Below are 56,937 nucleotides of genomic sequence, written 5' to 3'. Positions count from 1 at the left end.
CGCCGGCGTAGACTCCTGGGTCGCTGTCGGCGGCCCCGCCGGCGGCACTGATTCGGCCGAATTTTGAGGGTTTTCCCGTGGCAGCTGGTCCATCTGTTCCCCGTCTATGTGATGCGTTCCCTTCAGCGGAGTCTATGGGGAGCCGCCGGGTCACGTCACGTTTGCTGCGACGGCGGCGAGGCGCACGCGTGCCTGCAACCCACGCTCCACCTAGGCTGAGCGCATGAGTTCGACGTCACAGTTCAGAGCCCTTGTTGTCGACACCGAGACGGATGCCGGTGGCGTCACCCGGCAGACGGCTGAGCTCCGACTGGTCGATGTCGGCTTTCTCGCACCGGGCGACGTGACCATCGACGTTCAGTTCTCGAGCATCAACTACAAAGACGGCCTTGCTCTCTGCGGCAAGCCGGGCGTCGTGCGCACGTGGCCGTTGATCGCCGGTATCGACATTGTCGGCGTCGTCACCGAGAGCGCACACCCAGAGTGGAAAGTCGGCGACACCGTCATCCAGAATGGGGCGGGACTCGGCGAGCGCCTGCACGGTGGTTTGGCCGCGCGCGCCCGCGTCGATGGGACCGCTCTGGTTCGCCTCCCGGAAGGTCTCACCGCGTTGCAGGCGGCGGCGATCGGAACGGCAGGATTCACGGCCATGCTCGCGGTGATGGCCCTTCAACGGCAGGGAGTGACGCCGGAGTCCGGCCCGGTGCTGGTAACGGGTGCGGCCGGAGGGGTCGGCTCTGTCGCGATCTCACTGCTCGCCGGGCGTGGCTTCGAGGTACACGCGTCAACCGGTCGCGGTGCGGAACTCGGCGCCTCTCTGCACGGGCTCGGGGCAACCCAGCTCGTTGACCGGGCCGATCTCGCCGAGGTCGGCAAACCGCTGCAGACGCAGCGCTGGGCGGCGGTTGTCGATTCGGTCGGCAGCGCGACTCTGGCCAACGCCCTGGCGCAGACCAACTACGGCGGGGTCGTTGCCGCCTGCGGGCTGGCGCAGGGTGCCGACCTGCCGACCACCGTGCTGCCGTTCATCCTGCGAGCGGTGATCCTCGCCGGAATCAATTCCGTCGACGCCCCGACGGCGCTTCGCGCAGAAGCGTGGGAGCTGTTGGCGGAGGAAATCGACGTCACCCGGCTCGAGGAGATCACACACGTGATCCCGCTCGACGCGGCCATCGGCGCGGCTCGGCGCATTCTCTCCGGAGACGTGCACGGTCGCACGGTCGTCGACGTGAACGCCTGAGTCGACCGGGGCATCCGCCTGCCCGACGAGGCGGCCAGGTCGTACACTTCTGGCATGATCATCGCCGCCACCGTGTTCGTCGCCCTTGCAGCGGTGCTGCACGTCTACATCTTCATGATGGAAAGCATCTGGTGGACACGTCCGAGCATCTGGAAGCGATTCGGTCTGGCCAGCCAAGCGGATGCCGACACGACACGTCCGATGGCTTACAACCAGGGCTTTTACAACCTGTTCCTCGCGGCCGGCGCAGCGCTCGGCCTGCTCCTCTGGTTCACCAACCAACCGCAGGCCGGTGCCGCACTCGTGTTCTTTTCGACCGGCTCAATGGTGCTGGCGGCGCTCGTTCTGACCACCACTGGTCGCCGCTATCTGCGGGCGGCGCTCATTCAGGGCACATTTCCGCTGATCGGCTTCGTGCTTTTTCTGTTCGTTTGACGACACCCCCCAAATTGGGGGCATAGTTTTTCGAGTTTCGGAATAGGTTGGCATCGGCTCTCGCTTTTACTGACTTCACCCGAGTCAGCGAAACGCCGCGAGCGGCATCCTGTGTCACTTGCGACATCAAACACACTCCTCTCTGGCGAGAGGGAACCCGTCACCGCGACCCGAATCGTGGCACAACATGAATGCGCATTCTGAGAACCGGCGGATACCCAGCCGGAACTCCCCGAACAACCCACGCTCTCCGGTCAGTTCGCGCCTGCCGATCGCCGGGTCCGACCGATGATCCGGGCGGATGCAGTTGCCCGAATCAAGGACCTCGCCGAAACCGCGCCGGAGGATGCCCTGCTGCTCGTCGGCGGGCCGGGAACGGGAAAGAGCACCGTTCTCGCCAACGCTGCGGCACAAATCAACTCCGCGGTGTTCCGGGTTCGAATCAACCCGGCCGAGTCGAGCATTCCACTGTCGGGCCTGTCGACCATCGTCACCTCGTTCTCCCACCCGGCGGCCATGGGGCTGTCGCGCCGCCTCCTGCAGTCCCCGGGCTGGGGAGGTCAGATTCAGACGGTGACCGCGGAGATTCTCGATTTCATTCACATGGCCACCCGCACGCCGACGCTTCTTCTCGTTGACGACGTTGACCTGATGGATTCCCCCAGCCAGATCGTTTTTGCGATGGTTGCCGGGCGTCTGAACGGAAGCGGACTTCGTCTGGTCGGCACCATGTCGTCCGACCCGAGTGCCGGACCGCTCGCCTCGTTGACCCGCCTGACACTTGCGCCACTCAACGCTTCCGAGGCTCTCGCACTCATCACGTCGCTCGTCGGCCCGCATATCGATGCGGCAGTGTCACGAATCGTTGTCTCGTCGTCGGCCGGCAACCCCCGGGCACTCGCACACATCGTGCACTCGCTCACTGAACGCCAACGACTGCACGCGGAAGCGCTGATCCTCCCGCTTCGCGGGCCGCACATCACCACATCGGTGGACGACGATTCCGGTCCGATCGCAACCGACATGCGGGGGCTGCTTCAGCGGCTGTCGTCAGCGTTCCTCAGCAGTGAGAGCGCCGTGCTTCAAGGTTCTCTGCGCGTTCCCATGGCACTTGAGGAACTCGTTGCCTCCGGCATCGTGGCGCGGGAGGGGAGCTACCTTCGCATCGAGAACCCGTTGCTTCGATCGCAGATCTACTGGTCACAAAGCGCAACGGAACGATTGAACCACCACGCCGCAGCGCTGCGTGCTGAAGCGGGTAACGAGGCTGAGCTTGCCACCTGGCACCGCAGCTGGCTGAACCCCGCAACCGTCAAGCCAGAAGAGCTGCTGAGCGCAGCGGCGCTGCTCACCCGCCAGGGGCGCACGGTGCAAGCGCTCGAACTGGCCGAGCGCGCCCTCACTCTGGCCCCGGCCGGGGCCGACCTGTCCCTGGCCCTCGCCGATCTCTCAACCGAGCTTCTGCTTCAGGGGGAGCTTGACTACGCCGAACGATATGCGCGTCGCGGGCAACGTTTGTCCGAACGCAGCGAGGTCGCCCCGAGGCTCGCGGTACTCCGCACCCGCATCGAATTCCTCTCGACCCGGCAGCTTCTCACCGCGGAGACGGATCGTTGGACGAGTGCACGCCCTGGAGACGACGCGGATGCCGCGGCAAGGGTGCAACTCGTCGTCGCTCAGTACCACGCCGAGCGATGGGAAACCGAGGCCGCCGGAGCCCTGATCGAGCGTGCCGGCCGGCTTCTGGCGCATTCCTCATCCGACGCGGTCGAAGAGTACGACCTTGTCGCCATGCTTCATGCCGCCCTGGAGGGTGATTCAGGGCCGGCGACTCGAATGTACGAACGGGTCACCCGCCACGACGGCCCAGGGAGATCGTCCCCGCAGGCCCTGTCACTCCTCGGGCGGAGTCTCACCTACGTCGACCGCTTTGCCGAGGCCCGTCGGATCTTCATTGCACTTCTCGCCTTGGAGCCTGCCCCCGACCCGATCTGGCTGGCCGATGCGCGCTACTTTCTGGCCGAGAACGACATTTTGTCAGGCCATCACAATGAGGCGCTCGAGATCATCAGCCGCCTCAACAGCTCCAACTCCACGGGGCAGCTGCACCGCAACCTGCATGCTCTCCTCATGGCCTGGTACTGGCAGACCTCCGGAAATCGGGAGGAGTCCGAAGCCGCGATCGCGGAATGCACCCGTCGGTTCGCGGCAACCGACAATCCGGCGCTGACCGCGCGGCTCTTGGCCCATCAAGGGAGTTTTGCCCTGATGGACTCCCGTTTCGGCGACGCGATCGCCTTCCTCCGCACCGCGTCGACGATCGGTGCCGGGTTCAAGAACCCTGCGCTGCTGCGTCACGAGGTCGATTTGATTGAGGCGTACTCGATGGTCGGCCAACTGCACGAAGCCGTCGCCCAGTTTCAGGAATTCCATGCCAGATCTCTGCCCTACCGCTCCCGTTGGATCACGCTGTCCACCGCCAGGGCCCGAGCTCTCATCACGCCAGGAGAGCCCTCACTCCTCGCCTTTCAGGGCGCGCTCAGGCTCTGGCGCACCGGCGACTCGCAGTTCGAGCTCGGCCGCACCCTCCTGAGCTATGCCGCACGACTTGACGCCCTCGGGCACTCGCCAGAGAGCAGGGAGCAGTTCACGTCGGCCCGAATGATCCTGACCCAACTCGGCGCGATTTCGTGGGCGCGAAAAGCGGATGCCGCGGGGCGAGGATACGACCGCACGCCCGGTCATCCGCTGCTTCATTCGCTCGCCCCCGACGAGCAGGCAGTCGCTCTTCTCGTCTGCCGCGGCCTGCGCAACAAGGAGATAGCGGCCGAGCTCTTCGTGTCGCTGCGTACCGTCGAAGTGCGACTCACCCACATTTATCAGAAGCTCGGTGCACGTTCGCGCTCGCATCTCACGGCCATGCTCTCGACCGACGATGGCGAGCATCGCCGGGCGGTCCTGCCGCGCTGACACCTCCCGCTGTTGGCGCGTCAGCACCGTTCGTCAGCACCGTTGGGGTGTCGGCACAGTCGGAGATTCAGAGCGGGCGTCTCGCACCGGCAACGGCCGTCGCCGACGGTCTCCGCACCGGGCTCTTCCAGGTTCCGGCAGCCGGCACGTTCGTCGATAGTAGAGCTTGCGCCAGCGAACGCAAACAGAGAGTTGCATCGACCACCCGCATCGCCGGAAAGCCGAGCCCCAGAATGAGATAGCGGGGTCGACGAGTGACACAGACCGTGAAGATGGTGAGCACGTAATCGGGTAACAGCACACCGAGCGCCACAGCCGCCGGCGGAAACGCTTCGGCAACCTGGCCGGCGACCGCCAGTTCGCTCCCTGTCACAGAAGCCCAGAGGGTCCCCACGCAGGACACCAGAAAGAGCGGAAGAAGCATCAGAATCACCGTGCTGCTGAAGACAAGTTCGACGATGTACAGACCGAGCGCCCCCCAGAACTTTCCCCAATGAAATCCGTGGCGGAGCACTGTCTGCCAGAATCCGAGCGTCCAGCGATGAAGTTGCTTTCGGTAGTCAGCGAAGGTGTCGGGATCCTGCGTGTACGCGATGGCGGCCTGTGGCCGGAAGGCGATCCGGCCGAGCCGTTTCGCATGCACCTCGAAGGTCATATTGAAGTCTTCGATCGCCAACCCGGGAGCGGCAATATCGATATCGCCCAGGATGCGCGCGCGATACATGCTCGCGAAGCCGGGAACGATGGACACCACGTTGATCGGGCGCGCGGCCTGCCCGTACTTGAAGAGATATTGAATGACCACGTAGAACCGTTCCCGGTACGCGACGAGGAACCGGCCCCTGTGCGTGCGGGGCGCCGGCTCAATGAGCGTGGTCGCCCGACCGGCGACGGCAACGACGCTCGGGTCGTCGAAGAAGGGCAATCCGGTTTCGAGGTAGTCGGCGGCCAGGAGGGTATCCGCGTCGAGAAGCATCACCACGTCAAACGAATCGGCCAGAGCGAAATGGTCGATTCCCACGGTCAGCGCCCCGGCCTTTCCCCGGTTGCGAGAGAGATCCATCACTCGCGCCCCGGCCTTGGCTGCCACCTTGACAGTGTTGTCGGTCGAACCATCGGACACGACGAAGACGTTGCCGTGCGGGACGAGGGCGCGGGCCGAGCGAATGGTTCTGGCGATGATGAGCTCCTCATTGTGCGCCGCGATCAAGACGGCGACGGAACCCGCCCCGATACGGCTGCCCTGGTTCGGCCACCGGCGGTGGCGGGTGAATCGCGAGCCGACCGCGCGGCACAGCCCCACCGTGGTCCACAGCACCGTGTTCACTCCCAGCACCACAATCATCGCGATGAGGAATGCTGACATTTTCGGGGCTCCAGGCTCGACTTCGGTGACGGTTCGACGAGGTAGCGGCACACGCCGCGACACCATAACACCGAGTTAATCCCGACCGGGAGCCTCACCGCCACGGTTAACCACACAGCACTGCGGGATGTCTGCGCGAAACCACACTTTGAGCCGAAAACCCTGACGGGCACTTCCGATCCGCAGACACTGAGGAGCAACTTACCCTCGCATCACCCAGTCAGAACTGAGGAGTGGAATGTCACTCGAAACGGCACGCGCAACTCAAACACCCCGGCTACGCCGGACTTCGGCCGAGCTTCAGCCGGAAATCGACCCGATCCCCGTCATCCCCCGCACCCAGTTCGAATTCGACGTCGCCGTCGTCGGCCTCGGCTACGTCGGTCTTCCGACCGCACTGTCTCTGCACGCCTCCGGCGCGCGTGTGCTCGGCCTCGACCTCAGCGAGCGACGCCTCGCCTCGATCCGCAACGGCGAGGCCGACCTTTTGGAGTCCGACCGAGAACGCCTGGAAATTGCGCTCCCCGGAGACGATTTTCAGATCTCCAGCGACACCTATCGGTTGAGCGACGCCGCGGCGGTGATCATTTGCGTTCCGACCCCGCTCGACGAGCATCTGACCCCCGACCTGAGCATCCTTCGTGCCGCCTGCTCGATGGTGGTCGACGCCGCCATCGGCGGGCAGCTTCTCCTGCTGACGTCAACGACCTACGCCGGCTGCACCCGCGACCTCCTGCTGCGGCCATTGCAAATGCGGGGACTCAGCGTCGGGCGAGACATCTTCGTCGCATTCAGCCCGGAACGCATCGACCCGGGCAATGCCGGTTTCGCTCACGAGGACGTTCCCCGCGTCATCGGAGGGGCAACGGAGGCCTGCCTGAACCTGGCGGTCGCGCTGCTCGGTCGGTACGCCCACAGCGTGCATCCCGTCGGATCGATGGAAGCCGCCGAGATGACAAAACTGCTCGAGAACACGTTTCGAGCCGTCAACATCGCTCTGGCCAATGAGTTTGCCGAAGCCTGCCGCGTCCTCGATATTCCGGTCATGGAAGTCATCAACGCCGCGGCGACGAAGCCGTATGGGTTCATGCCGTTCGTTCCTGGTCCCGGTGTCGGTGGGCACTGCATCCCGTGCGACCCGCACTACCTGCTCTGGCAATTGCGCAAGTCACACATCACGCTTCCGGTGATCGAGCAAGCGATGGCCGAGATCGCAGGGCGCCCACGTCGGGTGGTCGAGCGGATTCGCCAGATCCTTTCCGACCAAAGCAAATCGATCGGGGGGTCGCGCATTCTCCTCATCGGAGTCGCCTACAAGCCGGATGTCGCCGACCTCCGAGAGTCGCCGGCGCTGGAGATCCTCTCTCTGCTTGACGCATTGGGTGCCGAGATCGCCTATCACGACCCCAACTTCGAGTCGATCATGCTGTCCGACGGCATCGAACTCGACGGAACTGTCATTCCGTCGACCTTCGACGCCGACCTCGTGCTGGTGCACACGAATCACTCCGGATCGGATCTCAGCTGGATTCCCGCCGGAACGACAGTGCTCGACGCCACCTACCGCAGGGTCGATCTCCCCGATCGGGAGCTGCTCTAGTCGCGGTGGACCATTCAGCAACCAGCAGCCCGTCGACCCCCGGTTGACCACGCAGGAGGAAATCATGAAAAGTGTCATCACCGGCGGCGCCGGCTTCATCGGCAGCCACCTGGTGGACCGCCTTCTTCACCGCGGCGACGACGTCGTGGTGCTCGATGACCTGTCAACCGGAACACTGTTCAACCTGGAGACGTCACTCGGCAATCCCCGACTCACATTCATTGAAGGAACGATTCTCGATCGCGCCCTCGTCGACAGCGTGATCGACGGCGCCGACCAGGTGTACCACTTGGCCGCGGCGGTCGGAGTCAAGATCATCGTCGAGGAGCCGCTGACCAGCCTGCGCACCAATATCCACGGCACCGAGAACGTCTTGGAGGCAACCCACTCGGCCGGGGCCACCCTCGTGCTTGCTTCGACCAGCGAGATTTACGGCAAGAATACGGCGGATCGACTCTCAGAAGACGCGGATCGAATCCTCGGATCGGCCCTCAAATCTCGCTGGACCTATGCCGCAGCCAAAGGAATCGACGAGGCATTCGCCCATGCCTACTGGTCAGAGCACGGACTCAACGTGGCAATTGTGCGTCTCTTCAACACCGTCGGTCCGCGCCAAACCGGTCGCTACGGCATGGTGGTTCCGAACCTCGTCGGCCAAGCCCAACGCGGAGAGCCGCTGACCGTCTTCGGTGACGGCTTGCAAACCCGGTGCTTCTCCTACGTCGGTGACATCATCCCGGCACTGGTGCGGTTGGCCGAGACGCCCGCAGCCTATGGAACAGCGGTCAACCTCGGCGGCGCAGAGGAGATATCCATTCTTCAGCTCGCACGTCGCACGATCTCCGTGCTCGACAGCAGGAGCGTCATCAGGTTCGTCCCCTACGAGAACGCCTACGCCGAAGGCTATGAGGACATGCGTCGACGCGTACCCGACAACTCGCGCGCACGGGCCCTCATCGGATTCGACCCGTCGACTCCGCTCGATGAGGTCATCCGGCGGGTAGCCGGTGCGGCATCGCACGGAGGTCATGTCAACGAAGCGATGACCCTGGCCAACCCCGTTTCCCAGGAAGCGGTCGGCTGATGTGCGGAATCATCGCCTGCCGGGGAACTGCCGGAGCCGCCGACTTTCTGATGGCCGGGCTCAAACGACTCGAATACCGCGGCTACGACTCCGCCGGGATCGCGGTGATGGCCGAAGACGGAAGCACCGCGGTATTTCGAACGACGAATCGCGTCGAGGCGCTCCGCGCTCTGACGAACAGCTGGCCGGGAGCCGCGCTCGGTGAGGCCGGTATTGGACACACCCGCTGGGCGACGCACGGCGGAGTCAGCGTCTCCAATGCCCACCCCCATCAGGATTGCACCCAGCGGCTGAGCGTTGTGCACAACGGGATCATCGAAAATGCCGACGTGCTGCGCGCAGAGTTGAGCAGGACCGGTCACGGCTTCGCCTCGGATGTCGACAGCGAGGTCATCGCCCACCTCCTGGAAGAAGCGATGGAGCACTCCGGCGATCTGCGCTATGCCGTGAGTCAGGTCGTGCAGCGCATGGCCGGTTCTTGGGCTTTCGTGGCGCTGGACACCGCGACCGGCCGCGTGGTGGCCTCCGCGCACCGCTCGCCGCTACTTGTGGCCCAATCGCCGTCCGGTTCATTCTTTGCCAGTGACGTCTCTGCGCTGGCCGAGTGGGTCGACGAGTTCCGCATTCTCGGCGATGGAGACACCGTCGAGCTTGCCGACGAGCTGATCTGGCTGCATGCCGGCGAGCCTGGTCTGGCCCCCGACCCGGTTCCCTGCCCCCCGCGACGGTCGGGAAGCCAGCCGACCGATCGCGACGATCACATGGCCAGTGAGATCGACGAACAGCCGGAGGCTGCGGCCCGAATTCTCGACACAATCGGTGACAGCATCGCAAACGGAGCTCTGTGGCGCTCACTCGACTTGGCACCCTTCGAACGGCTGAGGGTGCTCGCCTGCGGCACCTCGCTGAATGCCGGCTTGGTGATCGGCAGCGCCGTGAGTCGATTCGGTGGACTCGCTCACAACATCGTGGTGGCCAGTGAAGCGGCCGGGACGATCGTCGAGCCGGGAACCCTCACCATCGCGATCAGTCAGTCGGGTGAAACCGCCGATGTACTGCGGGCGGTCGAGGAAGGGCCCCCCGACCGCCAGATGCTGGCGCTCGTGAACAACCTGCATTCGACACTGGCCCGCAACGTCGATGCCGTTCTTGGATGCAGCGCCGGAGTCGAGATCGGCGTGGCCGCCACTAAGACCTTCGTCTGTCAGGTGCTGGTCGGAACCGGCCTCATCCTTTCTGCCCTTGTCGAGTTCGGTCGACTCAGTTCCGCCGATGCCGAGAAGCTCGTCACCGAGTTGCGTTCCATGCCCGATCGGCTTGCTGCAGCGGCACTCGCGGCCCATGAGACAATTCCGGTCATTGTCGACGAGGTGCGCCATGCCGGCGGTTTCATCTTTCTCGGACGCGGAGCCGCCGTCCCCTACGCGATGGAAGGGGCCTTGAAGTTGAAGGAACTCACCTACCGCTGGGCCGAGGCGTATCCGGCCGGGGAACTCAAGCACGGACCGCTTGCCCTCGTCGAAGACGGCACTCCGGTCATCGTCGTCGACAACGGCGACCCCCGACTGGCCGGAAACATCGCAGAGGTCCGGGCACGCGGAGGACGCGTCGTCACGATCGGTCGCCACGGAAGCGTTGTCGACATCCCGTTGGGCGTCCTGTCGCCGTGCGGACCGCTCGAAGCGGTTGTGCCATTGCAGCTGCTCGCCTTCACGCTCGCCGCGGAACTGGGGTTCGACGTCGACAAGCCCCGAAACCTCGCCAAGTCGGTCACGGTCGATTAGCCGCACCACCCAGCGATCGAGGAGCGCAGCGCAGTGCAGAATCTGGTGCAATGTCCGTGAGATGTATGGATGGGGTAGAGCAGTGACAGAGCAGCGGCCTCCCACCGCTCCCCGAGGAGGATCCGGCGGCTTCCCCCGCCGCCGGCTCCTCCTCGGCGTCGGGGTGCTGGTCGGGATCGCGGCGATCGCGGCGGGTGCGCTCTTCAACGCGCGATCCCTGGAAGGAAAAGCTGTGGACAACGGACAGTACCCCTTGCACACCGATATCGTCGCGACCACATTCTGGGTCGGCGAGGTGTTCGACCCGAACGCCTCGGACGGAAGCCAGGTCATCTCCACCTACGATTCGCTCTGGCTACAGAGCTACGGAGGGTGCGACGGCGTCATCGTCGCCGGCACCTGTCAGACCGAGGCTCGGACCCCGGGCAACGGCTATTTTCCGACGTCGATGAAACCACAGCAGAATCCGTTCTATCTGGATCTGCCGTTCGACGACGTGAACGATCCGCATGCGGCGGCAATTCGAAGCGATGTCATCCCGTGGGCACACGACGCGGCGTACACGGCCCTCGCCGCCGATCCCAATTCCAGCCTGATGAAGAACCGGTGGGTGCAGATCACCTCACACGGGCAGACCTGTTATGGCCAGATCGAGGATGCCGGCCCCGGGGTGTACGACGATGCCAACTACGTGTTCGGAACCGGGGACGCGCGTCCGGCCAACACCAAATTCAACGGGGCGGGAATGGATGTCTCCCCCGCCCTGAACGGATGCCTCCGATTCACCGACCTGAACGGCGAGAACGACAGAGTCAATTGGCGGTTCGTTGAAGAAAAGGACGTCCCGGCGGGGCCCTGGCTCACGATCGTCACCCGCAGCGGCGTGCGCTGAGGCATCACGGCCTCTGGCGGCTCTTACAGGCCGGGTGCCAGCTTCGGCTTGGGCGTTGCGCGTGGCTTTGCGCCAGGCTTCGTGACGGGCTTCTCATCGGGTTTGTCGTCGGGCCGATCCTCTGACTTCGGCTTGACCTTCGCCGGCCGGCGCTTCACAGCCGGCTTCGCGTCGGGCTCGGTCGCCGGCTGAGCCTCCGGCTGGGCGGCGGATTCCTCGTCGACGGCAGCGGGGACATCCTGCAGCTTGAGCGACGCAATCAGGTCAGGGGCGTGCTGTGAGGTCAGGATCACTCGTGCGAACTCCTCGTCGACGAGATCGATCACGACCGCCTGACGCTTGCTCTTGACCGCGACGAAATCTTTGCCGCCGTGAAACTTCCAGGTTCCGACCGCGATCACGAGCGGCACTTCGAAGCCGGGCGCGCGAATACCGCGAATCCAGATCCAGGGATCGTCGGTGATCGTGACCGAACGGATGTTTTCCCGCTGCACGACGATGTCCTCGCGCCGCAGGGCCATCGTCTTCTCGGCGCGCGACAGGTGGATCTCAAGCCGATCGGGGTGCACGCGCAGAGAGGTCATGCGTCTAGTCTGCCCGGTCGCCGGGCAATTCGCCGTGTCTGAACCTCACAAAGCCGCAACGCCTCGGTGGTGGGCGAATCACAGCGCACGCCGAGTGTGCGCGTTCCGGTCGAGATTGCCCGGCAGACCGGGCAATCTCGACCGAAAGTGTCACACTCGCACGCAGTGCGTCGACACGGGTCGACGCCTAGACCACAGCCTCCGCCGGATCGACGGCGGATGCCGCGGCCCGCGCCGCCGCGGGAAGCGCGTCGAAGATGCGGCTGATCGCGCTGTCGTCGTGGGCGGCTGAAACGAACCAGGACTCGAACACCGACGGCGGGAGCGATACCCCACCCTGCTGCATGGCGTGGAAGAAGGGCGCATAGCGGAATGCTTCCTGGCGCTTCACCGTCTCGTAGTTCTGCGGGGCGTGCGCCGCAGCATCCGGCCCGAACACGAAGCTGAACAGGTTGCCGGCGCGCTGCACGCGGTGCGCGACACCTTCGGCATCGAATGCCGCCGAGACTGCTTCAGAAATGATCACGCTGGTCGCATCGAGGCGCTGGTAGACCGCTTCATCGGCGGCGCGCAGCGTGGCGATGCCAGCCGCCACGGCGACCGGGTTTCCGGAGAGTGTTCCGGCCTGGTAGACCGGTCCGGCCGGAGCGAGGTAGTCCATCACCTCGGCGCGACCGCCGAGCGCTGCGACCGGGAGGCCGCCGCCGATGACTTTGCCGAAGGTGAGCAGGTCGGGCGTGTAGCGCACCTCGGCGACGTTCTCGAGGCCCCAGTAGCCGGCCGCTCCCACCCGGAAACCGGTGAGCACCTCGTCGAGGATGAGCAGGGCGCCCTCGGCGTGAACGAGGTCGGCCAGCGCCGCGTTGAAGCCCGGGTTCGGAGCGACGACGCCCATGTTGGCGGCGGCGGCTTCGGTGATGACCGCGGCGATCTGGCCGGGGTGGGCGGCGAAGGCGGCCCGCACGGCGTCAATGTCGTTGTACGGAAGCACGAGGGTCTGCGCGGCCGTCGCGGCGGTCACCCCGGCCGAGCCGGGCATCGCCAGCGTCGCCAGGCCAGAGCCGGCCTCGGCCAGGAGTCCGTCGGAGTGGCCGTGGTAGTGACCGGCGAACTTGACGAGCAGGTCGCGGCCGGTGAAACCGCGCGCCAGGCGGATCGCCGTCATCGTGGCCTCAGTGCCGGTCGAGACCAGACGCAGCTTCTCCACCGCGCCGACCCGCGAGGTGACGAGTTCAGCCAGCTCGGTCTCCGCCGGAGTCGAGGCCCCGAAAGAGAGACCGCGCGCTGCGGCATCCTGAACGGCCTTCACGACATCCGGATGCGCGTGGCCGAGAATCGCCGGGCCCCATGAGCAGACGAGGTCGACATACTCACGTCCGTCAGAGTCAGTGACGTAGGGCCCCTGGGCCGAGACGAGGAACAGTGGGGTGCCACCGACCGAGCGGAAGGCGCGCACCGGTGAGTTCACGCCGCCCGGAATCGACCGTTGCGCGCGCTCGAACAGCTCGTCGTTGTGGGAGATCACTCCGTGGGAACTCACGGCGGTGGAATTCATGGCGGGAGTGGTTTCAGCGGTCATCAGGCGTCCTTCTCGTTGAGCCAGGTGGCAAGTTCGACAGCCCAGTAGCTGAGCACCGCATCGGCACCGGCCCGACGGATCGACAGAACCGATTCCTCGACCGCGCGACGACGGTCAATCCAGCCGTGCGCCGCAGCCGCTTCGATCATGGCGTACTCACCGGAGACTTGATACGCCCAGACCGGAATCTCGCTCATCGCGGCGACATCGGCCAGCACGTCGAGGTAGCCTCCGGCCGGCTTGACCATGACGACGTCGGCGCCCTCGGCGATATCGAGCTGCGCTTCGCGCACCCCCTCGCGGCGGTTGGCGGGGTCGAGCTGGTAGCTGCGGCGGTCGCCGTCGAGAGTCGACTCCACGGCGTCACGGAACGGGCCGTAGAACGCGGACGCGTACTTGGCGGAGTAGGCGAGCACCGCGGTGTCGGCGAAGCCGTTGGCGTCGAGCGTCTCGCGCACGGCGGCAACCTGGCCGTCCATCATGCCGCTGAGTCCGAGCAGGGCCGAGCCGGCCGAGGCCTGGGCGAGCGCCATTTCGCGGTAGCGCACGAGGGTCGCATCATTGTCGACGCGCCCGTGCGCATCGAGCACGCCGCAGTGGCCGTGGTCGGTGAACTCGTCGAGGCAGAGATCGGTCTGCACCACGAGAGCGTCGCCGATCTCGGCGACGAGAGCGCGCGTCGCGACGTTGAGGATGCCGTCGGGGTCGGTCGCGCCGGTTCCGGTCGCGTCGCGCTGCGAGGGAACGCCGAACAGCATGACTCCACCGATTCCGGCCGCTGCGGCGTCAGCCACGGCGCGACGGGCGCTGTCCAGGCTGTGCTGGACGACGCCGGGCATGGACTGGATCGGCAGCGGATGTTCGGTGCCCTCACGCACAAAGAGCGGAAGAACGAGGTCGGCGGGGTGGAGACGGGTTTCGCTGGCCAAGCGGCGGAGCGCGGGGGTGGCGCGCAGTCGTCGCGGGCGGATGACGGGGCTATTCACCCGTCAAGCCTATGTCTCCTGTCTGAATGCCGCCGACGCATCCGTGACTGCTGCCCGCGTGGTGGTGGCTCAGGACGCCCGCGCCGCCTTCACGACGGCGTCGATCAGGCTGTCGGCCGTGCGCTCGTCGGCGACGACGTCGACGCGCAGGCCGACGGCCGCCGCATCCTTCGCGGTACGCGGACCAATGCAGGCCACCAGCGTGGATTCGGGAATGGGACCGAGCTGTTCCTGAACCTGCTGGGCCACACTGCCGGAGGTGACGAGCACCGCCTGCACCCGCCCGGCGGCGACATCCTCGACCACCTGTTCGCTCACCGGCACGCCGATGGTGCGGTAGGCGACGACGGAGAGCACATCGTGCCCGATGCGACGCAGGCCCTCGGTCAGCAGCGGTTTGGCGATTTCGGAGCGCAGGGTGAGGATGCGCAGCGGGATCACGCCGTCGGTGGCCGCTTCCCATTCGGCGAGCAACCCTCGGGCCGAATTGTCTTCAGAGGGGACGATGTCCACCTGGTAGCCGGCCGCAATCAGCGCGGCGGCGGTGGTCTCCCCCACCGCTGCGACGCGAGTGGTCGGCGGAACCACGACGCGGTGCGACGACAGAACGTCAACGGTCGTGGCGCTCGTCACAGTCACCCAGTCGAATTCTCCGGCGGCCAGGCTCTGCAACGCGGCCTCGAGGGTCGGGGCGTCGTCGGTCGGTGCGAAGTTGATCATCGGGGCGACGACCGGCGATGCCCCCTGGGCACGCAGCTTGGCCGACACCTGATCGCCCCAGGGGCCTCCCCGGGGCACGAGCACGCGCCAGCCGGTGAGCGGCTTGGTTTCGGCCGGCTTCGTCATGACGTGCCGCCCTCGCTCGACGTCATGCCGAGGGGTGCAAGGTTCGCCGCGCCTTTCGCGAGCAGTTCCGCGACGACGCGCTCGGCGACATCCCGTGCTGCCTCGAGAAGGTCGGCCAGCCCGTGCGATTCGGGGGTGGCCGCATGCGAGGCGGTGAGCTGCTCCGTACCGTCGGGGCGGTAGACGGTGGCCGTGAGAAACAGCAGCCCGTCGTCGATCTCGGCCGTCGCCCCGATCGGAGCGGCGCAGCCGGCCTCGAGACCGGCCAGAACGAGACGTTCGGCGGTGGTCACGGCCTGGGTGGTCGAGTGGTTCACGGCGGCGAGCGCCGCGGTGAGCGCGCGGTCGAGCTTGCCGTCACGCACCTCGATCGCGAGCGCGCCCTGGCCGGGAGCGGTCGGCCACGCCGACAGGTCGAGGAAGTCGGTGGCCACGGCATCGAGGCGACCGAGCCGACCGAGACCGGCGGCCGCGAGCACCACAGCGTCGAGCTCACCGTCGGTGACGAAGGCCAGGCGGGTGTCGACGTTGCCACGGATGTCCACCACGGTCAGGTCGGGTCGGAGCCGTCGCAGCTGGGCCACGCGTCGCGGCGATCCGGTGCCGACCTTCGCGCCCTCCGGAAGGGTGGCCAGGGTGAGTCCGTCGCGGGCGCAGAGCACGTCGCGGGCGTCGGCGCGCTTGGGGGTGGCGCCGATGACCAGGCCGGGGTGGGCGCCGGTCGGCAGGTCTTTCAGGGAGTGTACGATCACGTCACAGTCGCCGGCCAGCAGCGACTCGCGCAGCGCGCTGGCGAAGACGCCGGTGCCGCCGAGGCTCGACAGCGACTCCCGCGAGGTGTCGCCGTGGGTCGTGATCGGGACGATCTCCACCGGCACGCCGGCCGCCGCGCCGAGGCGGTTGGCGATAGCCGTGGTCTGAGCCATGGCGAGGGCGCTGCCGCGGGTGCCGACGCGAATCGGGGTCTGAGTGATCGGTGCGTTCATGGTGTCATTCCTGCCAGCGCCGGCTTGAATCCCAGGCGCACATTTTCACAGCATCCGGGACGACAAACGTCGTACCAGGGTCCTAATTCGGTCAGCGCGGGGCGCTCGTCGACCGGCACATCGTTCACGCGTTCCATGACCAGGTCGACCAGGCCGCTGACGTAGGCCGGGTTGGTGCCGGGCGTCGGCACGCGCACGGCGTGCAGGCCGTTCTCCTCAGCAGTCTCCATGGCCTCGGTGTCGAGATCCCAGAGCACCTCCATGTGGTCGCTGACGAAACCGAGCGGCACGATCACCACGGCACGGATGCCCCGCTCGGGAAGCGCCCTGATGACGTCATTGATGTCCGGCTCCAGCCAGGGCATGCTCGGCGGGCCGGAGCGCGACTGGTAGACCAGCTGCCAGGCGGGCTGTTCCTCGGCAGAGGGCGTCGCGGCGGCCATGACGACCTCGGCAACGGCCCGGTGCTGCGCGGCATAGGCGCCGTCGTCACCGTAACGACGCACCGGTTGACCATCGGCATCCAGGTCGCTGAGATCTTGACCGCTTTTGGCGGCATCCGTCGACGGGATCGAGTGCGTCGCGAACAGAACCTCGACCTCGGTCTGCACGTTGATGCCGGGCACGGCGGCCTGCACCTCGGCGAGGCCCTCTTTCACACCGTCGATGAACGGCAGCACGAAGCCGGGGTGGTCGAAGAACTGACGCACCTTGTCGATCTGCACTGTGCCCTCGAGACCGGTGTCGGCCAGGGCTGCGGCGAAGTCTTCGCGGTACTGGCGGCAGCTCGAGTACGAGCTGTAGGCGCTGGTCGCGATGGCGATCAGACGGTTCTGGCCGGCCTCGTGGGCTGCGGTAATAACTTCGGCGAGGTAGGGGTTCCAGTTGCGGTTGCCCCAGATCACCGGCAGGTTGATGCCGCGAAAGGCGAGTTCAGCCTCGATCGCCGCCTTGAGCGCGCGGTTCTGGTTGTTGATCGGGCTCACCCCACCGAAATGACGGTAGTGGTGGGCGACCTCTTCAAGGCGTTCCTCGGGGATGCCGCGGCCGCGCGTGACGTTGCGCAGGAACGGGATGACGTCGTCTTGACCTTCGGGGCCACCGAATCCCGCGAGCAGAATGGCGTCGTACTCGGTCACTACTGCAGCACCTCCACGAGTTCGGCGAGGGTGACGCGGCGGCCGGTGTAGAACGGGATTTCTTCGCGGACGTGACGGCGAGCCTCTGTCGCGCGCAGTCCGCGCATCAGGTCGACCAACTCGGTCAGCTCATCGCTCTCGATCGGCAGCAGCCACTCATAGTCGCCGAGCGCGAAAGCCGACACGGTGTGGGCAACGGCGCCGCGGTAGGACGCACCCAGGCGGCCGTGGTCGGCGAGCATCTTGCTGCGCTCGGCGTCGGGGAGCAGATACCACTCGTAGCTGCGCACGAACGGGTAGACCGTGAGCCAGGATTTGGGCTCGATTCCACGGAGGAATCCGGGAACGTGGCTCTTGTTGAATTCGGCGTCGCGGTGCACGCCCATCGCGTTCCAGGTGGGCAGCAGGCTCTTGAGCAAGCGGGTGCGGCGCAACTCGCGATGTGCCCACTGCAGGGTCTCGGCTTCGGCGGCGTGGGTCCAGATCATGACATCGGCGTCGGCACGCAAACCGGAGACATCGTAGAAGCCGCGCACCGTGACGCCCTCCGCTTCGACGAGCGCGATGACGTCGTCGAGCTCGTTGACGGCATGCGGAACGTCGCGGCCGTCGAGGTCGTCAGGATTCGCGGGGTCTTTGCGCAAAACGGCGAACAGGGTGAACCCCTGCGGCGACGCTTCTGAGGCATCCGTGGACGCATCGGTGGAGGTGAGGGACTGGGTGCTGTTTACTGCCTCTCCGGCAGCCGGGTGAGTCATGCTCCTAGTCTCCCCCGCTTTCGGTCCAGCACCAAAAACAACCGAGACGACTCCCCCGACAACCGGTCAGGCGAAGAGTCAGGCAGACGCCTGTGCGGGAGGCAGCGGCGTGGGTTCCATCGGCTGGTCGTTGGCGGTCAGATCGATGCCGAGATCGCGGGCGTAGACGACGCGTGTCGCAATTGCGACGTCATCGCCGGTCTCGGTGAGCTCGAAGACGCGACCCCCGCGCATCCGGTTGCGGTCGGCGCCGGGCAGCCCATAGGCGCCGAAACCCGTGCCGGGAGCGTAGCCGAGGAGCACCCCGTAGTAATTGCCGTAGTAGTCGTTGATGTGGTCGTGACCCACGAACACGCCCTTGACGTCACCTCGTTCGAGGATCGCGTTGAACATGCCGGAGTTGAACGGTCCGGGGCACTCGTCTTCGTTTCGTTCGCCGACGATGCCGTGGCGCGCCCTTCCGCGCGCGGCGTCAGCCGCGGTGCGAGTGTCGACGCCGCCCCACCACATGAAGCGGTGCTCCCAGAGCGCAATGTGAATGAACATGAGGCTCGGAACCTTGCGACCGGCCCGCTTCTCGAGGCGCTGCGACTCGCTGCGGTACCAGGCCACCTGGTCCATCTTCAACCAGTCCCAGGTGGGATAGCCCGCGAAGTCCTGGCCTTGGATCGTCCCGGGTGCGTACCGACCGGAGTCGAGCAGCCAGAGACTGAAGGCATCTCGTTTGCCGTTTGCAGCGCGGATCGGGACGATGGTGTTGCCGGTGCCCGTCAGACCGGCGATGTTCTCGGCATTCAGGTTGTGGTCGTAGCTGCGATAGAAGTCGAGCATCGTCGCTTCGTCCACCCCCGACTGCGGCAGTGAGTCCTCGTCGTGGTTGCCGTACGTGACCGCCCACGGAATGCCCCGGCTCTCCATCGGCCAGACGACGTTGTTGATCGCCTGTTTCACGGCGAGCCGGGTCTCGCATCCGCCGGTGATCACGTCGCCGTTGATCAGCACGACATCGGGCTTCTCCGTGTCGAGGATCTTCTCGATCAGTTCGACGGTGCGCCGGTCGACGAGCTCGTCGTCCTGGGTGTCGTTGAACTGCACGACCTTGAAGGTGCCGTTCTCGCGGAACCGCAGTTTCGGCGCTTTTCCGCGTGGACTGCCGTCGGGAGACATCCGCGGCAGGTTCGCGACCTGTGCGTTGGCGGGCTGTGCGTGGGCGGGGAGCGCCGCGCCGAGAACGCCAAGCACCCCGAGCCCTCCCGCTGTGAGAACCGTTCGTCGGGCCAGGGGCAATTTGTCAGTCACGGTGCGTGTCTCCTCGTCTGGGCGCGCCGGTCGAGGCGCGTCGCAGGCCACGCTAGAGACTCCGTTGGGCCGGGAAGTGACGTGCGCATGAACGCCGCGTGACCCCTATTCGAGGGTCGCGGTGGTCAGCGCTCGCGAATGCCTTTCACGCCGAGCCAGACGGTTCCGCTGACGATCGCGACGGCGCCGGCGAGGAGCCCGACGAGGGCGAGCGGGTTGTCGTCTTGGAGTTTGCGCACACCCATCTGAAATCGACGCCGCCGAAGCCGGGCCTGATACGGCAGATTGAGCTTCAGCTCGATGGCGTCGAGGGTGCCCGCGAGTTCGGCGCGGGCGCGCTTGGCGTCTGCACGCAGCTCGGCTTGGCTTTTCGGCTTCTCGGGGGCAGGTGCCGCGGGAGCCGCCCCGGACACGACGGTCTTGTCAGTGCGATTTTCAGTGGCCATAGTCGCCAACCCCCTTGAATGCCTCGACATCGTGATGGATGCTGGCGGCGATCCCGTCTGGATCCTGCTTCGTTGCGACCTTGACTCGGTTGATCCCGATCAGAACCAGAATCACGGCGATCAGAATCAGCACGACCCCGACGATCAGGGTTGCCAGCCAGAGCGGCAGCACCAGGGCCAGCGCGATGATGGCCAGCGCGATGAACACGCCGAGGGCGAAGAATGCGATGGCACCGGCAACGACGAACATCCCGATGCCCACACCGAGGGTGATCGCCTTGGCCTTGATCTCGGCCAGGAATGCCGCGATCTCTGCTTTCACGAGGGCGCTGATCTGACCAGGGACGTCACTGATCAGCCCGAACAGGCTCCGTTTACGTTTCGGGTTGAACCCGGTTCCGTAGGGTGCGCCGCCACTCGGGACACCCTCACCCGGGCTCGTGCTCCCGGGGCCGGTCAGGTTCGGTCCGCTGTTGCTTGGTTCACTGGTACTCACTGGCGTGCCTTCCGGTGCGGTGCAACGACTAGAACGAAGAGTTTTCGGACGTCGGGTCGGCGGCGGGCTTCGACGCAGACGTGGCCGCGGGTTTCGCGGCGGTCTTCGACGCCGGTTTCGCGGCTGGCTTCGGCGTGGCCGTCGGCGTGGCCGGCTGGGCCGGACCGGCCGCATCCTTTGCCGACTTCTTGGCCTGCACGTTTTCAACAACCTTCTTTCCGGCGTTGAAGAGCGTGACGGGCAAGTCGCCGACGGCGTCAAGTGTGAAGTCACGCGCCATCGTCACCCGGCGCTGCACAGGCTCCGCATTCCACAGGTTGTTTGCCGCAGCGGCGATCTGGTCGTAGCGCTTGCGCCCGGCGCGTGCGCCCAGCACGTAGCCGATCAGTCCACCCGTGATGAAGAGAAGCTTTCCCCGCATTGTGACTCCATTCCGTCAGGTTCGGTGTCCCCAGCGTATCCCCCTTGTCGCCGCAGGGACATGACGGAAGATATCGGGCGACCTTTCAGGTCGCCCCCGGCCTGGCGGTGGCGTTGCGACAGGCCAGGTCTGAGCTAGGCCGGGCGCGGCGCAGGCCGCACACAGCTGGCCGACACGGCCCAGAGGGCAAGCGCTGTCCCGACAACGCCGACCGGACTGACTGCGATTTCTCCCCACGGAAGCATCGCGGCAAGGAGCGAGAAGACCGCGACAAGCGCGAGCTGCACCCAGTGCATGAACAGGAAGAGATGCCAGGCGAAGAGCACCCCTCGCCGTATCGGCCAGAGCAGCACGATCGAAAGCAGAGCGGATCCGATCGGCGCGACCATACCGACCTGACTCGACACCGAGGCAATCCCGATAATTTCACCGGCGAGCGCCAGAGCCAGCCAGAAGTCCGGGCGGGCGGCACGAAGCGCGACATACGAGCTCAGCCAGCGCGGCCCGGTTGAGATCCCTGAAGTGTCCACCTGGGAATGCTGTCACACCGGAGCGGTCGTCCGCACTCTGCGCGGCCGAGGGCTGAATGCTGTGTTTGCGGGCGCCTTTCAGCGCCCGCAACAAACGCGATCGCTAGCTGTTGAGCGTGATGCGGGTGATCCCCCACGCGCCGACGTCGATGAAACCGCGCTCACCGAGTTCGACCGGGCGGGCGGTGGACCCCTCGGCCAGCGCGGTGCCGACCCGGGTCAGCCCGTCGCGCACGGTGTACGGCAGGGCGAAGGAAGCCGTCGAGTTGAGGATCACGAGCTCGCTGACCCCCTCCAGGTCGAGTTCGAGCTGGCGGGGCTGGTAGGCGGCGACGACGAGCCTCCCACCGAGGCGCGACGAGACGAGAGGGTAGCCCTCGTTGGGCAGCCCGACGCTGAGCTCGCCGCCCAGCAACACCTCGCGCAGCGAGCGCCACTCTGTGAGCAACTCCATGGTCCGCACGCGATGTTCCTCCGGCAGCACGTCGAGCGGCATGGAGATCTGCGGCACCGAGAAGAACACGTTGAGCAGCTGGCGTGACACGGTCTCGACCGGGGCGCTCGGATCCCACATCACGGGGTCGGAGTGCACGATCTGCGAGATCGCGAGCAACCGGAGGTTGAGCGTCGAACGGCGATTCTGGTCGGCATCCGCTGGGCAATCATCGGCGCGGATGACGTCGGCGAATGGAGCGACAACCGGTGAGATGTAAGGCTGGCGGAACTCGATCAGCGAGCCGGGGCGCACGTCTTCGACGGCAGCCGCAATCTCGCGCAGCACCAGCGTCATAGCGTCACCGACATCGGCGACGTCGCCCGTCGACGGGGTTCCCGCGTAGACCATGACGCTATTCAGGAAGTCGATCTTCAGGCCGTCGAGTGCGTAGTCGCTCATCAGCCGAGCGCATACGCCGACCAGGTGCTCGCGCACCTCGGGGTGGCGGGGGTCCAATACCCAGGTGCGCAGGTTCTCAGAGTAGATCGACGCGAAGCGGGCCAGGTTGGCGTAGGCCGCGCTCTGGTCGCCGACGAGGAAGGGAGCGATCCACAGCACGGTGCGCAGGCCGGCATCGCTCAGCTCGGCGACAGTGCCGCGGAAATCGGGGAATTTCGTGGTGTCCGGCACCCAGTCGCCGCATCCGGCGTACCAGCGGCCGTCGCCGAACTTCTGCCAGCCGTCGTCGACGAAGACCGACGTGCAACCGATCCCCCGCGCCACCGACGCGTTCCGCATGAGCACATCGTGCGTGATCTGCTGCGAGTACGCGTACCAGGTGGAGTAGACGGGCTCGAGGGCGATCTCTGCCGCCGCCCGCCCGGCGATGCCGTCGTGCAGGATTGCCGAGAGTTCGCGAATCGCCCGCTCGTAGCGAACCTCCGGTGCCACGACGGCCAGTCGAACAGTGGAGCGCGCGGCGGCCAGACCGTCGGCGATCGCCAGACGCACGACGAAGGTCTTCGCTTCCTCCGAGGCGCCGAACTCCAGCTCGCCCTCCTGGGTGAGGCAGTCGAAGGCGAACGCGAAACCGCTCTGGCCGACCGCGTCGCAGAGCACGCCGATCGGCGCCGAACGCACGGCGCTGAACCCCTCACGCCCCTTCCAGTCGGCCGGCAAGCTTTCTCCGGGGTCGAAGCCGGGGTGCCAGTACGCTGTGGCGTTGCCGAGCGGGGCCTCGAGCACGATCTGACCGCCCGGGACGATGTTCACGGTGACGATATCAACGAGGCCGTGGCGCTCGACGCTCTCGACGAGGCATCCGCCGCCGACCCCGAAGGCTATGCCGCGCGAGAGCTCAGTCCAGTGAACGGACAGGAGCTGGTGGTCTTCAAGTAGCACGATGGATCCTTATTGCTTGACGGCGCCGGCCAGAATGCCCGCGACGAAGTGACGTTGGAGAAAGAGAAAGAGAACGAGCACCGGCAGCATCGAGAGCATGGTGCCCATCAACAACTGCCCATAGTCGGTGGTTCCGATGCCCTGCAGCGAGGCGAGGGCGACGGGCACCGTGTAGGACTCGGGGGTGCGCAGTACGACGAGGGGGTACACGAAGTCGTTCCACTGGGCGAGGAACAGGAAGATCGCCAGGGCGGCGATCGCGGGGCGGATTGTCGGGACCACGATTCCGGCGAATGCGCGGAACTCGCTGGCTCCGTCGATGCGCGCTGCCTGGATCATCTCGTCGGGAATCGCGTACATGGTCTGCCGCATCAGGAAGATCCCGAAGGGAAGCGCGAGGTTCGGAAGCACGAGCGCCTGGTAGCTGTCGAGCCAACCGAGGGAGACCATGATCTGAAACAGCGGCACGAGCGTCACCTGCGAGGGCAGCGCCAGCGTGACCAGCACCGCGCCGAAGAGAAAGCCCTGTCCGCGAAACCGGAACTTCGCGAATGCGTATCCCGCTGCCGTGCAGACCACGAGCCCGAACACCGTGTAGGTGACGGACACAAGCACCGAGTTGAACATGGCCCGGCCGAAGAGGGTGTCCCGGAACAGCCCGACGAGGTTGTCGAAGAATGCCGGGCCGGGCAGGAAATGCGGCGGCGTCGTGAAGATGTCACTCGCCTGGTAGGTGGTCGCGATCAGCAGCCAGTAGAACGGCAGAATCATCAGCACGGCGCCCGCCGCAATGGCCGTGGTCAGCACCAGCGAGCGACCGCGACTCGTCGGCGCGACGATGTTGGTGTCTGTCATCAGGACTTCTCCTTGAACAAGCGAAGTTGGATCAGCGAGATGACGCCGATGATGATGGTCAGGGCGTAGCCGATGGCCGACGCGTAACCGAAGTCGAAATACTTGAAGCCGTTCTGGTACAGGTACATGCCGACCGTGAGGGTTGCGTTGTCCGGACCGCCGTTGGTGAGTACATAGGGCTCATCGAAGAGCTGGAGGGTGCCGATCGTGGACAGGATGACGGTGAGCACGATGGCCGGACGGAGCCCGGGCACTGTCACGTGCCAGAAGCGCTGGAATGCGCTGGCCCCGTCGACATGCGCCGCCTCGTAAAGCTCGCCGCCGATTGACTGCATCTGGGCGAGGTAGATGATCGCGTTCTGACCGGTGTAGTGCCAGGTCATTGCGATGACGATCGAGACCTTCGCCCACATCGGGTCACCGAGCCAGGGAATCGGATCCAGGCCGATGAAGCCGATGAGGTAGTTGACGAACCCTTCATTCGTGTTGAGCAGCGCCCGGAACAGGATCCCGTAGGCGACCAGCCCCATCACGATGGGCACGAAGTAGGCGGTGCGCCAGAACGAGCGCCACTTCAGGAGCACGGAGTTGAACGCGACGGCCAGCACGATCGCAAGCCCGAGCATGATCGGCACCTGCACGAGCAGGATGATCCCGGTGTTGCCGAGCGCCTTGTAGAACAGCGGGTCCTGCAGGAGTCGTTGGTAGTTGGCCAGTCCGGCGAACTGGATTTCGCCGCCGACGTTCTTGGTCAAACTGATCCAGAACGCCGAAATGTAGGGGTAGAGCTTGAACCCGACGAACAGCAGGATCATGGGCAGCAGGAACAGGTAGGGGGTGATTCTCGGATACCCGGCCGAGGATCGCCGGCGCCGCGGCGCCGGGATCTTCGGGGCCGTTGTCGTAACCGGGGCTTCTAGTGCGGTTGTCATCGTCATGGCCTTTTCACGGGTGCGCCGGCACGAGGCCGGCGCACCCTGATTCGACGGCTACTTGCTGGCCAGGGTCCGGCCGGTCTGCTGCGCGACCTGGTTTGCGGCTTGGTCCAGCTCGGTCTTCGGGTCGGCCCCGTTGAGCAGCACGCGCGTCTGTACATCGACATAGGCCTTCAGCGCCCGGGCGTAGTCGCTCGTGTAGTTCACCACCGGGGTGTCCTGGTTCAGCTCGTCGATGAAGATCTGGTTCACCTTGGTCCCGCCGAAGTACTCGTTGGGGGCGACGAAGCCCGGCGATTCGAGCATCGGCTTGAAGCCGGGGAACATTCCGCCGCCTTCATAGGTGAGCTGCTGGCCTTCCAGGGTTCCGAGCGCGAAGTCGATGAATGCCCACGCCGTTGCCTGGTTCTTGCTCGAACTCGGCACGGAGAGGTAGGTGCCGCCGTTCACGGCACCGGTCAGGCCACCGGCGGTGACAGCCTTGGGCGGGGCGACGCCCCACTTGCCGGCCATGTCCGGTGCTTCACTTTCGATCACGCCGCTCAACCATCCACCGGATGACGAGGTGGCGACGTCGCGCTCACCGCGCAGGGTGACGAGCAGGTTGTCCCAGGTGCCTGGAACATCTTCGACAAGACCGAGATCGTTCGCCTTCTTGATGATCTCGAGAGCGCGCACGCCCTCTTCGCCGTTCATGGTGATCTCACCGTCGGCGTTGAAGTAGAAGGAGCCCTGCAGCCCCATCAGCAGTTCGAAGAGCCCGGCGGAGTCACCGACCGTTCCGGCCTTGTCCATGCTGAACAGCGAGGCGCCGGTCTTCTCCTTGAGGATCACACCGGCGTCGAGGAGTTCGTCCCAGGTCGTGATGGCGGAGTAGTCGAGGCCGGCCTGCTCGAAGAGGTCGGTGCGGAAGAAGAAGCCGGCTGCGTTGACCTCGTAGGGGATGCCGAAGACCTGACCGTCGGGGCCGGAGCCGCTCTTCCACGCTCCGGCGGGGAACTCGGCGGCGAGGTCGTCTGCTCCGAAATCGCGCAGATCGACAAGCTGATCCGGGAACTTCTCCGCATAGTTGCCCATGTAGTCGATCCCGATGTTGAGAACGTCGGCCAGACCGCTGCCTCCGGCAGCCATGCCGGTGGTGATCTTCTCCCAGATTGCCGGGTTGCCGACATCCTGAACATCGATCTCGACACCGGGGTGGAGCTTCTGGAAGGCGGGAACGGCGGCACGGAGACCCTCCCCCGGTGCGTTCCACGTCCATACCGTGATCTTGCCCGAGATATCTCCGTCAGTCTGCGGCTTGTCAGCCTGAGCCGAGCAGCCGACCAAGGCCGCCACTGCGGCTGTGGCAACCGCCGCCGTCGCGACACGGCGCCACGGCTTTGTCATCGAGAACATCATTGTTCAGGTCCTTTCTTGGTGATCGCAGGGGAGCGATTCACCGACAATAACATGGTAAAAGTATATATGCAGCACTTTTCTGCAAAATTGCAAAGGAGCAATGATGGAGCCGTCCGTAGTACATCTGACAGCAGCCGGAGTGAGCGTTGTCGTCGTCGCAGAAAAAGGGGCGCTGCCCATCGTGACCTACTGGGGCGCTGCTCTCGGACCCCTGGATGACGCGACCACGATGCGCATCCTCACCGACACGCGGCCGAATCGCGCGGTGAGCGAGCCTGACGCGCCGCTCCCGATCGGACTGCTGCCGGAAGCCAAGCAGGGCTGGATGGGCTTCCCTGGAATCGCCGGACATCGCGATGGCCAGGGCGCTTTCGCCGATGTGCGTGACGTCGTCTCCCTGCACACGCCCCCGGTGACGCCAGCGGATTCGCATCGTCTCACCGCCCGCGGAGTCGACGTCTCCGGCCTGCTCGCTGTGACGGTCGAGATTGAGCTTCTGCCCAGCGGCCTGTTGCGCGTTCGCGCCACACTGCGCAACGACGGCACCGATGACTACCGCCTCGATGGCCTCGATCTAGCCCTGCCCATCCCCGGCCGGGCCACTGAGCTGCTCGACCTCTCCGGCCGCCACAATGGCGAAAGACGCCCGCAGCGCCGAGAGCTCGTCGATGGCACCCACCTCCGCGAGAACCGCCGCGGGCGCACGGGACCGGATGCGGCAACGCTGCTCGTCGCAGGCACTCCCGGCTTCGACTTCGCGCGCGGCGAAGTGTGGGCCATCCACAACGCCTGGTCGGGCAATCAGCGCGTGTGGGCGGAGCGCACGAACGGCGGACGCAGTTTCCTCGGCGCCGGAGAGTTGCTGCACTCCGGCGAACTCGCACTGCGACCCGGTGAGGAATACACCAGCCCGTGGATCTACGGCAGCCACGGGGACGGCCTCGACGCGGCATCCGCGCGCATCCATTCGATGCTGCGCGTCCGTCCGTCGCACCCCGCCGTCGGCCGACCGGTGACCCTCAACACCTGGGAGGCCGTGTACTTCGACCATTCCCTGCCGCCGCTGATCGAGCTCGCCGATCTCGCCGTACGCGTGGGCGTCGAACGTTTCGTGCTCGACGACGGCTGGTTTCTCGGCCGACGCAACGATCGCGCCGGTCTCGGCGACTGGCTCGTCGACCCCAGCGTCTGGCCGAACGGCCTCACCCCGCTCGTCGACCACGTGCGCTCACTCGGCATGCAGTTCGGGATCTGGTTCGAGCCGGAGATGGTCAACCCGGATTCGGAGCTGGCCCGCGCCCATCCCGAGTGGATCCTCTCGCCGCCGCACCGCGACGCGCCGCTGGCCCGCCAGCAGCTCGTGCTGAACACCGCGCATCCCGACGCCTTCGCACACCTGCGGGATCGGATCGTCGAGCTCGTCACCGCGCACCGCATCGACTACATCAAGTGGGACCACAACCGCGACCTGCTCGAACCGGTCGACCGCACCACCGGAGTCGCCGGCGTGCACCGGCAGACTCTCGCGACCTACCGGCTCATCGACGAGATCCGTGCGGAGTGCCCGTGGCTGGAGATCGAATCGTGCTCGGCCGGCGGCGGGCGCATCGATCTCGGCATCGTCGAACGTGTGGATCGTTTCTGGACCTCAGACTCCAACGATCCCTTGGAACGGCAGCGCATTCAACGGTGGACGAGCATGTTGGTGCCGCCCGAACTGCTCGGGTCGCACGTCGGTGCCGCCCGGGCGCATGTGACGGGCCGCCACAGCTCACTCAGCTTCCGGGCGATCACCGCACTCGTCGGCAGCTTCGGCATCGAGTGGGACCTCCGCGAGGCATCAGAGTCCGAGCTGGACGAGCTGGCGGCCTGGATCCGGCAGGTGAAGCGCCTCTCTCCGCTGATTGAACGTGGAACGCTGCACCGTCTGGAAACCGAGGACGCCCACATCGCCCAGAGCATCGTGTCCGATGATGCACGCCATGCCATCGTCACCCTCGCGGCGATCGACTCCCCTCCGCACATTCCCGGCCCGATGCTCCGCCTGGCCGGCTTGGCTGCAGACCGCCGCTACCGCGTCGCCCGCCTGCGGGTTGCGGGCTCCGACGACCCGACCTCGACCCGGTCGCAGCCGGCCTGGTGGGACGAGGAGTTCACCTGCCTCGGCTCGAGCCTGATGCAGATCGGCTTGCCGATGCCGACCCTGCGCCCGCAGGAGGCGGCTCTCATCGAGGTGACCGAGGCATGAGCGTGACGGTCGGCGGCAGCGGCATCCGCATCGATTCCGACAACCGCGAGCTGACGGAAATGTTCGCCTGGGCAGCGCGCACCGCGGCCGAGTCGGTCGTCTCCGACGCGGAGACCGGCCCGCTCGATGTCTCCGAGGCGCACCCCGGCCCGTATCGGCAGGCCGCGTACCAGGCGAGCTACCGGGCCGGCTACGCCCACCGCAGCGGCTACTACCTGCGTGACTTCGCTCACCAGGCGGTGGGCGCCCAACTGCTCGGCTGGCAACGGCACAATGCGGGGATGCTGCGTGCTCTGCTGGCCACCGCCACCGCCGAGCACGGCGGCTGGCCGGTCTGGGCGCTCAACTTCGACGGGCAGACGCCGCTGGCCATCGACTACCGCGGACCGCAGGAGTTCGTGCGGGAAGTACCCGCCATCTTCGAGATGGTCGAGCTCGTGCATGTGCTGTACCGCTGGACCGGCGACGAGACGCTCCTGGCGCACCGGGCATTCTGGCGCAACACGCTGGGCGCCTTCGTCGAGGCTCACGACACCCACCGCCCCAACGGGGTCGCCGAGGGCAGCGGCCGGGGCATCTTCGAGGGAGCCGCCAGCTACAACGAGCACCCCACCGCGCGTTTTCGCGAGGCCGGGGACGCCTTCGGCGCGCAGTACGCGGCCACCCGTCATGCCGCCGCGCTGGAGCGGGCCTGCCGCGACGTCGAGGCGGCGGATGTCTACGAGCACACCGCACACCGGCTGGCGGAGTACTTCCGCAGCGCCTGGAGCCGGACGGGCGGCGCCGAGGACGCCATCGTCAACGGCTGGACCGTCGACGAGGAGCCCACCACAGCGTGGGGCAGGGAGACGACGTTCTTCATGCCGCTCAAGGGGCTCGTCGCCGGCGACCCGCGCTCAAGCGCGCTGCTCGGCGAGATCGACCGCCTCTGCGCCGACCCCGTCGGCGCGCCGGCGAATATCGAAGCCCTGACCTACGTGCCCGATCTGTATCTGCGTCACGGCGATGCCGACACGGCCTGGCAGTGGATGCGGCAGATCTACGCGCGCCGCAATGACCCCCACGAGGTTCCCCAACAGGGCTTGAACGGCAGTTATCCGGAGGTGTCCTTCACGCTCGTCGCCCAGATTGTCGGCGGGCTGCTCGGCCTGCAGCCGAATGCTGCGGAGTGCTCGGTCACCACCCGCACGGTGCTGCCGGCTGGAGTTTCCCGGCTCGCGGCGTTCGAGGTTCCCTTCGGGGACGGCACCATCGATGTCGGTGCCTCTGCGCCCGGCACATCGGACGGCATACTCTGGCTTCGCAACGGCACGACGAAACCGCTGCACTGGCGACTCATCGGGAACACCGAGCGCGGTTTCCAGGATCCGCACCTTGACCGCTCAGGCTCCCCCGAGGGAGCGGTCACCCTTGAGCCGGGCGAGCGCCGGACGGTCAGGCCGTGCGCACCGGAGCCGTGGAATTCCGTGTGTGCAGCGCCGGCTCCATGAGCATCTCGTCGGTGCGCACCGGGCGGTTCTGAATCATCGTGACGAGCGTGCGGGCGCACGCCTGGGAGATATGCTCGACCGGCTGGCTGACGCTGGTCAGCGGCGGGTCGGTGAACTCGAGAATGTACGAGTCGTTGTAGCCGATGACCGAGACATCTTCGGGCACCCGCAGTCCACGCCGCTTTGTCGCACGAATGGCGCCGAGGGCCATCTCATCGCTGGAGGCGACGATCGCCGTCACATCGAGGTCGAGCAACGCGTCGGCCGCATACCGGCCGCCGTCGATGCTGAAGTGGTGCCTCACCACGAGGTCCTCAGCGTCTTCGATGCCGCGGGCATCCATCGCGTTCAGGAAGCCCTCCACCCGGCGGTCGGCCGGAATGTTTCCCAGCGGGCCGGCGCACATGCCGATCCGGCGGTGGCCCAGGTCGTACAGGTGCTCGACGGCGAGCTCGGCGGCGCGCCAGTCGTCGGTCGAGATCACCGGGGACTCTCCCTCGGCGAAGCCGCCGTTGATGCAGAGATAGGGAACGCCGCGGGATTCCAGCAGCGCGCGCGCCGAATCGTCGGCGTTCTGAAGGGTGTTGCTCGAGGACAGGAAGATCGCTGCGGCGATCCCGGTGTCGACGAAGGCCTCGACGTAGTCGCGCTCGTAGACGGATCCCGGCAGAACTGGGCCGATCACGGCACGGAGGCCGTGCGGGCTCAGATCGGCCTCGATCGCGTTGCAGAACTCACCAAAGATCGGCGTTTTCAGACCCGGGACCAAGATGAGCACGATCTCGCCCTTGCGCGGGCGCTCGTAGCCGATCTGCCGCAGGGCTTCCTCGACCTGCTCGCGCGTGGTCGGTGACACACCGTACTTGCGATTGAGCACGCGACTGACCGTCGCCTCGCTGACTCCGGCAAGAGCAGCCACCTCAGAGAGCTTGGCCGAGCCGGCAGGCGACCGGGTCTTCTTCCCGGGGCGCTGCGTGCTGCTCTCAGGCAGTTTGGAGACACTCGCGTCAGTCATAGCGATCCATTCTGGTCGAAAAGGCCGCTCGGCGACCGACAAAATCTCAAGTGCTCCCCGGATGGCGGATTTCGGCCTCCCCAGCGAGCGGCCACCGCCGGACGGTCAGCTGTCCGCGGCCAGACCGAGCGAGGCCTGACGCGTGCGGGATCCGGCGGCGAGCGCATCCGGAATCACCGATGCCAGGCCGGTGCCGGCCAGCCAGGCGCCCGTCAGCTCCAGCCCGGGAGCAGCCTCAACCGCCTCGCGCACCTGTCGCACCCGGTCGCGAGCTCCGAGCGTCGCCGGAGACAGCGCGTTGTGCCACGGGGTGCGAGCGAAACCGAGCACGGCTGCCGGGTCGAGTTCGACGCCCAGGATGATCGACGCATCGCGCACGGCCAACGCTTGAAATTCGGCGTCACTGAGTCCATCCGCCGGGTTCGCCTCGTTGAACCGGCCGTAGGAAAGCCGGAGCACATGGCGACCAGGACCGGCAGCCTCGGCAACCCAGTCCCATTTCGCGCTCACGTGGGTGAGCGCTTTCGCACTCACCCCCGACGTGCCCGCGGCGACGAGTACCCCGGTGCCGCGCGGGTGTGCGTCGAGGGCCGGCGCATCGATGACCAGGGTGGCAAGTTCGACGGCGGCTGCGGCCGGCCAGTCCAGCGCGCCGAGCGCGGCGAAGTCGTCGCCGAGCGGCGCCAGCAGTTCGAGGGCGGATGCCCCCGGCGTCGCCACGATGACAAAGCGGGAGTGAAGCGTGCCGGGGGCAGCAGCAGCCCCGTCATCGGCCGCGTCGTCAGGAGCGATGGTCGGGATGGTGGTCACCGTCCAGCCGGACGTCAGCGACGGGTCGCCCTGAACGAGCTGCGTCACCGTCGTGTTCGTGACGATGTCGACGCCGAAGTGCGCCAAATCGGCGACGAGCGCCGTGACCAGACCCGACATCCCGCCGCGGAGTCCGCCGACAGCAGAGCCGGCCGGGGTCGCCGAACGCAGCRCGAGCACTGCACCGGAGAGGGAGCCGGTCACCGTCAATGCGGCGTTCAGCCCTGGCGCGACGACGTCGACCTCGAGATCACGTGCCGGAGCCGAGTAGACCCCGGCGGCGACCGGCTCAACGAGACGTTCGAGCACACGTCGTCCCATTCGCTTCTCCACCATGCCGCCGAGGCTCTGCTCACGTCCGATCTTCAAAACGGGCATCACGCGGTCGAGATAGGCACGCCAGGCTCCGCCCCAACCGATCACCCGCCGCACGTCGTCGGCGAGTGGCGAGGCGGGAATACCGAGCACACCGGTCTTCGGCAGAGGCACAGAGACCACGCCCGCGGCGCCGGCCGACCGTCCGGCCCGGCCCTCGGCAGGCAAACAGAGCCAGGCTCCGGCCGGATTCGGGGCAACGATCTGATCGGTCAGGCCGAGGGCAGCGACGAAGTCGGCCACGCTGCCCTGACGAACGGCGAAACTCTCGGCGCCGCTGTCGAGCACCAAACCGGCGACCTCGTGGGAGGCGACGGCCCCGCCAACGGCATCCGTCGCTTCGACGACCGTGACGCTCAACCCGATGTGCGCGCACTCGCGCGCGGCGACCAGGCCGGCGATGCCGCCGCCGATCACCACCACGTCAGTCATGCGACTCTCGCTCATTCGGCGGATGCGGCGGCAGCAGCGGCGGAATCAGCCGCGGATGCTGCGGAGAAGGCAGCACTCGACTCGTGCACCAACTCGACGACGCGGGTCAACACGGCCGGGTCGGTGTCGGGCGGAACGCCGTGGCCGAGGTTCAGCACGTGCGAGGGGGCGGTGCGCCCGCGCTCGAGCACGTCGAGAACGTGGGCTTCGAGAACCGGCCACGGAGCGGCGAGCAATGCCGGGTCGACGTTGCCCTGCAACGGAACCCCGCCGCCAAGTCGGCGGTTCGCCTCGTCGAGCGGAACCCGGTAGTCGACTCCGACCACATCGGCGCCGATGGAGTGCATCGAGGCGAGCAGCTCGCCGGTTCCGACGCCGAAGTGGACGATCGGCACGCTGCGGCGTACTTCGACGGGGTCAGCCGCCGCGTCGGCGGAGTGCTCGACGTAGCCGAGATCCTTGACATGGCTGATCGCTGCGGCGGAGGCCAGCGCCACATGCTTCGCATAGTCGGCGAGCGGGAGGGCGCCGGCCCACGAGTCGAACAGCTGCGCCGCACTGGCGCCGGCGAGAACCTGGGCGCGCAGGAAGCGCCCGGTCACCTCGGCGGTCCAGCTCATCAGGGCGGCCCACGCCGCGGGGTCGGAGTGCATCAGGGTGCGCGCGTGGATGTGGTCCTTCGACGGCCCGCCCTCGACGAGGTAGGCGGCCAGGGTGAACGGGGCGCCGGCGAACCCGATCAGCGGGGTCGCGCCCATCTCGGCGACAGTGCGGGCGACACCCTCCTGGATGGGAGCGAGGGCCGTGTCGAGCACGGCGGGGTCGAGGGCGGTGAGAACTGCGACATCCGCACCGGTGCGAACCGCGGTGCCGAGCACCGGGCCCTTGCCGGCGACGATCTCCACGTCGACACCGACGAGCTTGAGCGGAACGACGATGTCGCTGAAGAAGATTCCGGCGTCGACACCATGGCGGCGCACCGGCTGCAGCGTGATCTCGCTGGCCATCGCCGGGTCGAGGCAGGCGTCGAGCATTCGGGTTCCCACGCGAAGTTCGCGGTATTCGGGAAGCGAGCGACCGGCCTGACGCATAAACCAGACCGGCGTCACGTCGGGTCGGGTGCCCTGGTAGGCCCGCACCAGGCGGGAGTCTGCGGTGAGACCGCTGGAAAGAGGATGCTGCGCGTCAAGGTTCACGCTCTTGATTCTGTCAAACAACGCTGGGCGTCTGGTTCTGTGCCGAAAAAATGCATCATTCGAAGCCGTCCCCCGGATGGGGTGCAGAGCGGAGGTTACGCCCCGATTCGGCTGGGGATACTACACGACGTAGAATCACTTCGTGCTGATCTGTCTGTCCGCGAGCCACAAGAACGCCACCTTCGACGTGCTCGAAAAGCTGTCGGTCGCTGCCGGGTCATCGGCCTCGAACATGGTCGAACGTCACGGACCGCTGAGCGGAGCGATCATCGTCGCCACCTGCAACCGTTTTGAGGCTTACCTCGACCTCGACGAACCGTTCGGCGTCTCGCCGATTCCGGCCATCCACGCGGCAATCGATGCGGTCAGTGAGAGCACCGGCGTCACGGCGTCAACGCTGCGCGAAACCCTCGACCTCGTGCACGGCAACGGCGTCGCAGAACACCTCTTCGCTGTGACCAGCGGACTCGAATCAGTCGTCGTCGGCGAGGGCGAAATCGCCGGTCAGGTGCGCCGCTCCCTCGAACAGGCGCGCGCCAACGGCACGACGAGCCCCGAACTCGAGCGCCTGTTTCAGCGCGCCTCCCAAACCTCGCGCGGCGTCAAGAACCGCACCGGCATCGGCACAGCGGGCCGTTCCCTTGTGCGCCTCTCGCTCGAACTCGCCGAGAGCCGGGTGAGCGACTGGGCAAGCGCCCGCGTGCTTCTTGTGGGAACCGGTCGCTATGCCGGCGCCTCGTTGGCTGCACTGCGCGATCGCGGCTCCGAGAACGTGCGCGTCTACTCGCCGTCGGGCCGCGCGACGAAGTTCGCCGCCTCGCACGGCATCGAGGCCGTCGCCGCCGCCGACTTCGCCCGGGAAGCCGCGCTGGCCGACCTCATCGTGACGTGCACCACGGCCGATCACCACGTTGTCGACGCCGAGGTGCTCGGCCGCGGGCGCCAGCAGCTCGGGCAGGCCGCGGCTTCCGCCGACGATCAGCCGTTGCGCCTCTGCCCGATCGCACCGTCACCGGCACCGGCCGACACCGTGTTCCACCAGCTCATCATCGACCTCGGCCTCCCCCGCAATGTCGACCCGGATGTGACCGAGCTGGCCGGCGTCGCGCTGCTCGACCTCGAGACCATCCGCATCCACGCACCGCTTGAGGAGCTCAACGCCACGAGTGAGGCCCGCGCGCTGGTCACCGAGGCGGCGCGTGCCTTTACAGCCGTCACGAGCGAACAGAGTCTCGCTCCGGCGGTCGTCGCGCTGCGCAGTCATGTCTTCGAAATTCTCGAGGCTGAGATCACGCGGGCCCGCAGCCGCGATGAGAACAGCGCCGAAACCGAGGCGGCGTTGCGCCATCTGGTCGGAGTTCTGTTGCACCAGCCGATGGTGCGCTCCCGCGAACTCGCCCGCAACGGCGATCAGGATGCCTTCCTGGCCGGCCTCGACGCCGTGTTCGGGCTCAAGGTTGCTCTTCCGGAAACGTCTTCCGTCGACCTCTAGTTGTTTCTGCCGCGCGCGGCGACGATCCAGCTATCGATCACCGTCTCGTTCGACACGATCACCAACTCGTTGGCCAGATTCACCGCATTGCAGACATGGTTCGGGGCGACCCTGAGCACCGTTCCGCGCACCGGCGGAGCCTCCCCAGGCGGGAATGCGACGGTGGCGTGGTGCTCAGAGAGCGCGACGATCCGGGCATCCGGGTAGTCGGGCAACCGCCCGCCCCCGGTGACCCAGCGCGGCTGGTCGGCGCCGAGAACCTTGCTTCCCGCGTCGATGATGGCGTTCTGCCCTGAGCGGCTGACCACGGTCGCGCGTGCAGTGAGCGCGACGTCGGCAAAGGAGCAGCTGCCGAGCTCGACCTGCTGGGCGTCGTTGAAGACGTAGACGCCCGGACGCATCTCGGTGAGCACGCTCGGGTCGGCATCCGCCATGGTCGGGGTCGACCCGCCGCTCCGCACCGGGACGTCGATACCGAGGCGTTCGATCGAGGCGGCGGCTCCGGCGATCGCCTCCGCTTCCTCCCGCGCGGCCTTCGCTCGCCCCTCCAGCGCGTAGCCGTGCCCCGGAAAGGTGAAGACCCCCGCCACGTCGAACCCGGCGCGTACGGCCGCCGTGGCGATCGCGCCGGCGTCTCCCGGCTGCACTCCGCTGCGGTGATGCCCGCTGTCGACCTCGATCATCAGCCGTACGCCGCTCTCTGCGAGTCCCGACGCGAGCTCGGTCACACCGTCGATCGAATCGACCCCGAGGGTGAGCGTCGTGCGTTCGGCCACCGCGCGAAGCCGGGCCGAGCGAGACGGCGTGGCCCAGACCGGGTAGGCGAGAAACAGATCGGTGAAGCCGGCGGCGGCGAACACCTCGGCCTCCCCCACCGTCGCGACGGTCAATCCCACAGCCCCCAGCTCAGTCTGACGCCGCCCGATTTCAATCACCTTGTGCGTTTTGGCGTGGGGCCGCAGGGCGATCCCGCGCTCGGCCGCGCTGGTCGCCGTGCGTTCCAAGTTGCGGCTCATCAGATCGATGTCGACGGCGAGGAACGGGGTGTCTGGTGCGTCGGCCGGAAGGTGCATCATGCACTCAACTCTTTCAGCGACGGCAACAGAGGGCAAGGATGCGGGCCACCCGCGTGGTCTCGTAGGCTGACACCGACGAATGAGCGAGGTGCCTGCGATGACAACCCCCACCGGCCTGACGACCCTGCCGTTCACCCCGCGACCGATCCACACCGACCGCCTGCTACTGCGCCCCCTCACCGAGGCCGACGTCGACGATGTCTTCGCCTATCAGTCGATTCCCGAGGTCGTTGAGTTTCTGCCCTGGCCGGTGCGCAACCGTGCGGAATCGCGGGCGCACACGCTCGAGCGCTCCCACTTCACCCAGCTGAAGGACGACAACGACCGGCTGGTGCTGGGCGTGGAACTCCGGGCCGACGACGCCACGGGCGACGAAAAGCCCGGCCAGGTGATTGGCGATCTCAGTGTGTTTCTCGGCAGCGGCGCCAACGCCCAGATTGAGATCGGCTGGGTCTTTCACCCCGATCATCAGCGCAAGGGCTACGCGACAGAGGCGGCCAGGGCGCTGCTCGACCTCGCCTTCGCCCAGATCGGCGCGCACCGCGTGTTCGCCCGCCTCGATCCGCACAACACGGCCTCCGTCGCCCTCTGTCAGCGGCTCGGCATGCGGCAAGAGGCCTATTTTCGGGAGAGCGAGATCTTCAAGGGCGCCTGGGGCGACCTGGCGATCTACGCGATTCTGAATCGCGAGTGGGCGGACGAGGCGTAGCGTTCAGCGGCCGGGTCGCCGGGTCTCGACAGGCTCGACCACCGGTGCAGCGGTCGCGATCGCGAGCAGCGGCAGCGTGCGGTTTTGAAAGTGCGTCGTCAGCACCACCGAGCTGCGCGTGCGCTTGACCACTTTGGTGCGCATCATGGTGTCGAAGACGCGCTGCAGGTCGGCGTTCGACCGGGCCACGATCCGCACGACGATGTCGCTGTCGCCCGAGGTCGTGTACATGTCGAGGATCTCGGGAATCTGCTGCAGCCAGGCGTAGGCCGTGGTGTGCCCGAGGTCTTGATCGATCTCGACGTGGCAGATCGCCGTCACCGGATAACCGAATGCCGACGCGTCGAGCGTCGGCTCGAATTTTCGGATGACACCGCTCTCGTGCATCCGATTGAGCCGCGCCTGCACGGTCGGCCGCGCGACACCCAGTCTCCGCGCGGCCTCCACGACGCTGGTGTTTGGCTCGTCGGTGTAGAGCTTGACGATCGCGTAGTCGAGGGCGTCTGCTTTCGTTTCGGACATGTCCCTAACAATCTGTAAGGTTTACCAAGAGAAACTGTCCCCAAACAGTACAGCGTGCGGGGTCAAAATGAGTCAAGTTGCTGACTCATCTGAAGCCTCGCTAGCATCAGCAACATTGTCGCCGTTGACACTCCTGTGTAGCGGCGTATCCACTAACAGAGGTTGTACAGATGGTTTTCCAACGCGAGACGATCGGGAATCTTCCCGCTTACAAGCAGGGCGTTGCGCCCGGCGATTCCGGCGCTTTCAAGCTTTCCAGCAACGAGAACCCGTTCTCCCCGCTGCCCTCGGTCGTGGCGAGTCTGGCCGACGCGCTGGGAAACATCCACCTGTACCCGAGCATGGCTGCGCCGGAAGTCACCGCGCGTATCGCGAAGCGGTACGACGTGCAGCCCGACAACCTGGCCTTCGGCGCCGGCTCGGTCGAGGTTGCCTCCCAGCTGATTCACGCGAGCGCAGGTGACGGCGACGAGGTCATCTTCGCCTGGCGTTCCTTCGAGGCGTACCCGATTCTGGTGCAGGTCGCCGGGGCCACTCCGGTTCCGGTTCCGCTGACCGCTGACGAGCGCCACGACCTGCCGGCCATGGCCGCGGCGATCACCGCACGCACCCGGCTGATCTTCGTCTGCAACCCGAACAACCCGACCGGCGCAACAGTCACCACCGCCGAACTTCATGCCTTCATGGAACGCGTGCCGGCCGAGGTTCTCGTCGTCGTCGACGAGGCTTACGTGCACTTCAACACCGACCCGGATTCGGCCATCGGAATCGACTTCTTCAACCAGTACCCGAACGTCGCAGTGCTGCACACCTTCTCGAAGGCCTACGGGCTGGCGGGTCTGCGTCTCGGCTACGCGATCGCGCCGGCCGACGTCGCCGCCAACCTGCGCCGCGTCTCGGTGCCGTTCGCGGTCACCGACCTGGCACAGCGCGCGGCCGTCGCCTCACTGAACGCCGAAGCCGAGCTCAGCGAGCGCATCGACACGATCGTCGCCGAGCGGGCGCGTGTGCTTCTCGGCCTTCGCGCGCTCGGCGTGAGCGTGGCCGATTCGCACGCGAACTTCGTCTGGCTCCGCACCGGCGACGAGACCGATCGGGTCAACGCGGTGTTCGTGGCCAACGGCATCCTGGCCCGCGCCTTCAGCGGCGAGGGAATTCGCGTTTCCATCGGCTCCGTCGAGGCGAACGACCGATTCCTTCAGGCCGCCTCTCAAGCTTGGTAGTTCGACCCCGGTCGAGCCGCCCTGACCGAACAGCGCCGCGCCTGCGGCCCGCTCGGTATTTCCCTGCATGTGAACATCCTGCATCCGTACCACCCTGCACCGTATTCAAAGGAGAATCCCGCACCATGAACCGACGCAAACTGCTGCCCGCCCTGGGTCTGCTCGCCGTGAGCGCCCTCACCCTCGCCGGCTGCGCCAGCACCGCCGAGACCGGCTCGGGAGACGGCGATGCCGGCTCCAAGAAGATGATCACGATCGGCGTCACCCAGATCGTGGCGCACCCGGCCCTCGACGCCACCCTGGTCGGCTTCAAGAAGGCCCTCACCGAGGCCGGCTACGTCGAGGGAACCGACGTGACCTACGACGAGCAGAACGCTCAGGGCGACCAGGCGACCGCGTCGACGATCGCCGGCAAGTTCAAGGACGACAACGTCGACCTGGTGCTCGCCATCGCCACCCCGACCGCTCAGGCGGCAGCGCAGACGATCACCGACATCCCGGTTCTCTTCACCGCGGTCACCGAGCCGAAGGAAGCCGGCCTCGTCGCCGAATGGGACGCCCCGGGCGCCAACATCACCGGCACGAGCGACCTGAACCCGGTCAAGGAACAGCTTCAGCTGATCAAGGATGTTCTGCCCGACGCGAAGACCGTCGGCATCATCTACAGCTCGGGCGAAGTCAACTCCGACGTGCAGGTCGAGCTGGCCAAGGATGCCGCCAAGAAGTTGGGCCTGACCATCAAGGAGGCGACGGTCACGGTCGCCAGCGAGGTCAGCCAGGCTGCGGAGTCGCTCGGCGACGTCGATGCCATCTATATCCCGACCGACAACAAGGTCACCGAGGGCATCGGGTCGGTCATCCAGTTCGCCGAGGCGAAGCAGATCCCGCTGTTCGGTGCTGAAGGCGGACAGGTCGAAAGCGGCGCTATCGCCACGTACGGCATCGACTACACCGACCTGGGCTTCCAGACCGGCCTGATGGCCGTGCGCATCCTCAAGGACGGCGCCGACCCCGCGACCATGCCCGTCGAGACCCTCGACAAGATCTCGCTGATCATCAACACCGGGGCGGCGGAGCGCATGGGCGTCACCATCCCGGCAGCGGTTCTCGACAAGGCCGACAAGGTCATCGACTAGCGGCCCGCGTCAGAAACGAAGGATAAGAACATGACTGCGGCGGTCGAACTCGGCCTGCTTTACGCAACTATGGCTCTGGGCGTCTACCTGACGTTCAAGATTCTCAACTTTCCCGACCTCACCGTTGACGGAAGTTTCACGACTGGTGCGGCCGTCGCAGCCAAACTCATCATTGACGGCATCTCCCCGATCTGGGCCACCCTCGCGGGTGCCGCAGCGGGTGCTGCTGCGGGGGCGGTCACCGGTCTCCTCTTCACCAAGGGCAAGATCGACGGCCTGCTGGCCGGCATCCTGACGATGATCGCGCTGTACTCGATCAACCTGCGGATCATGGGCAAATCGAATCTTCCGCTGTTGCGTGAAGACACCCTGATGACCCCGCTGCGCGAGGCGAACATGCTCGGCACCGTGTCCGGCATCCTGATCTTCGCCGGCATCGCCGTGGCGATCAAACTGCTGATCGACTGGTTTCTGCACACCGACCTCGGTCTCTCGATTCAGGCCACCGGCAACAACGAGCAGATGATCCGCAGTTTCGGTGTGAACACCGACCGCACCACGATCCTCACGCTCTGCATCTCGAACGCGCTGGTCGCGCTCTGCGGCGCCCTCGTCGCCCAGTACCAGGGCTTCGCGGATGTCGGCATGGGCATCGGCCTCATCCTGATCGGTCTGGCGTCGGTCATCGTCGGCCAGGCCGTGTTCGGCAGCCGCACGATCTTCATCTCGACGATCGCCGTCATCCTCGGCGCCGTCATCTACCGCCTGGTGATCTTCTTCGCGCTGAGCGTCGGCCTGAACCCGAACGACATGAAGCTCATCTCGGCTGTGCTCGTCATCGCCGCGCTGCTGCTGCCGCGCTGGGGATTCCTGAAGAAGATACCGAGCCTGCGCCAACTGCGAACGACCGCAGCCGTGCGGGCGAGTTAGGGGAACGTCATGCTGAAGATCGAACACATCACCAAGACCTTCTTCCCCGGCACCGTCAACGAGCGCATCGCGCTGAACGACGTCTCCCTGCACCTGGCGCCCGGCGACTTCGTCACGGTGATCGGCAGCAACGGAGCCGGCAAGTCGACGCTGCTGAACGCCATTGCCGGCAAGCTCACCCCCGAGACCGGCGACATCTCGATTGACGGCAAGTACGTCAACAAGCTGCGTGACTTCGCTCGGGCCGCCTACATCGGACGCGTCTTCCAAGACCCGATGGCCGGCACCTCGCCCGATCTCACGATCGAGCAGAACCTGGCCATCGCCTGGCGTCGTGGCCGCCCCCGCGGCCTCGCCCAGGCCGTGACAAAGAAGAAGCGCGAGCACTTTGCGACCGAGCTGCTCGCGCTGGAGCTTGGCCTCGAACAACGTCTGAAGGCGAAGGTCGGACTGCTCTCGGGCGGCCAGCGCCAGGCGCTCTCGCTGCTCATGGCGACGTTCACGCAGCCGCGCATCCTGCTGCTCGACGAGCACACGGCGGCTCTCGACCCGCAGCGGGCCGAGCTCGTGACGCGGCTCACGCAGAGCATCGTGGAGAAGGACCGGCTGACCACCCTGATGGTCACGCACAACATGGAGCAGGCGCTGCGGGTGGGCAACCGCCTGATCATGATGCACGACGGTCACATCATCTTCGACGCCGACGAGGCGCTGAAGCGCACCTTGACGGTGAAGGACCTGCTCGCCGAGTTCGAGAAGATCAAGGGCGCGACGCTCGACGACCGCACGCTGTTGGTGTAGCGGACGGGATTTCGACAAGCTCAATCACCGAAAACGGATGCCGACCTGCTGATCGCAGGTCGGCATCCGTTTTTGGTGGAGCTAGCGGTTACGCGCCGCGCAGCCGCTCGGCCAGGAAGGCGTAGAGGTCGGCGAGCGGCACGCGCTCCTGCTTCATGGTGTCGCGGTCTCGCACGGTGACGGCCTGGTCTTCAAGCGAGTCGAAGTCGACGGTGACACAGAACGGGGTGCCGATCTCGTCCTGGCGACGGTAGCGGCGACCGATCGCCCCGGCGTCGTCGAAATCGACGTTCCACGACTCGCGCAGGCTGGCCGCGAGCTCGCGGGCCATCGGCGAGAGGGCCTCGTTGCGGGACAGCGGCAGGATGGCTACCTTGACCGGAGCCAGGCGCGGGTCGAGGCGCAGCACGGTGCGCTTGTCGACGCCGCCCTTCGCGTTCGGCACTTCTTCTTCGTCGTAAGCGTCTACGAGGAAGGCCATCAGCGAGCGGGTGAGGCCGGCTGCGGGCTCGATCACGTAGGGAATCCAGCGCTCGTTCTTCGTCTGGTCGAAGTAGGAGAGGTCTTTTCCGGATGCCTCGGAGTGCGTCTTGAGGTCGAAGTCGGTGCGGTTCGCCACGCCTTCGAGCTCGCCGAACTCGCTGCCCGGGAAGCCGAAGCGGTATTCGATGTCGACGGTGCGCTTGGAGTAGTGCGAGAGCTTCTCGGCCGGGTGGTCGTAGAAGCGCAGGTTCTCGGGGTTGATGCCAAGGCTGGTGTACCAGCCCATGCGCTGCTCGAGCCAGTACTCGTGCCAGGTCTCGTCGGTGCCGGGCTCGACAAAGAATTCCATCTCCATCTGCTCGAACTCGCGGGTGCGGAAGATGAAGTTCCCGGGGGTGATCTCGTTGCGGAAGCTCTTGCCGATCTGGCCGATTCCGAACGGCGGCTTCTGGCGCGAGGCCTGCAGCACGTTGGCGAAGTTCACGAAGATGCCCTGGGCGGTTTCGGGGCGCAGGTAGTGCATGCCGGCTTCGTCATCGACCGGGCCGAGGAAGGTCTTGAGCAGGCCGGAGAAGGCGCGCGGCTCGGTCCAGATGTGACGGTTTCCGCAGTTCGGGCAAGGCAGGTCGTCGAGGCCGTTCTCGGGCGTGCGGCCCTTCTTCTCTTCGAACTCTTCGATCAGGTGGTCTGCACGAAAACGCTTGTGGCAGCTGGTGCACTCGACGAGCGGGTCGCTGAAGACCTCGACGTGGCCGGATGCCTCCCAGACCTTGCGCGGCAGAATGACCGAGGAATCCAGTCCGACGACGTCGTCGCGCGAGGTGACCATGAAGCGCCACCACTGCTTCTTGATGTTCTCTTTGAGCTCGACGCCGAGGGGTCCGTAGTCCCACGCTGAACGCGAGCCCCCATAGATTTCACCAGCCTGGAAGACAAACCCGCGGTGGCGGGCGAGGGCAATGACGGAATCGAGACGGGAGGGTGCGGCCACGGTGGCTCCAATGGTCGAGAGGTGGCTAAAGCCAGAAACAGGGATCAGGCCAGTTTAGCGATCCGCCTGAGTGCCCGCTGGTCAGCGCCCGCGGGCTGGCGAGCTCGGCGGCGCCGGTGAATCCGCTTGAATGGTGGAATGACTTCAACGCCCAGCCCCGCTACTCCACGGACCGGCGGTTCGCTGCCCGACATCCTGGTCGCGGCGATCGCGCTCATCCGTGACCGCCGAGTGCTGATGGTGACCGCGCGCGGACGCGACGTGATCTACATGCCGGGCGGCAAGATCGACGCCGGCGAGAGCGCGGCGGAGGGAGCGGCGCGCGAGGCGTGGGAGGAGGTCGAACTCCAGCTCGATCCCGCTGCCTTGACCGAGATGTTCACCGTGGTGATTCAGGCGCACGGCGAACCCGACGGGCGTTTGGTGCGCATGCAGGTTTTTGCCGCAGAGACGGATGCCGAGCCGCGGCCGTCGGCGGAGGTCAGCGCCCTGCACTGGGCGAGTACGGCCGACCTGTTCCGCTGCCCACCGGCCGGTGGCGAGGTGTTGCGCTTGCTCGCGGAGCAGAACCTGATCGACTAATCCGTTGGTCGAGCCTGTCGAGACCCGGTGACCGGCTTGAGAGACCAGGTCACGTGATTTCGACAGGCTCAATCACCGATCGGTCAGTGCACGTACTCCAGCAGATCGAGCCCGACCTGCCGCATCCCGTCGAGCACGGCCAGCCGGGAGATCACGCCCGTGTCGGCGTACGTCAGTGAGACCGCATAGGTCACGCCCGCCCGCGGCCCGCGCAGGATGCCGATCTCGCTGCGCACCCCGGCATCCGCGCCGGTCTTGTTGACCAGCAGAAGCCCGTGGTCGCCGGTGCGGTGAGCGTGCGGATCGAGGCCGAACGCACTCGCCACCATCGACAGGTCGGAGTTCAGCGAGAGCCAGCCGAGCACCCGTTCGCTCGCCTCGGCGTCGACGACTTCGCCGCGCGCGAGGGCGGTGAGCAACCAGGTGAGTTCTCTCGCGCATCCGACCGAGAGGTGCGGGGCGTCGTCGGGTCCGCGTTTGTCGCGCACAAGATCGAGCAGGGCCGAGCGGGTCAGACCGAGCGACTCGGCGCGATCGCGCACGGCTTCAAGGCCGACCGCGCGAATCAGAACATTAGTCGCCAGGTTGTCATTGGATGCCCCGACCAGGGCGGCGAGATCGGCGACCGGTAGCGACGGTGCCTGCAGGTGCTGCCAGACCCCCGAGCCACCGACCGAGTCGGCCGCGGTGCGGTCGAGCAGTGTGTACATTCCGAAGTCGGCGTCGCGCAGCTTCGCGGCGACCTCGACGAGCAGCAGAATGGTGCCGATTCCGGCGCTCGGCATGACGACGTGGTCGTCGATCGAGAACAGTTCGCGCCCCGACACCAGGTCGGTCGCCCGCGCAGACACCTGCACGCCGTTCAGAGCCAGCTCGCCGAGCGCCTGGAATCCGCGCGCAAAATTATCGTGGGCATCCGCGCCCTGGTGCTTGCCCCGGCGCTCGTCCGCGTGCCGAGAGCGGCGTGCAGATTCTTGGGCTGGCGTGGCCATGTCGGCGGTCCTTTTGTCGTTCGGGCGGCAAGTCCCCCGCGAACACACTAACTCACGCCCCCGACACACGGAATGGGTGGGTGGGCGGGGGCGTGAGCGCGCGAGCTACCAGATGGTGACGCGCTCGGCCGGATCGAGCCAGAGCTCGTCCTGCTCGACGACTCCGAACGCCGCGTAGAAGTCGTCGATGTTGCGGACGATCTGGTTGCAACGGAACTCGTTCGGCGAGTGCGGGTCGATGGCGAGCAGGCGCACGGCCTCTTCGTCGCGCATCTTCATCTGCCAGGCCTGCGCCCAGGAGAGGAAAAAGCGCTCGGCGCCGGTGAAGCCGTCGATCACCGGAGGCTCCTCGCCTCCGAGCGAGAGCAGGTAGGCCTTCCACGCGATCGAGAGACCGCCGAGGTCGCCGATGTTCTCGCCAATGGTGAGAGCGCCGTTGACGTGGTTGCCCGGAACCTGCTTCGGCTCAAGCGCGTCGAACTGCGCGATCAGGGAGGCGGTGCGCTCCTCGAATGCGGCCCGGTCGGCTTCGGTCCACCAGTCGGTGAGGCGTCCGTCGCCGTCATACTTCGAGCCTTGGTCGTCGAAGCCGTGCCCGATCTCGTGCCCGATCACTGCGCCGATCGCGCCGTAGTTGGCCGCGGCATCCCGAGCCTCGTCGAAGAACGGCGCCTGCAGGATCGCGGCGGGAAAGACGATCTCGTTGAAGCCGGGGTTGTAATAGGCGTTGATCGTCTGCGGGGTCATGAACCACTCGTCGCGGTCGAGCGGCTTGCCGATCTTGCCGAGTTCGCGCTGGAACTCGAACTCGCTCGCCGCACGCACATTTGCGATGAGATTGTCGGCGTCGATCGACAGCGTCGAGTAGTCGCGCCACTTCACCGGGAAACCGATCTTCGGCGTGAACTTGTCGAGCTTGTCGAGTGCGCGCTCGCGCGTTTCTGCGGTCATCCAATCGAGCGTGGTGATGCTCTCGCGGTAGGCCTCGACGAGGTAGTCGACCAGCACATCCATGCTGGCCTTGGCACTGGACTTGAAGTGCCGGTCGACGTAGATGCGGCCGACGGCCTCGCCGAGTGCGCCCTCGACGAGCGAGACGCCGCGCTTCCACCGGTCACGGATCTGCGGGGTGCCGGTGAGGGTGCGGCCGTAGAAGTCGAAGTTCGTCTCGACGAAGTCGCTCGACAGGTAGGCGGCCGACGAGCGGATGACTTGCCAGCGCAGCCAGTCCTGCCAGGATTCCAGGCGGGGCTCGGTCAGCAACTCGGCCAATCCGGCGACGAAGCTCGGCTCGCGCACGACGACCTCGGTGAAGGACCCGGTGGGGGCGTCGAGGCCGGTGAGCCAGAGGTCGAGGTCGGCGCCGGCGGCGAGTGCCGACACCTGGTCCCAGTCGCGCAGGTTGTAGGTCTTCTCGCTGTCGCGGGTGGTCACGTTGTCCCAGTGGTGCCCGGCAAGCGCGGTCTCGAGATCGAAAACGCGCTGAGCGCGTTCCGCGGCGTCGGCGACCCCCGCGAGGGTGAACATCCGCTCGATGAATGTCAGGTAGGCCGTGCGTACTTCGGCGAATTTCTCGTCGCGGAAGTAGGACTCGTCGGGTAGGCCGAGGCCGCCCTGCTCGACGAAGACGAGGTAGCGCTCCGGGTTGCCCGGGTCGTTGTCGACGTAGAGCTGGAAGGCACCGGGCACGCCGGCCCGTTCGAGCTGGCCGAGAGTGCTGACGAAGCTGGGGATCGACGTGATCGTGTCGACGGTCGCGAGGTCGGCTGCGAGCGGCGTGGCACCGAGTGCTTCGATGCGGGCTTCGTCGATGAAGCTGGCATAGAGGTCGCCGAATTTGCGCTCTTCGGTGCCCGGTTCGGCGTTCTGTGCCTCGAGGATGATCTCCTGCACCGCCTTCTCGGCGCCCTCGGCCAGCAGGTAGAACGACCCCCACCTCGCCTTGTCGGACGGGATCTCGGTGCGGGCGATCCATTTGCCGTTGACGTGCCTGAAGAGGTCGTCTTGCGGGCGAACCGCCGGGTCGAGTTCTGCTCTGTCGATACCGGATGCGAGGGGAGCGTCAGTCATGCCTCCACCCTATTCGGCGCACGACCATTTTCGGTGGTTGAGGAGCGAGCGACTCCGTCGGGCGCTCCTCAACCACCGGCTCAGCGCAGTTGCGCGAATTCCTCGGCCCGGGCCGTCGGGCCCGCCACCAGGATGGTGTCGCCGAGGTGCAGCACCGTGTCGGTGTCGGCGTTCACCCATTCGGCGTCGCCGCGTTTGAACGCGGTGATCGTCACGCCGTACTGCGCCCGCACGCCGGTGTCGCCCAGGCGCTTGCCGAGCACCGCCGAGTTCGGCTCCATTTTGACCATGGCGTAATTCGCATCGATTTCGACGTAGTCCTGGGCGGCGCCGCGCACGAGGTGAGCCACCCGCCGACCCATATCCTTCTCGGGGTAGATCACATGCTTCACACCGAGCTGCTCAAGAATCTGACCGTGCGGATCGCTCACCGCCTTGGCCCAGATCACCGGGATGCCGAACCGGATGAGCAGGGAGGTGGTCAGGATGCTGGCCTGAATGTCGCTGCCGATCGAGACGACCACGCGGTCGAACTCGTGCACGGCCAGCTGGCGCAACACCTCTTCGCGCGTCGAATCGGCCCGCACCACCTGGGTGAGCTTGCCGTTCAGGCCTTGCACGATCTCTTCGTCGGCATCGATGCCGAGGACCTCGGTGCCCGACGCCATGAGCTCGAGGGCAAGCGAGGCTCCGAATCGGCCGAGCCCGATCACGGCGACCGAGTCGGCCTCGGCAATGCGACTCGACCGTTCCTCATTGAAAAAACCAAACTTAACCAATGACCGGCCTTTCCTTGGGGTATTCGTAGAGCAGCGGGCGCTGTTTGAGCGCGATGGCGGTGCCGAGCGTGAGCGGACCGAGGCGTCCGATGAACATCAGCAGCACGAGCACGACCTGCGCCGCCGCCGGCAGGGTGGGGGTGATGCCGGTCGACAGCCCGACGGTGCCGAAGGCGCTGACCACCTCGAACAGGATCTTGTCGAGATCGAGATCGGTCATCAGCATCAACACGACGGTGGCCGCCATGACGAGGGCGACCGCCAGAAGCACGATCGTGATGGCCTGTCGGTGCACGGCGCGCGACAGCCGCTTGCCGAAGATGTTCACCGCCGACTGCCCGCGCAGCTCGGTGACCATGATGAAGAACAACACGGCGAACGTTGTCACCTTGATACCGCCCGCGGTTCCGGCCGGGCCGCCACCGATGAACATGAGAACGTCCATGCCGAGCCAGCTGGCCGAGTGCATCTGGCCGATGTCAATGCTGTTGAAGCCCGCCGTACGGGTCTGCACCGATTGGAAGAAGGCGGCAAGCACCTTGCCACCGGCATCCATCGGTCCGAGCGTTCCGGGGTTGGTCCACTCGATCACGAGGATGTACACGGTGCCGCCGGCGAGCAGCAGACCGGTGCCGACGAGCATGATCTTGGTGTTCATCGACCAGTGCAGCGGCTTCCTGAATTCCTTGCGCAGCTGCATGATCACCGGAAATCCGATGCCGCCGAGGATGATCGCCCCGGCAATCGGCAGGGAGATGAACGGGTCGGTGGCGAATCCCATCAGATTGTCGCTGAACAGGGCGAAGCCGGCGTTGTTGAACGCCGACACCGAGTGGAAGAGCCCGAGCCAGACGGCGTAGCCGAAGTCTTCGCCGTAACCGAGCCAGAACCGTGGGGTGAGCAGCAGAAAGACCACGAGCTCGATCGTGAAGGTGATGCGCAGGATGCCGCGCACGAGCCCGCGCACATCGTCGAGTCCCACACTCTTGGCTTCGGCCGCCGCAGTGATCCGACCGCGGATCGAGAGTTTGCGCGCGAGCACGAGACCGATCAACGACGCGAAGATCATGATGCCGAGTCCGCCGACCTGGATGAGCAACAGAATGACGACATGACCGAACGGCGTCCAGTAGGTGAGTGTGTCGACCACGGCGAGTCCGGTCACGCAGACGGCCGAGGTAGCGGTGAACAGTGCCTCGATGAAGCTGGCGCCGCCCGGACCGGTCGTTGAGATCGGCAACAGGAGCAGCACTGTTCCGATCAGGACGGCGAGGGCGAAACCGCCGACGACGGCCTGGGCCGGATGCGGGCGCCAGCCAGCCAGCCAGTTCGGCACCCCGCCGGGGCGGCGGCGTGACCGAATCCGGGTGCTGTCGCGTGTTCCGCGGGCACCGGCGTCTTTTATCACGCCGATCACTCTAGTGACCGCCACTGGGTTTCCCTGTGGGCTGTGCTTGGATGGACACACAATGAACACCGTTCTGAACGTCATCTGGTTGGTGCTCTCGGGCTTCTGGCTCTTTCTCAGCTACATGCTCGCGGGAATCATCTGCTGCATCCTGATCATCACGATTCCGTTCGGGATCGCGTCGTTCCGCATCGGCTTCTATGCCCTCTGGCCGTTCGGGCGTCGTGTGGTCAGCCGCCCCGATGCCGGGGTCTTCTCGTTTCTCGGCAACGTGATCTGGGTGATCGTGGCCGGCATCTGGATCGCGATCGAGCACATCCTGAGCGGCATCGCGCTCTGCATCACGATCATTGGGATTCCGCTCGGCATCGCCAACTTCAAGATGGTGCCGATCGCGCTGATGCCCCTCGGCAAGGAGATCGTCGACGTCAACGACCCGCGCGCGGTGATGGTCTAGCGCGCTCGGTGTCAGCACATGACGCAACGATTGCGCAGCTGTCACCGCAAGACGCACAGAATGTGCGTCATCTGCTGACACTTGCGTCTTCTGCTGCACGTCGCTGCAGCACATCCAGCGGCTCGTAGGATCGAAGCATCAAACTTCTCCGCCGCGCCCCCATGGATCGTGAGATCCTGCGCCTTGCCGTCCCCGCGCTCGGCGCCTTGATCGCCGAGCCCCTCTTCTTGCTCGCCGACTCGGCGATGGTCGGCCACCTGGGTGAGACACCGCTCGCCGGCCTCGGCCTGGCCAGCGCGGTGTTGCAGACGATCATCGGACTGATGGTCTTTCTCGCGTACACGACAACACCGGCCGTGGCTCGCTGGCTCGGCGCGGGCAATCGGCGCCGAGCCGTCTCGGTCGGCATCGACGGGCTCTGGCTCGCCCTCGGCCTCGGCGTGCTGCTCGGCGTCGTCGGCTGGTTCACGACTCCCCTGCTGGTCGGCGCATTCGGCGCGAGTGAGGCAGTCACCGCGGATGCCGCCAGCTACCTGTCGATCTCGATGTTCGGCATCCCGGCCATGCTGCTGGTGTTCGCGGCGACCGGTCTGCTGCGCGGCCTGCAAGACACGCGCACGCCGCTCTATGTAGCCGGTTTCGGTTTCGCGGCGAACATCGTGCTCAACTTTCTGTTCATCTATGTCCTCGGGCTCGGCATCGCCGGCTCGGCGCTCGGCACCGTTGTCGCGCAGTGGGCAATGGTGCTCGTCTATCTCGCCGTCGTCGTGAAGCACGCCCGGCGCGACGGCGCGAGCCTGCGTCCGCATCGCGCCGGAATGCTGCTCGGCGCCGCGTCGGGCGGCTGGCTGTTCCTGCGTACGGTGAGCCTTCGCGCGGCGATGCTGCTCGCCGTGTTCACGGCGACCGGTCTCGGCTCGGCCGATCTGGCCGCCTTTCAGATCGCGATGACGCTCTTCGCCACCCTCGCGTTCGCCCTCGACGCGCTGGCAATCGCGGCCCAGGCGCTCGTCGGGCGCGACCTCGGCGCCGGCGATGTGCACAGCGTGCGTGCGGTGCTGCGCCGCTGCCTCGAATGGGGAATCGCGGGCGGCGCGGTGCTCGGCCTGGTGGTGATCGCCGTGAGCGGCATCCTCGGCTCTCTGTTCACGAGTTCGGCGGAGGTTGCGGCACTACTCCCGCCGACCCTGATCGTGTTGGGACTCTCTGTGCCCCTCTGCGGGCTCGTGTTCGTGCTCGACGGCGTGCTGATCGGGGCCGGCGACGCCCGGTATCTCGCGCTCACCGGCATCCTGAACTTCGCCGCCTTCGTGCCCCTTGCGCTACTGGTGCGAGCCTGGGCACCGCCCGGGGCGCTCGGCCTCGCGCTGCTGATGGCAGCGTTCGTGTTCGGCTACCTCGGCGCCCGCGCACTCACACTCGGTCTGCGGGCTCACGGGTCGCGCTGGATGGTCGTCGGCGCGCGACGCTGACTCCGCGCGCGCATCACTGCGCGAATCGCGACGGACTCAATGATGATAGACATGAATGCAGACGGCACGTCCGGGCACTGATCATCAACCGATTTTCATCCGCGTGTGTCCGACGGAGGTGAGTCGTTCGCCCCCGGAGAGGACATCTTGGGATTCGGAACAGCTGTCGCGCTCCGTTCAATCGGAGCGACCGCGGCCTTCGCGGCGACGGTCTGAATGTCGTGACGATCTCTGGAATGCCGCCTGAGAACTCGCCGACGACCGGCGATCTCCTCGATGGCCGCTACCTCCTCGACTCCCGCATCGGAGAAGGGGGGATGGGCGTCGTCTACCGTGCCCGCGACGAGACCCTGGGCCGTACGGTCGCGGTGAAGATCTTCCGCGAATCCGCCATGGATGCCGCACGGACCACGTCGGAGACCCGACTTCTTGCTGCACTGAACCATCCGTCGTTGGTGACTCTCTTCGAAGCGCAGACGGGGGCGGGGCGGGCGAACTATCTCGTGATGGAGTATGTCGAAGGTCCCACGCTCCGCGAGCGGATCTCGGACGGGCCGCTGGCACCCAAGGACGTCGCGGCGATGGCACGAGATCTCGCGGAGGCGCTGCATGTCGTGCACGATGCCGGCGTCGTGCACCGCGACATCAAACCCTCCAACGTGCTGCTTCGCCGCTCACCCGTTCCCGGAGAGGTATACCGGGCGAAGCTCGCTGACTTCGGGATCGCCTACCTGATCGACTCCACGCGCCTGACAACCCCGGGAACCCTTGTCGGGACCGCGGCGTACCTGAGCCCGGAGCAGGTGCAGGGTGAGGAGCCGGCGCCCGCCTCAGATATCTATGCCCTCGGGCTGGTTCTGGTCGAAGCGCTCACCGGCACACGCGCGTTTCCGCAGACGGGCATCCACGAGGCCGCTCTCGCCCGGCTGAGCCGCGACCCGGACATCCCCGGCACCCTCGGGTATGCGTGGAAAACACTGTTGACCGCGACAACCTCCAGGGACCCCGCACAACGACCCACCGCTCTTGAGGTCGTCGTCGCCGCCACACGGCTGAACGACCCGACGCCACATGACTCTCCCGAGATGACCAGCACGCCGCCCGCCACAGCGGGCATCACGGTTCCCATTTCAGCCGAGGCGGCGCCCACCCGCACGTTAAAGATGCCAGAGAGTGACCTGACCCAGCCGACGATCCGGTTCGAGAAACCAGCCGACGACTCGGCCCCCGCTGCTCCCGATGGCTCCAGACCGCGCTCACGGATACGCCGGTGGCAGGTGATCGCCGCGGTCGTCGCTCTCGTCGTGGTCGCCGTCGTCGTCGGGCTGCTGATCTCGTCGTTCGGAGAGTCAACACCCGCTGGTGCTCCCGCCTTGCCAACGCTGGAAGGCCCCGTCTACACCCACATGCAGGACCTGATGGAAGAAGTCACCCCATGACGCGCGCACGATTCGCCGCGACGGCGACGGCGACGGCGCTTGCGCTCGGTCTCGGTCTCGGTCTCGGAGGATGCACCGGGAGCCCGCCGGAGATCACTTCCGGCACCAGCGTACTCATGCAGTCGACCGTCGTGGCCGCAGCGAATCAGGCGGCAGCCAGCGACCCCACCGGCGCACTCGCCACCCTCGACTCCCTGCAGAGCCAACTGGATCAAGCAACCGCCACGGGCGACATCTCCACCGAACGAGCCGCCGCCATCCAGCAGGCGGTCGACCAGGTGCGCGCCGACCTGAACGAACTCACCACGCCCGAGACCGCCGTGCCAGCGACCACTGCGCCCGAACCGGAACCCGCGACTCGCGAAGACAAGGGAAACAAAGGGAACAAAGGCGACAAGGACAGCAAAGGCAACGGCAAGAACAAATAGCGTCCACCCTCTGGTGGCGGTGCCGGTCTGGAGAGTCCGCGCTTACCGCAGATGCACCGTGTAACGCAGCTGCGTCGTTCTCGGCGAGGGCTCTGCGCGAACCAAGTCAAGAGCCACTCGGCCCGCGTCCACACCTCGAACAAGCGGATTCCAGAGCCGAACAGCACGGGCGACAGCGCGATATGGAACTCGTCGATCAAGCCGGCATTGAGATACTCCACAATCGTCTCTCCGCCGCCCGCGATGCGGACGTCTTGCTCTCCGGCGACCTCGCGGGCGCGGTCGAGCGCTGCTCTCCGCCGCACGGCGCGACACCATCGATGAGTTGATCGACGTGACTGCCTCAATCCCCCGCGGGCGGCGGCGCCGTGGTGTTACCGGCATGGAAGACACTGCTGAAGCAGGTGTCCTGCGGATGCCCGCCGGCCAACATCTGCACGAGAGCCTCACCGGCGGCACGCCCCTTGGCCGCCGAGGGCTGCACGAGCGTCGTCAGATCGTAGGGCGCGAGGCCATCGACCCGCACGCCGTCGAAGCCGAGCACGCTGACATCCTGAGGAACACGCAGTCCGAGCTCTTCGGCCGCCCGGATCACACCGGCGGCCAGCAGATCGCTCTGCGCGATCACGGCGGTCGGGCGGGTGTGCCGGTCGCCGAGCAGCGCCAGCCCGGCGAGCCGGCCTTCTTCGACATCGCTCGCCGCGGCGGTCACTCCGCCGATTCCTGGGAACACGGCCCTGGCGCCTGCGATGCGCTCGCTCGTCGTCGCCGACGTGCTCGCGGCCTCGCGCTCCGGTGTCAATGGACCGCGGCTGCGATCGGGGTCGAGTGGCAGGGTCACCAGCGAGACTGCGCGGTGACCGAGTGCGAAGAGATGTTCGGCCCCGCGACGGGTGGCATCCTCGTTGTCGATTGAAATCAGGATCACGTCGTCACCGGCATCGCCCTCAATGGCCACCATCGGGATTCCGCGTTGGCGCAACACGTCGACCGTGTGCGCGAGCCGCGGGCTGCAGCCGATCAGCGCCACGGCGTCGACCGGCGCACTTCCGACGCTGACGGCGCCGTCGCCCGTGTCGGTCAGCAGCAGGAGGCCGGCGCCGAGCGGTGCGATTCCCTCGGAGAGGCCGTCGAGCATCTGAATCTTCACGGGATCGAGAAACGCGGCGCGCACCCGTTCCTCGAGCACGACCCCGACGATTCCGGAGCGGCCGCGGCGCAGTGACTGGGCACGCGGGTCAGGACCGGCATAGTCCAGCTCGGCGGCGGCGGCCAGCACGCGGGCCTTGGTCGCGTCGGACACCGGGCCGGAGCCGCTGAACGCGAGCGATGCCGTCGACGACGACACACCGGCCAGCCGGGCGACGGCGGCCAGAGTGGGCCGGGCGGATGAGTCAGAGGGCATGGGAGTCCTTGCGAGTGGTGCGCGTTTCGCGATAGCTTAGTCGAATCGATTCGATCGAATCGATTCGACAATTCATTCTGTCACGTGCCGGCCACGTGCCGTGAATGGATGCCCACCCCGCGGCCCAGCCGTCGATCGTCTCGCTTCGGTTCGATCACCCGCACGACCCCCGCTCGCTCCACAGCTCAGGAATCTCACCATGTCGCAGTCCACCCCCGCCCCCGGCAAGGCCGCCTCGTCGAGGTCGACCAACGACGGTGCTCCCCGCGATCCGAGCGCAAGCACCCTCGCCTCGACCGACTCCCCAGACTCCCCGGCCGCCGCGGCCCTGTCCCGGCGCGCCCTGCTCCGGTGGCGCAACGCCGTCTTCGTCGTCTTCCTGCTCAGCGGGCTCTGTGTGGCGAGTTGGGTGTCGCGGGTTCCGGCCGTACGTGACGGCCTCGGCCTCAACACCGCCGCAGTCGGCATCCTGATATTCGGCCTGTCCGCCGGCTCGGTCATCGGCCTGATCTGCGCCACCTGGATGCTCGCCCGCTTCGGCGCCCGCCGAGCCATGATCACGAGCTTCGCGATCACCGCGGTCGGCCTCGTCGCCGTCGGATTGGGAGCAGGCCTGGTCGCCTCCTTCCCAATCGCCTTCGTCGGGCTCGCCCTGGTCGGCTTCGGCATGGGCTCGGTCGACGTGATGATGAACGTCGAGGCCGCCTCCGTCGAACGTGAGATCGGCAAGACCCTGATGCCCCTGATGCACGCCTGCTTCAGCCTAGGCACCGTGGTCGGCGCGCTGATCGGCGCCGGCGCATCCGCTCTCGGCGTTGACGTCGCCGGGCACCTGATCGGCATGGCCGTTCTCGTCATGGTGGGGGCGATCGTCTCGGTGCGCTTCATTCCGATGCGGCCAGAACTCGGTGACGTGCCCACGACGACCGGCGCGACGGATGCGACGGACACGACCGTCTCGAAGGCTCCGGCCTGGCGCGAGAGACTCCGCGAAGGCCTGGCGGTCTGGGCCGACATGCGCCTCATCTTGATCGGTGTCGTCATGCTCGGCATGTCCTTTGCCGAGGGGTCGGCCAACGACTGGATCGCCCTGGCCGCCGTCGATGGCCACGATCTGAGCAAGACGAGCGGCGCACTGGTCTTCGGGGTGTTCGCGGTTGCAATGACGACCGGTCGCGTGATTGGCGGCCCCGTGATCGACCGCTTCGGGCGTGTGCTCGTACTGCGCGTCTGCGCCGTGATGGGCGTCGTCGGACTGCTGCTCTTCATCCTCGCCCCGACCGACTGGATGCTCTACGTCGGCACCGTGCTCTGGGGAATCGGCGCCTCGCTCGGCTTCCCGGTCGGCATGTCGGCCGCGGCGGATGACCAGAAGCACGCCGCGGCCCGTGTGAGCGCCGTCGCCATCATCGGCTACACCGCGTTTCTCGTCGGCCCGCCGGTGATCGGACTGCTCGGCGAAGCCGTCGGCATCCTGAACGCCCTCTACCTGATCCTGGTGCTCATGGTGCTCGCCGGCCTGGCCGCGCCGGCCGTGCGCGAGCGGGTGGGTGCGCGCGCCAAGAAGTAACGAGGTCGGCGAGTCCGTGCGGGGCCCGCCCGCGCACGCGATTCCCATCCGAAGCGGTTAAGCTCTTCGGGTGCGTCTCGTAATAGCCCAGTGTTCCGTCGACTACGCCGGGCGTCTCAACGCGCACCTGCCGTTGGCCACCCGCCTGCTCATGCTCAAAGCCGATGGCAGCCTGCTCATCCACTCCGATGGCGGCTCCTACAAGCCCCTCAACTGGATGAGCCCGCCCTGCTCCCTGGCCGAGGTTCAGCCCGAAGATGACCAGACGGATGCCGGCATCACCGCCATCTGGAAGGTCACCCACGCCAAGACCGCCGACGAACTCACGGTGAACCTCTACGAGGTGCTCCACGATTCGGCGCACGAACTCGGCATCGACCCCGGCCTGATCAAGGACGGCGTCGAGTCGCAGCTGCAGAAGCTCCTGGCCGAACACATCCACCTGCTCGGCGAGGGCCACACCCTGGTGCGCCGCGAGTACATGACGGCGATCGGCCCGGTCGACATCCTGGCTCAGGATGCCTCGGGCAAGTCCGTCGCCGTCGAACTCAAGCGGCGCGGCGACATCGACGGCGTCGAGCAGCTCACCCGCTACCTCGAGCTGATGAACCGCGACCCTCACATCGCGCCGGTCACCGGTGTTTTCGCCGCCCAGGAGATCAAGCCGCAGGCCAGGAAGCTGGCCGAGGATCGCGGCATCCGCTGCCTGTTGCTCGACTATGACGCCATGCGCGGCCTGGACGACACGCAAACCCGACTTTTCTAACGACCGGGCGATCGAGCGCCCTCGGTGATCGAGCCTGTCGACGCTTCTATGGGTCGTGTCAAGTGGCGTTCGCGTTGAGTTTCCTGAAGAGTGAGCGTGCGATGTAGCGCTTGAGGCAGCGCAGGATCTTCTCGGGGGTCTTGCCTTCTTGGGTGCGTTTGGCGACGTAGG

51 protein-coding genes and 1 pseudogene (1 of these 52 only partly in view) are annotated in these 56,937 nt (G+C 66.4%); 22 read left to right on the top strand and 30 right to left on the bottom strand.

Annotated elements, in window-relative coordinates; translation table 11 throughout:
• On the bottom strand, positions 1-93 hold the 5' portion of the coding sequence (locus AB4Y63_RS02070; protein ID WP_441789379.1) for a S1C family serine protease. It extends 1,116 nt beyond the left edge of the window; 93 of the gene's 1,209 nt are visible here — the first part of the coding sequence; it begins with the start codon at positions 91-93; the stop codon falls past the left edge of the window.
• A 130-nt stretch (positions 94-223) separates the two neighbouring features.
• On the opposite strand from AB4Y63_RS02070, the gene AB4Y63_RS02065 reads away from it, so the two are divergent.
• From AB4Y63_RS02065 to AB4Y63_RS02055, 3 genes are all read left to right on the top strand, one after another.
• Positions 224-1,240 carry an MDR family oxidoreductase gene (locus AB4Y63_RS02065; RefSeq protein WP_441789378.1) on the top strand — a complete coding sequence of 339 codons (1,017 nt, stop codon included), beginning with the start codon at positions 224-226 and terminating at the stop codon, positions 1,238-1,240.
• 54 nt (positions 1,241-1,294) lie between these two features.
• On the top strand, positions 1,295-1,675 hold the full coding sequence (locus AB4Y63_RS02060; RefSeq protein ID WP_441789377.1) for a DUF1304 domain-containing protein: 381 nt from the start codon (positions 1,295-1,297) through the stop codon (positions 1,673-1,675).
• A 288-nt stretch (positions 1,676-1,963) separates the two neighbouring features.
• Entirely contained in the window at positions 1,964-4,645 is a 2,682-nt protein-coding gene (locus tag AB4Y63_RS02055) for a LuxR C-terminal-related transcriptional regulator (protein ID WP_441789376.1), read from the top strand.
• Positions 4,646-4,712: 67 nt separating this feature from the next.
• Here AB4Y63_RS02055 and AB4Y63_RS02050 read toward each other — a convergent pair whose 3' ends face one another.
• Complete coding sequence (locus AB4Y63_RS02050; RefSeq protein WP_441789375.1) at positions 4,713-6,011, bottom strand: glycosyltransferase family 2 protein; 1,299 nt, start codon at positions 6,009-6,011, stop codon at positions 4,713-4,715.
• A gap of 238 nt (positions 6,012-6,249) precedes the next feature.
• On the opposite strand from AB4Y63_RS02050, the gene AB4Y63_RS02045 reads away from it, so the two are divergent.
• The 4 genes from AB4Y63_RS02045 to AB4Y63_RS02030 all read left to right on the top strand — a co-directional run bounded on the left by AB4Y63_RS02045 (position 6,250) and on the right by AB4Y63_RS02030 (position 11,371).
• Positions 6,250-7,611, top strand: coding sequence for a nucleotide sugar dehydrogenase (locus tag AB4Y63_RS02045; protein WP_441789374.1), 1,362 nt, complete (start codon positions 6,250-6,252; stop codon positions 7,609-7,611).
• A gap of 64 nt (positions 7,612-7,675) precedes the next feature.
• Positions 7,676-8,695: an NAD-dependent epimerase/dehydratase family protein gene (locus AB4Y63_RS02040; protein WP_441789373.1), complete on the top strand. Its 1,020-nt coding sequence runs from the start codon at positions 7,676-7,678 to the stop codon at positions 8,693-8,695.
• Complete coding sequence (gene glmS, locus AB4Y63_RS02035) at positions 8,695-10,479, top strand: glutamine--fructose-6-phosphate transaminase (isomerizing) (RefSeq protein ID WP_441789372.1); 1,785 nt, start codon at positions 8,695-8,697, stop codon at positions 10,477-10,479. The genes AB4Y63_RS02040 and glmS overlap by 1 nt, the downstream gene beginning before the upstream one ends.
• An 82-nt stretch (positions 10,480-10,561) precedes the next feature.
• Entirely contained in the window at positions 10,562-11,371 is an 810-nt protein-coding gene (locus AB4Y63_RS02030; RefSeq protein ID WP_441789371.1) for a hypothetical protein, read from the top strand.
• 23 nt (positions 11,372-11,394) lie between these two features.
• Here the strand turns inward: AB4Y63_RS02030 and AB4Y63_RS02025 are convergent, their stop codons facing one another.
• The 16 genes from AB4Y63_RS02025 to AB4Y63_RS01950 form a co-directional block, all read right to left on the bottom strand.
• Positions 11,395-11,955: a hypothetical protein gene (locus AB4Y63_RS02025; protein WP_441789370.1), complete on the bottom strand. Its 561-nt coding sequence runs from the start codon at positions 11,953-11,955 to the stop codon at positions 11,395-11,397.
• A 187-nt stretch (positions 11,956-12,142) separates the two neighbouring features.
• Positions 12,143-13,510, bottom strand: coding sequence for a glutamate-1-semialdehyde 2,1-aminomutase (gene hemL / locus AB4Y63_RS02020; protein WP_441789634.1), 1,368 nt, complete (start codon positions 13,508-13,510; stop codon positions 12,143-12,145).
• 23 nt (positions 13,511-13,533) lie between these two features.
• Positions 13,534-14,520, bottom strand: coding sequence for a porphobilinogen synthase (gene hemB, locus AB4Y63_RS02015; RefSeq protein WP_441789369.1), 987 nt, complete (start codon positions 14,518-14,520; stop codon positions 13,534-13,536).
• 69 nt (positions 14,521-14,589) lie between these two features.
• Positions 14,590-15,366 (bottom strand): uroporphyrinogen-III synthase, encoded by a 777-nt coding sequence (locus AB4Y63_RS02010; RefSeq protein ID WP_441789368.1) that lies wholly within the window; start codon positions 15,364-15,366, stop codon positions 14,590-14,592.
• Positions 15,363-16,352: a hydroxymethylbilane synthase gene (gene hemC, locus AB4Y63_RS02005; RefSeq protein WP_441789367.1), complete on the bottom strand. Its 990-nt coding sequence runs from the start codon at positions 16,350-16,352 to the stop codon at positions 15,363-15,365. Before hemC ends, AB4Y63_RS02010 begins: the two co-directional genes overlap by 4 nt.
• Positions 16,349-17,491 (bottom strand): ferrochelatase, encoded by a 1,143-nt coding sequence (locus AB4Y63_RS02000; RefSeq protein ID WP_441789366.1) that lies wholly within the window; start codon positions 17,489-17,491, stop codon positions 16,349-16,351. Before AB4Y63_RS02000 ends, hemC begins: the two co-directional genes overlap by 4 nt.
• The gene (gene hemQ / locus AB4Y63_RS01995) at positions 17,491-18,249 is read right to left on the bottom strand and encodes a hydrogen peroxide-dependent heme synthase (protein WP_441789365.1); all 759 of its coding nucleotides are present in this window, start codon (positions 18,247-18,249) and stop codon (positions 17,491-17,493) included. Before hemQ ends, AB4Y63_RS02000 begins: the two co-directional genes overlap by 1 nt.
• Before the next feature lie 78 nt (positions 18,250-18,327).
• Complete coding sequence (locus AB4Y63_RS01990; RefSeq protein WP_441789364.1) at positions 18,328-19,548, bottom strand: metallophosphoesterase family protein; 1,221 nt, start codon at positions 19,546-19,548, stop codon at positions 18,328-18,330.
• A gap of 125 nt (positions 19,549-19,673) precedes the next feature.
• Complete coding sequence (locus AB4Y63_RS01985) at positions 19,674-19,994, bottom strand: hypothetical protein (protein WP_441789363.1); 321 nt, start codon at positions 19,992-19,994, stop codon at positions 19,674-19,676.
• A complete protein-coding gene (locus tag AB4Y63_RS01980) occupies positions 19,984-20,490 on the bottom strand; it encodes a phage holin family protein (RefSeq protein ID WP_441789362.1) in 507 nt (168 codons plus the stop codon). The genes AB4Y63_RS01985 and AB4Y63_RS01980 overlap by 11 nt, the downstream gene beginning before the upstream one ends.
• A 28-nt stretch (positions 20,491-20,518) precedes the next feature.
• Positions 20,519-20,911, bottom strand: a complete 393-nt coding sequence (locus tag AB4Y63_RS01975) for a YtxH domain-containing protein (protein ID WP_441789361.1) — start codon at positions 20,909-20,911, stop codon at positions 20,519-20,521.
• A gap of 134 nt (positions 20,912-21,045) precedes the next feature.
• Positions 21,046-21,441, bottom strand: a complete 396-nt coding sequence (locus AB4Y63_RS01970) for a hypothetical protein (RefSeq protein WP_441789360.1) — start codon at positions 21,439-21,441, stop codon at positions 21,046-21,048.
• Between the two features lie 103 nt (positions 21,442-21,544).
• A complete protein-coding gene (locus AB4Y63_RS01965; RefSeq protein WP_441789359.1) occupies positions 21,545-23,278 on the bottom strand; it encodes a glycoside hydrolase family 36 protein in 1,734 nt (577 codons plus the stop codon).
• A gap of 9 nt (positions 23,279-23,287) precedes the next feature.
• The gene (locus AB4Y63_RS01960; protein ID WP_441789358.1) at positions 23,288-24,133 is read right to left on the bottom strand and encodes a carbohydrate ABC transporter permease; all 846 of its coding nucleotides are present in this window, start codon (positions 24,131-24,133) and stop codon (positions 23,288-23,290) included.
• Entirely contained in the window at positions 24,133-25,065 is a 933-nt protein-coding gene (locus AB4Y63_RS01955) for a carbohydrate ABC transporter permease (RefSeq protein WP_441789357.1), read from the bottom strand. Before AB4Y63_RS01955 ends, AB4Y63_RS01960 begins: the two co-directional genes overlap by 1 nt.
• A 57-nt stretch (positions 25,066-25,122) precedes the next feature.
• Positions 25,123-26,457, bottom strand: a complete 1,335-nt coding sequence (locus AB4Y63_RS01950; RefSeq protein ID WP_441789356.1) for an ABC transporter substrate-binding protein — start codon at positions 26,455-26,457, stop codon at positions 25,123-25,125.
• 112 nt (positions 26,458-26,569) lie between these two features.
• Between AB4Y63_RS01950 and AB4Y63_RS01945 the strand changes: the two genes are divergently transcribed.
• Together AB4Y63_RS01945 and AB4Y63_RS01940 are read left to right on the top strand one after the other, a co-directional pair.
• Positions 26,570-28,717, top strand: coding sequence for an alpha-galactosidase (locus AB4Y63_RS01945; protein WP_441789355.1), 2,148 nt, complete (start codon positions 26,570-26,572; stop codon positions 28,715-28,717).
• A complete protein-coding gene (locus AB4Y63_RS01940) occupies positions 28,714-30,207 on the top strand; it encodes a hypothetical protein (protein ID WP_441789354.1) in 1,494 nt (497 codons plus the stop codon). Before AB4Y63_RS01945 ends, AB4Y63_RS01940 begins: the two co-directional genes overlap by 4 nt.
• On the opposite strand, the gene AB4Y63_RS01935 is transcribed toward AB4Y63_RS01940, so the two are convergent.
• From AB4Y63_RS01935 to hemE, 3 genes are all read right to left on the bottom strand, one after another.
• Positions 30,152-31,222, bottom strand: a complete 1,071-nt coding sequence (locus AB4Y63_RS01935; RefSeq protein WP_441789353.1) for a LacI family DNA-binding transcriptional regulator — start codon at positions 31,220-31,222, stop codon at positions 30,152-30,154. The two genes, AB4Y63_RS01940 and AB4Y63_RS01935, sit on opposite strands and share 56 nt — an antisense overlap.
• A 105-nt stretch (positions 31,223-31,327) precedes the next feature.
• A complete protein-coding gene (gene hemG / locus AB4Y63_RS01930; protein WP_441789352.1) occupies positions 31,328-32,839 on the bottom strand; it encodes a protoporphyrinogen oxidase in 1,512 nt (503 codons plus the stop codon).
• An 11-nt stretch (positions 32,840-32,850) separates the two neighbouring features.
• Positions 32,851-34,035, bottom strand: a complete 1,185-nt coding sequence (hemE, locus tag AB4Y63_RS01925) for a uroporphyrinogen decarboxylase (RefSeq protein ID WP_441789351.1) — start codon at positions 34,033-34,035, stop codon at positions 32,851-32,853.
• 142 nt (positions 34,036-34,177) lie between these two features.
• Between hemE and AB4Y63_RS01920 the strand changes: the two genes are divergently transcribed.
• Positions 34,178-35,527, top strand: a complete 1,350-nt coding sequence (locus AB4Y63_RS01920) for a glutamyl-tRNA reductase (RefSeq protein ID WP_441789350.1) — start codon at positions 34,178-34,180, stop codon at positions 35,525-35,527.
• On the opposite strand, the gene AB4Y63_RS01915 is transcribed toward AB4Y63_RS01920, so the two are convergent.
• Positions 35,524-36,603, bottom strand: a complete 1,080-nt coding sequence (locus AB4Y63_RS01915; RefSeq protein ID WP_441789349.1) for an alanine racemase — start codon at positions 36,601-36,603, stop codon at positions 35,524-35,526. The genes AB4Y63_RS01920 and AB4Y63_RS01915 overlap by 4 nt on opposite strands.
• A 97-nt stretch (positions 36,604-36,700) precedes the next feature.
• On the opposite strand from AB4Y63_RS01915, the gene AB4Y63_RS01910 reads away from it, so the two are divergent.
• Entirely contained in the window at positions 36,701-37,312 is a 612-nt protein-coding gene (locus tag AB4Y63_RS01910) for a GNAT family N-acetyltransferase (RefSeq protein WP_441789348.1), read from the top strand.
• Positions 37,313-37,315: 3 nt separating this feature from the next.
• On the opposite strand, the gene AB4Y63_RS01905 is transcribed toward AB4Y63_RS01910, so the two are convergent.
• Complete coding sequence (locus AB4Y63_RS01905) at positions 37,316-37,834, bottom strand: Lrp/AsnC family transcriptional regulator (protein WP_441789347.1); 519 nt, start codon at positions 37,832-37,834, stop codon at positions 37,316-37,318.
• 170 nt (positions 37,835-38,004) lie between these two features.
• Here AB4Y63_RS01905 and hisC point away from each other — a divergent pair, with 170 nt between their 5' ends.
• The 4 genes from hisC to AB4Y63_RS01885 all read left to right on the top strand — a co-directional run bounded on the left by hisC (position 38,005) and on the right by AB4Y63_RS01885 (position 41,924).
• Positions 38,005-39,057, top strand: coding sequence for a histidinol-phosphate transaminase (gene hisC / locus AB4Y63_RS01900; protein ID WP_441789346.1), 1,053 nt, complete (start codon positions 38,005-38,007; stop codon positions 39,055-39,057).
• Positions 39,058-39,182: 125 nt separating this feature from the next.
• Complete coding sequence (locus AB4Y63_RS01895) at positions 39,183-40,193, top strand: ABC transporter substrate-binding protein (RefSeq protein ID WP_441789345.1); 1,011 nt, start codon at positions 39,183-39,185, stop codon at positions 40,191-40,193.
• Between the two features lie 30 nt (positions 40,194-40,223).
• Positions 40,224-41,123 (top strand): ABC transporter permease, encoded by a 900-nt coding sequence (locus AB4Y63_RS01890; RefSeq protein ID WP_441789344.1) that lies wholly within the window; start codon positions 40,224-40,226, stop codon positions 41,121-41,123.
• A gap of 9 nt (positions 41,124-41,132) precedes the next feature.
• A complete protein-coding gene (locus AB4Y63_RS01885) occupies positions 41,133-41,924 on the top strand; it encodes an ABC transporter ATP-binding protein (RefSeq protein ID WP_441789343.1) in 792 nt (263 codons plus the stop codon).
• An 88-nt stretch (positions 41,925-42,012) separates the two neighbouring features.
• On the opposite strand, the gene AB4Y63_RS01880 is transcribed toward AB4Y63_RS01885, so the two are convergent.
• Positions 42,013-43,398 carry a glycine--tRNA ligase gene (locus AB4Y63_RS01880; protein ID WP_441789342.1) on the bottom strand — a complete coding sequence of 462 codons (1,386 nt, stop codon included), beginning with the start codon at positions 43,396-43,398 and terminating at the stop codon, positions 42,013-42,015.
• A gap of 138 nt (positions 43,399-43,536) precedes the next feature.
• Between AB4Y63_RS01880 and AB4Y63_RS01875 the strand changes: the two genes are divergently transcribed.
• Positions 43,537-43,980: an NUDIX hydrolase gene (locus AB4Y63_RS01875; protein ID WP_441789341.1), complete on the top strand. Its 444-nt coding sequence runs from the start codon at positions 43,537-43,539 to the stop codon at positions 43,978-43,980.
• 83 nt (positions 43,981-44,063) lie between these two features.
• Here the strand turns inward: AB4Y63_RS01875 and AB4Y63_RS01870 are convergent, their stop codons facing one another.
• From AB4Y63_RS01870 to AB4Y63_RS01855, 4 genes are all read right to left on the bottom strand, one after another.
• A complete protein-coding gene (locus AB4Y63_RS01870; RefSeq protein WP_441789340.1) occupies positions 44,064-44,972 on the bottom strand; it encodes a serine hydrolase in 909 nt (302 codons plus the stop codon).
• Between the two features lie 105 nt (positions 44,973-45,077).
• Entirely contained in the window at positions 45,078-47,042 is a 1,965-nt protein-coding gene (locus AB4Y63_RS01865) for a M13 family metallopeptidase (protein WP_441789339.1), read from the bottom strand.
• 80 nt (positions 47,043-47,122) lie between these two features.
• The gene (locus AB4Y63_RS01860) at positions 47,123-47,821 is read right to left on the bottom strand and encodes a potassium channel family protein (RefSeq protein WP_441789338.1); all 699 of its coding nucleotides are present in this window, start codon (positions 47,819-47,821) and stop codon (positions 47,123-47,125) included.
• Positions 47,814-49,157 carry a TrkH family potassium uptake protein gene (locus AB4Y63_RS01855; RefSeq protein ID WP_441789633.1) on the bottom strand — a complete coding sequence of 448 codons (1,344 nt, stop codon included), beginning with the start codon at positions 49,155-49,157 and terminating at the stop codon, positions 47,814-47,816. Before AB4Y63_RS01855 ends, AB4Y63_RS01860 begins: the two co-directional genes overlap by 8 nt.
• Positions 49,158-49,290: 133 nt before the next feature.
• Between AB4Y63_RS01855 and AB4Y63_RS01850 the strand changes: the two genes are divergently transcribed.
• The 4 genes from AB4Y63_RS01850 to AB4Y63_RS01835 all read left to right on the top strand — a co-directional run bounded on the left by AB4Y63_RS01850 (position 49,291) and on the right by AB4Y63_RS01835 (position 53,025).
• Positions 49,291-49,686, top strand: coding sequence for a YccF domain-containing protein (locus AB4Y63_RS01850; RefSeq protein WP_441789337.1), 396 nt, complete (start codon positions 49,291-49,293; stop codon positions 49,684-49,686).
• Positions 49,687-49,847: 161 nt separating this feature from the next.
• Positions 49,848-51,158 (top strand): MATE family efflux transporter, encoded by a 1,311-nt coding sequence (locus tag AB4Y63_RS01845; RefSeq protein ID WP_441789336.1) that lies wholly within the window; start codon positions 49,848-49,850, stop codon positions 51,156-51,158.
• Positions 51,159-51,394: 236 nt separating this feature from the next.
• The gene (locus tag AB4Y63_RS01840) at positions 51,395-52,597 is read left to right on the top strand and encodes a serine/threonine-protein kinase (protein WP_441789335.1); all 1,203 of its coding nucleotides are present in this window, start codon (positions 51,395-51,397) and stop codon (positions 52,595-52,597) included.
• Positions 52,594-53,025 (top strand): hypothetical protein, encoded by a 432-nt coding sequence (locus AB4Y63_RS01835; protein ID WP_441789646.1) that lies wholly within the window; start codon positions 52,594-52,596, stop codon positions 53,023-53,025. Before AB4Y63_RS01840 ends, AB4Y63_RS01835 begins: the two co-directional genes overlap by 4 nt.
• 146 nt (positions 53,026-53,171) lie before the next feature.
• On the opposite strand, the pseudogene AB4Y63_RS01830 reads toward AB4Y63_RS01835, so the two are convergent.
• Positions 53,172-53,330 (bottom strand): annotated as a pseudogene (locus AB4Y63_RS01830) (dihydrofolate reductase family protein); the annotation flags it as partial.
• Between the two features lie 38 nt (positions 53,331-53,368).
• Complete coding sequence (locus tag AB4Y63_RS01825; RefSeq protein WP_441789334.1) at positions 53,369-54,430, bottom strand: LacI family DNA-binding transcriptional regulator; 1,062 nt, start codon at positions 54,428-54,430, stop codon at positions 53,369-53,371.
• Positions 54,431-54,629: 199 nt separating this feature from the next.
• Between AB4Y63_RS01825 and AB4Y63_RS01820 the strand changes: the two genes are divergently transcribed.
• Entirely contained in the window at positions 54,630-56,000 is a 1,371-nt protein-coding gene (locus tag AB4Y63_RS01820; RefSeq protein WP_441789333.1) for an MFS transporter, read from the top strand.
• Between the two features lie 70 nt (positions 56,001-56,070).
• Positions 56,071-56,766, top strand: coding sequence for an endonuclease NucS (nucS, locus tag AB4Y63_RS01815; RefSeq protein WP_441789332.1), 696 nt, complete (start codon positions 56,071-56,073; stop codon positions 56,764-56,766).
• The last annotated feature ends 171 nt before the right edge of the window (positions 56,767-56,937 follow it).

It is taken from the genome of Leifsonia sp. YAF41, from assembly GCF_052113185.1.
Taxonomy (GTDB): Bacteria; Actinomycetota; Actinomycetes; order Actinomycetales; family Microbacteriaceae; genus Cryobacterium.
Note: the sequence above shows the minus strand (reverse complement) of the source record. Positions and strands in the feature narration are given on the sequence as shown.

What these genes read in the sequence shown, in the direction of transcription:
- AB4Y63_RS01910 (WP_441789348.1), top strand. Translation starts at nt 36,701, where the DNA reads ATGACAACCCCCACCGGCCTGACGACCCTGCCGTTCACCCCGCGACCG.
- AB4Y63_RS01845 (WP_441789336.1), top strand. Translation starts at nt 49,848, where the DNA reads ATGGATCGTGAGATCCTGCGCCTTGCCGTCCCCGCGCTCGGCGCCTTG.
- AB4Y63_RS01870 (WP_441789340.1), bottom strand. Translation starts at nt 44,972, where the DNA reads ATGGCCACGCCAGCCCAAGAATCTGCACGCCGCTCTCGGCACGCGGAC.
- AB4Y63_RS01850 (WP_441789337.1), top strand. Translation starts at nt 49,291, where the DNA reads ATGAACACCGTTCTGAACGTCATCTGGTTGGTGCTCTCGGGCTTCTGG.
- AB4Y63_RS01885 (WP_441789343.1), top strand. Translation starts at nt 41,133, where the DNA reads ATGCTGAAGATCGAACACATCACCAAGACCTTCTTCCCCGGCACCGTC.
- AB4Y63_RS01985 (WP_441789363.1), bottom strand. Translation starts at nt 19,994, where the DNA reads ATGGCCACTGAAAATCGCACTGACAAGACCGTCGTGTCCGGGGCGGCT.
- AB4Y63_RS02055 (WP_441789376.1), top strand. Translation starts at nt 1,964, where the DNA reads ATGATCCGGGCGGATGCAGTTGCCCGAATCAAGGACCTCGCCGAAACC.
- AB4Y63_RS01955 (WP_441789357.1), bottom strand. Translation starts at nt 25,065, where the DNA reads ATGACAACCGCACTAGAAGCCCCGGTTACGACAACGGCCCCGAAGATC.
- hemQ (WP_441789365.1), bottom strand. Translation starts at nt 18,249, where the DNA reads ATGACTCACCCGGCTGCCGGAGAGGCAGTAAACAGCACCCAGTCCCTC.
- AB4Y63_RS01895 (WP_441789345.1), top strand. Translation starts at nt 39,183, where the DNA reads ATGAACCGACGCAAACTGCTGCCCGCCCTGGGTCTGCTCGCCGTGAGC.
- AB4Y63_RS01840 (WP_441789335.1), top strand. Translation starts at nt 51,395, where the DNA reads ATGCCGCCTGAGAACTCGCCGACGACCGGCGATCTCCTCGATGGCCGC.
- AB4Y63_RS01950 (WP_441789356.1), bottom strand. Translation starts at nt 26,457, where the DNA reads ATGACAAAGCCGTGGCGCCGTGTCGCGACGGCGGCGGTTGCCACAGCC.
- AB4Y63_RS01825 (WP_441789334.1), bottom strand. Translation starts at nt 54,430, where the DNA reads ATGCCCTCTGACTCATCCGCCCGGCCCACTCTGGCCGCCGTCGCCCGG.
- AB4Y63_RS02065 (WP_441789378.1), top strand. Translation starts at nt 224, where the DNA reads ATGAGTTCGACGTCACAGTTCAGAGCCCTTGTTGTCGACACCGAGACG.
- AB4Y63_RS01960 (WP_441789358.1), bottom strand. Translation starts at nt 24,133, where the DNA reads ATGACAGACACCAACATCGTCGCGCCGACGAGTCGCGGTCGCTCGCTG.
- AB4Y63_RS02010 (WP_441789368.1), bottom strand. Translation starts at nt 15,366, where the DNA reads ATGACGAAGCCGGCCGAAACCAAGCCGCTCACCGGCTGGCGCGTGCTC.
- AB4Y63_RS01935 (WP_441789353.1), bottom strand. Translation starts at nt 31,222, where the DNA reads ATGACTGACGCGAGTGTCTCCAAACTGCCTGAGAGCAGCACGCAGCGC.
- AB4Y63_RS02040 (WP_441789373.1), top strand. Translation starts at nt 7,676, where the DNA reads ATGAAAAGTGTCATCACCGGCGGCGCCGGCTTCATCGGCAGCCACCTG.
- AB4Y63_RS01865 (WP_441789339.1), bottom strand. Translation starts at nt 47,042, where the DNA reads ATGACTGACGCTCCCCTCGCATCCGGTATCGACAGAGCAGAACTCGAC.
- AB4Y63_RS01890 (WP_441789344.1), top strand. Translation starts at nt 40,224, where the DNA reads ATGACTGCGGCGGTCGAACTCGGCCTGCTTTACGCAACTATGGCTCTG.
- AB4Y63_RS01875 (WP_441789341.1), top strand. Translation starts at nt 43,537, where the DNA reads ATGACTTCAACGCCCAGCCCCGCTACTCCACGGACCGGCGGTTCGCTG.
- AB4Y63_RS01905 (WP_441789347.1), bottom strand. Translation starts at nt 37,834, where the DNA reads ATGTCCGAAACGAAAGCAGACGCCCTCGACTACGCGATCGTCAAGCTC.
- AB4Y63_RS02045 (WP_441789374.1), top strand. Translation starts at nt 6,250, where the DNA reads ATGTCACTCGAAACGGCACGCGCAACTCAAACACCCCGGCTACGCCGG.
- AB4Y63_RS02050 (WP_441789375.1), bottom strand. Translation starts at nt 6,011, where the DNA reads ATGTCAGCATTCCTCATCGCGATGATTGTGGTGCTGGGAGTGAACACG.
- hisC (WP_441789346.1), top strand. Translation starts at nt 38,005, where the DNA reads ATGGTTTTCCAACGCGAGACGATCGGGAATCTTCCCGCTTACAAGCAG.
- AB4Y63_RS02060 (WP_441789377.1), top strand. Translation starts at nt 1,295, where the DNA reads ATGATCATCGCCGCCACCGTGTTCGTCGCCCTTGCAGCGGTGCTGCAC.
- AB4Y63_RS01915 (WP_441789349.1), bottom strand. Translation starts at nt 36,603, where the DNA reads ATGATGCACCTTCCGGCCGACGCACCAGACACCCCGTTCCTCGCCGTC.
- glmS (WP_441789372.1), top strand. Translation starts at nt 8,695, where the DNA reads ATGTGCGGAATCATCGCCTGCCGGGGAACTGCCGGAGCCGCCGACTTT.
- AB4Y63_RS02025 (WP_441789370.1), bottom strand. Translation starts at nt 11,955, where the DNA reads ATGACCTCTCTGCGCGTGCACCCCGATCGGCTTGAGATCCACCTGTCG.
- AB4Y63_RS01820 (WP_441789333.1), top strand. Translation starts at nt 54,630, where the DNA reads ATGTCGCAGTCCACCCCCGCCCCCGGCAAGGCCGCCTCGTCGAGGTCG.
- hemC (WP_441789367.1), bottom strand. Translation starts at nt 16,352, where the DNA reads ATGAACGCACCGATCACTCAGACCCCGATTCGCGTCGGCACCCGCGGC.
- AB4Y63_RS01975 (WP_441789361.1), bottom strand. Translation starts at nt 20,911, where the DNA reads ATGCGGGGAAAGCTTCTCTTCATCACGGGTGGACTGATCGGCTACGTG.
- AB4Y63_RS01835 (WP_441789646.1), top strand. Translation starts at nt 52,594, where the DNA reads ATGACGCGCGCACGATTCGCCGCGACGGCGACGGCGACGGCGCTTGCG.
- hemL (WP_441789634.1), bottom strand. Translation starts at nt 13,510, where the DNA reads ATGAATTCCACCGCCGTGAGTTCCCACGGAGTGATCTCCCACAACGAC.
- AB4Y63_RS01940 (WP_441789354.1), top strand. Translation starts at nt 28,714, where the DNA reads ATGAGCGTGACGGTCGGCGGCAGCGGCATCCGCATCGATTCCGACAAC.
- AB4Y63_RS01945 (WP_441789355.1), top strand. Translation starts at nt 26,570, where the DNA reads ATGATGGAGCCGTCCGTAGTACATCTGACAGCAGCCGGAGTGAGCGTT.